Source organism: Corynebacterium sp. HMSC074H12 (assembly GCF_001813755.1).
Classification (GTDB): domain Bacteria; phylum Actinomycetota; class Actinomycetes; order Mycobacteriales; family Mycobacteriaceae; genus Corynebacterium; species Corynebacterium hiratae.
In genome coordinates, this window is sequence record NZ_KV813904.1 from 1 (window position 1) to 57,671 (window position 57,671).

At 62.9% G+C, this 57,671-nt stretch carries 47 protein-coding genes and 1 tRNA gene (1 of these 48 running past the window's edge); 31 read left to right on the forward strand and 17 right to left on the reverse strand.

From position 1 onward, the window contains the following. The first annotated feature begins 207 nt into the window (after positions 1 to 207). The 5 genes from HMPREF2932_RS06560 (at position 208) to HMPREF2932_RS06580 (ending at position 7,109) form a co-directional block, all read left to right on the forward strand. Complete coding sequence (locus tag HMPREF2932_RS06560) at positions 208 to 1,746, forward strand: SpaH/EbpB family LPXTG-anchored major pilin (RefSeq protein ID WP_071409845.1); 1,539 nt, start codon at positions 208 to 210, stop codon at positions 1,744 to 1,746. 131 nt (positions 1,747 to 1,877) lie between these two features. Next, entirely contained in the window at positions 1,878 to 2,789 is a 912-nt protein-coding gene (locus HMPREF2932_RS06565; RefSeq protein WP_071409846.1) for a class C sortase, read from the forward strand. Between the two features lie 7 nt (positions 2,790 to 2,796). Further along, on the forward strand, positions 2,797 to 3,684 hold the full coding sequence (locus HMPREF2932_RS06570) for an LPXTG cell wall anchor domain-containing protein (RefSeq protein ID WP_071409847.1): 888 nt from the start codon (positions 2,797 to 2,799) through the stop codon (positions 3,682 to 3,684). After that, positions 3,681 to 6,527, forward strand: coding sequence for a SpaA isopeptide-forming pilin-related protein (locus tag HMPREF2932_RS06575; RefSeq protein WP_246818638.1), 2,847 nt, complete (start codon positions 3,681 to 3,683; stop codon positions 6,525 to 6,527). Before HMPREF2932_RS06570 ends, HMPREF2932_RS06575 begins: the two co-directional genes overlap by 4 nt. Before the next feature lie 210 nt (positions 6,528 to 6,737). Beyond that, positions 6,738 to 7,109 carry an ATP-binding cassette domain-containing protein gene (locus HMPREF2932_RS06580; RefSeq protein ID WP_071409848.1) on the forward strand — a complete coding sequence of 124 codons (372 nt, stop codon included), beginning with the start codon at positions 6,738 to 6,740 and terminating at the stop codon, positions 7,107 to 7,109. Positions 7,110 to 7,520: 411 nt separating this feature from the next. On the opposite strand, the gene HMPREF2932_RS06585 is transcribed toward HMPREF2932_RS06580, so the two are convergent. Together HMPREF2932_RS06585 and HMPREF2932_RS06590 are read right to left on the reverse strand one after the other, a co-directional pair. Further along, positions 7,521 to 7,709 carry a hypothetical protein gene (locus HMPREF2932_RS06585; RefSeq protein WP_071409849.1) on the reverse strand — a complete coding sequence of 63 codons (189 nt, stop codon included), beginning with the start codon at positions 7,707 to 7,709 and terminating at the stop codon, positions 7,521 to 7,523. Between the two features lie 93 nt (positions 7,710 to 7,802). Beyond that, positions 7,803 to 7,876: transfer RNA gene (locus tag HMPREF2932_RS06590), tRNA-Gly, on the reverse strand. Between the two features lie 87 nt (positions 7,877 to 7,963). Between HMPREF2932_RS06590 and dcd the strand changes: the two genes are divergently transcribed. Then, positions 7,964 to 8,536, forward strand: a complete 573-nt coding sequence (dcd, locus tag HMPREF2932_RS06595; protein ID WP_070517705.1) for a dCTP deaminase — start codon at positions 7,964 to 7,966, stop codon at positions 8,534 to 8,536. A gap of 54 nt (positions 8,537 to 8,590) precedes the next feature. Continuing rightward, complete coding sequence (locus HMPREF2932_RS06600; RefSeq protein WP_071409850.1) at positions 8,591 to 9,937, forward strand: UDP-glucose dehydrogenase family protein; 1,347 nt, start codon at positions 8,591 to 8,593, stop codon at positions 9,935 to 9,937. Here HMPREF2932_RS06600 and HMPREF2932_RS06605 read toward each other — a convergent pair. After that, positions 9,867 to 11,093 carry a YibE/F family protein gene (locus HMPREF2932_RS06605; protein WP_071409851.1) on the reverse strand — a complete coding sequence of 409 codons (1,227 nt, stop codon included), beginning with the start codon at positions 11,091 to 11,093 and terminating at the stop codon, positions 9,867 to 9,869. The two genes, HMPREF2932_RS06600 and HMPREF2932_RS06605, sit on opposite strands and share 71 nt — an antisense overlap. Positions 11,094 to 11,214: 121 nt before the next feature. Here HMPREF2932_RS06605 and HMPREF2932_RS06610 point away from each other — a divergent pair, with 121 nt between their 5' ends. Further along, complete coding sequence (locus HMPREF2932_RS06610; protein WP_071409852.1) at positions 11,215 to 12,582, forward strand: HNH endonuclease signature motif containing protein; 1,368 nt, start codon at positions 11,215 to 11,217, stop codon at positions 12,580 to 12,582. A gap of 94 nt (positions 12,583 to 12,676) precedes the next feature. Here HMPREF2932_RS06610 and HMPREF2932_RS06615 read toward each other — a convergent pair whose 3' ends face one another. The 4 genes from HMPREF2932_RS06615 to HMPREF2932_RS06630 form a co-directional block, all read right to left on the reverse strand. Continuing rightward, on the reverse strand, positions 12,677 to 13,900 hold the full coding sequence (locus tag HMPREF2932_RS06615; RefSeq protein ID WP_010188626.1) for a pyridoxal phosphate-dependent aminotransferase: 1,224 nt from the start codon (positions 13,898 to 13,900) through the stop codon (positions 12,677 to 12,679). 10 nt (positions 13,901 to 13,910) lie between these two features. Next, complete coding sequence (locus HMPREF2932_RS06620; protein ID WP_232751631.1) at positions 13,911 to 14,522, reverse strand: DUF1707 SHOCT-like domain-containing protein; 612 nt, start codon at positions 14,520 to 14,522, stop codon at positions 13,911 to 13,913. A gap of 19 nt (positions 14,523 to 14,541) precedes the next feature. Then, positions 14,542 to 15,771 (reverse strand): cation:proton antiporter, encoded by a 1,230-nt coding sequence (locus tag HMPREF2932_RS06625; RefSeq protein ID WP_071409853.1) that lies wholly within the window; start codon positions 15,769 to 15,771, stop codon positions 14,542 to 14,544. Between the two features lie 69 nt (positions 15,772 to 15,840). Then, entirely contained in the window at positions 15,841 to 18,759 is a 2,919-nt protein-coding gene (locus HMPREF2932_RS06630; protein ID WP_071409854.1) for a (Fe-S)-binding protein, read from the reverse strand. 112 nt (positions 18,760 to 18,871) lie between these two features. Between HMPREF2932_RS06630 and HMPREF2932_RS06635 the strand changes: the two genes are divergently transcribed. From HMPREF2932_RS06635 to HMPREF2932_RS06645, 3 genes are read left to right on the forward strand one after another with little or no spacing between them, the layout of a single operon-like run. After that, positions 18,872 to 19,444, forward strand: coding sequence for a DUF6230 family protein (locus tag HMPREF2932_RS06635; protein WP_049154769.1), 573 nt, complete (start codon positions 18,872 to 18,874; stop codon positions 19,442 to 19,444). Further along, on the forward strand, positions 19,434 to 19,898 hold the full coding sequence (locus tag HMPREF2932_RS06640) for a DUF6114 domain-containing protein (RefSeq protein WP_232745439.1): 465 nt from the start codon (positions 19,434 to 19,436) through the stop codon (positions 19,896 to 19,898). Before HMPREF2932_RS06635 ends, HMPREF2932_RS06640 begins: the two co-directional genes overlap by 11 nt. Beyond that, positions 19,891 to 20,487 carry a hypothetical protein gene (locus HMPREF2932_RS06645; protein WP_071409855.1) on the forward strand — a complete coding sequence of 199 codons (597 nt, stop codon included), beginning with the start codon at positions 19,891 to 19,893 and terminating at the stop codon, positions 20,485 to 20,487. The genes HMPREF2932_RS06640 and HMPREF2932_RS06645 overlap by 8 nt, the downstream gene beginning before the upstream one ends. 2 nt (positions 20,488 to 20,489) lie before the next feature. On the opposite strand, the gene HMPREF2932_RS06650 is transcribed toward HMPREF2932_RS06645, so the two are convergent. The 3 genes from HMPREF2932_RS06650 to HMPREF2932_RS06660 all read right to left on the reverse strand — a co-directional run bounded on the left by HMPREF2932_RS06650 (position 20,490) and on the right by HMPREF2932_RS06660 (position 24,720). Continuing rightward, the gene (locus HMPREF2932_RS06650) at positions 20,490 to 22,421 is read right to left on the reverse strand and encodes an ABC transporter ATP-binding protein (protein ID WP_071409856.1); all 1,932 of its coding nucleotides are present in this window, start codon (positions 22,419 to 22,421) and stop codon (positions 20,490 to 20,492) included. Then, entirely contained in the window at positions 22,422 to 24,140 is a 1,719-nt protein-coding gene (locus HMPREF2932_RS06655; RefSeq protein WP_071409857.1) for an ABC transporter ATP-binding protein, read from the reverse strand. Positions 24,141 to 24,303: 163 nt separating this feature from the next. Next, positions 24,304 to 24,720, reverse strand: a complete 417-nt coding sequence (locus HMPREF2932_RS06660) for a methylenetetrahydrofolate--tRNA-(uracil-5-)-methyltransferase (RefSeq protein WP_070517698.1) — start codon at positions 24,718 to 24,720, stop codon at positions 24,304 to 24,306. A gap of 162 nt (positions 24,721 to 24,882) precedes the next feature. On the opposite strand from HMPREF2932_RS06660, the gene HMPREF2932_RS06665 reads away from it, so the two are divergent. The 3 genes from HMPREF2932_RS06665 to HMPREF2932_RS06675 are packed head-to-tail and all read left to right on the forward strand — an operon-like array spanning position 24,883 to position 27,853. Then, positions 24,883 to 25,665 (forward strand): phosphoadenylyl-sulfate reductase, encoded by a 783-nt coding sequence (locus HMPREF2932_RS06665; protein ID WP_071409858.1) that lies wholly within the window; start codon positions 24,883 to 24,885, stop codon positions 25,663 to 25,665. Further along, positions 25,665 to 26,561 (forward strand): sulfate adenylyltransferase subunit CysD, encoded by an 897-nt coding sequence (gene cysD / locus HMPREF2932_RS06670; protein WP_071409859.1) that lies wholly within the window; start codon positions 25,665 to 25,667, stop codon positions 26,559 to 26,561. Before HMPREF2932_RS06665 ends, cysD begins: the two co-directional genes overlap by 1 nt. Continuing rightward, on the forward strand, positions 26,561 to 27,853 hold the full coding sequence (locus HMPREF2932_RS06675; RefSeq protein WP_071409860.1) for a sulfate adenylyltransferase subunit 1: 1,293 nt from the start codon (positions 26,561 to 26,563) through the stop codon (positions 27,851 to 27,853). Before cysD ends, HMPREF2932_RS06675 begins: the two co-directional genes overlap by 1 nt. Positions 27,854 to 27,871: 18 nt before the next feature. Here the strand turns inward: HMPREF2932_RS06675 and HMPREF2932_RS06680 are convergent, their stop codons facing one another. After that, positions 27,872 to 28,504: an LppP/LprE family lipoprotein gene (locus HMPREF2932_RS06680; RefSeq protein WP_071409861.1), complete on the reverse strand. Its 633-nt coding sequence runs from the start codon at positions 28,502 to 28,504 to the stop codon at positions 27,872 to 27,874. A gap of 59 nt (positions 28,505 to 28,563) precedes the next feature. Next, the gene (locus HMPREF2932_RS06685) at positions 28,564 to 29,055 is read right to left on the reverse strand and encodes an LppP/LprE family lipoprotein (RefSeq protein WP_071409862.1); all 492 of its coding nucleotides are present in this window, start codon (positions 29,053 to 29,055) and stop codon (positions 28,564 to 28,566) included. 111 nt (positions 29,056 to 29,166) lie between these two features. Between HMPREF2932_RS06685 and HMPREF2932_RS06690 the strand changes: the two genes are divergently transcribed. Then, entirely contained in the window at positions 29,167 to 29,745 is a 579-nt protein-coding gene (locus HMPREF2932_RS06690; RefSeq protein WP_070517693.1) for a nucleosidase, read from the forward strand. Between the two features lie 119 nt (positions 29,746 to 29,864). Here the strand turns inward: HMPREF2932_RS06690 and HMPREF2932_RS06695 are convergent, their stop codons facing one another. Both HMPREF2932_RS06695 and HMPREF2932_RS06700 read right to left on the reverse strand, forming a co-directional pair. After that, entirely contained in the window at positions 29,865 to 31,130 is a 1,266-nt protein-coding gene (locus tag HMPREF2932_RS06695) for an AI-2E family transporter (RefSeq protein ID WP_239663600.1), read from the reverse strand. 35 nt (positions 31,131 to 31,165) lie between these two features. Next, positions 31,166 to 34,612 (reverse strand): bifunctional proline dehydrogenase/L-glutamate gamma-semialdehyde dehydrogenase, encoded by a 3,447-nt coding sequence (locus tag HMPREF2932_RS06700; protein WP_071409863.1) that lies wholly within the window; start codon positions 34,610 to 34,612, stop codon positions 31,166 to 31,168. 513 nt (positions 34,613 to 35,125) lie between these two features. Between HMPREF2932_RS06700 and dnaK the strand changes: the two genes are divergently transcribed. From dnaK to HMPREF2932_RS06725, 5 genes are all read left to right on the forward strand, one after another. After that, entirely contained in the window at positions 35,126 to 36,970 is a 1,845-nt protein-coding gene (dnaK, locus tag HMPREF2932_RS06705) for a molecular chaperone DnaK (RefSeq protein ID WP_071409864.1), read from the forward strand. A 3-nt stretch (positions 36,971 to 36,973) separates the two neighbouring features. Beyond that, entirely contained in the window at positions 36,974 to 37,690 is a 717-nt protein-coding gene (grpE, locus tag HMPREF2932_RS06710; protein ID WP_071409865.1) for a nucleotide exchange factor GrpE, read from the forward strand. A gap of 133 nt (positions 37,691 to 37,823) precedes the next feature. Then, the gene (gene dnaJ / locus HMPREF2932_RS06715) at positions 37,824 to 39,026 is read left to right on the forward strand and encodes a molecular chaperone DnaJ (RefSeq protein ID WP_071409866.1); all 1,203 of its coding nucleotides are present in this window, start codon (positions 37,824 to 37,826) and stop codon (positions 39,024 to 39,026) included. A 13-nt stretch (positions 39,027 to 39,039) separates the two neighbouring features. Next, positions 39,040 to 39,462: a heat shock protein transcriptional repressor HspR gene (locus HMPREF2932_RS06720; protein WP_046647143.1), complete on the forward strand. Its 423-nt coding sequence runs from the start codon at positions 39,040 to 39,042 to the stop codon at positions 39,460 to 39,462. 342 nt (positions 39,463 to 39,804) lie between these two features. Then, positions 39,805 to 41,325: an acetaldehyde dehydrogenase ExaC gene (locus HMPREF2932_RS06725; RefSeq protein WP_071409882.1), complete on the forward strand. Its 1,521-nt coding sequence runs from the start codon at positions 39,805 to 39,807 to the stop codon at positions 41,323 to 41,325. Here HMPREF2932_RS06725 and HMPREF2932_RS06730 read toward each other — a convergent pair. Then, on the reverse strand, positions 41,322 to 42,473 hold the full coding sequence (locus tag HMPREF2932_RS06730) for an alpha/beta hydrolase (RefSeq protein WP_071409867.1): 1,152 nt from the start codon (positions 42,471 to 42,473) through the stop codon (positions 41,322 to 41,324). The two genes, HMPREF2932_RS06725 and HMPREF2932_RS06730, sit on opposite strands and share 4 nt — an antisense overlap. Next, positions 42,470 to 42,730, reverse strand: coding sequence for a hypothetical protein (locus tag HMPREF2932_RS06735; RefSeq protein ID WP_070682363.1), 261 nt, complete (start codon positions 42,728 to 42,730; stop codon positions 42,470 to 42,472). The genes HMPREF2932_RS06730 and HMPREF2932_RS06735 overlap by 4 nt, the downstream gene beginning before the upstream one ends. Positions 42,731 to 42,832: 102 nt before the next feature. On the opposite strand from HMPREF2932_RS06735, the gene HMPREF2932_RS06740 reads away from it, so the two are divergent. Beyond that, entirely contained in the window at positions 42,833 to 43,642 is an 810-nt protein-coding gene (locus tag HMPREF2932_RS06740; protein ID WP_071409868.1) for a carbon-nitrogen hydrolase family protein, read from the forward strand. A gap of 70 nt (positions 43,643 to 43,712) precedes the next feature. On the opposite strand, the gene HMPREF2932_RS06745 is transcribed toward HMPREF2932_RS06740, so the two are convergent. Beyond that, the gene (locus tag HMPREF2932_RS06745) at positions 43,713 to 44,912 is read right to left on the reverse strand and encodes an FAD-binding oxidoreductase (protein WP_071407167.1); all 1,200 of its coding nucleotides are present in this window, start codon (positions 44,910 to 44,912) and stop codon (positions 43,713 to 43,715) included. 168 nt (positions 44,913 to 45,080) lie between these two features. Here HMPREF2932_RS06745 and HMPREF2932_RS06750 point away from each other — a divergent pair, with 168 nt between their 5' ends. From HMPREF2932_RS06750 to HMPREF2932_RS06795, 10 genes are all read left to right on the forward strand, one after another. Then, on the forward strand, positions 45,081 to 46,451 hold the full coding sequence (locus tag HMPREF2932_RS06750) for a sodium/glutamate symporter (RefSeq protein ID WP_049155031.1): 1,371 nt from the start codon (positions 45,081 to 45,083) through the stop codon (positions 46,449 to 46,451). A gap of 209 nt (positions 46,452 to 46,660) precedes the next feature. Then, entirely contained in the window at positions 46,661 to 48,058 is a 1,398-nt protein-coding gene (locus tag HMPREF2932_RS06755; RefSeq protein WP_071409869.1) for a TetR/AcrR family transcriptional regulator, read from the forward strand. 416 nt (positions 48,059 to 48,474) lie between these two features. Then, positions 48,475 to 51,036, forward strand: coding sequence for an ATP-dependent chaperone ClpB (gene clpB, locus HMPREF2932_RS06760; RefSeq protein WP_071409870.1), 2,562 nt, complete (start codon positions 48,475 to 48,477; stop codon positions 51,034 to 51,036). A gap of 74 nt (positions 51,037 to 51,110) precedes the next feature. Further along, a complete protein-coding gene (locus HMPREF2932_RS06765; RefSeq protein ID WP_071409871.1) occupies positions 51,111 to 51,962 on the forward strand; it encodes a sulfurtransferase in 852 nt (283 codons plus the stop codon). 97 nt (positions 51,963 to 52,059) lie between these two features. Next, entirely contained in the window at positions 52,060 to 53,289 is a 1,230-nt protein-coding gene (locus HMPREF2932_RS06770) for a type III secretion system chaperone family protein (protein WP_071409872.1), read from the forward strand. A gap of 125 nt (positions 53,290 to 53,414) precedes the next feature. Then, complete coding sequence (pyrE, locus tag HMPREF2932_RS06775; RefSeq protein ID WP_070753941.1) at positions 53,415 to 53,960, forward strand: orotate phosphoribosyltransferase; 546 nt, start codon at positions 53,415 to 53,417, stop codon at positions 53,958 to 53,960. Then, positions 53,953 to 54,627, forward strand: a complete 675-nt coding sequence (locus HMPREF2932_RS06780; protein WP_071409873.1) for a TrmH family RNA methyltransferase — start codon at positions 53,953 to 53,955, stop codon at positions 54,625 to 54,627. Before pyrE ends, HMPREF2932_RS06780 begins: the two co-directional genes overlap by 8 nt. A gap of 62 nt (positions 54,628 to 54,689) precedes the next feature. After that, complete coding sequence (locus HMPREF2932_RS06785; RefSeq protein WP_071409874.1) at positions 54,690 to 55,889, forward strand: glycoside hydrolase family 76 protein; 1,200 nt, start codon at positions 54,690 to 54,692, stop codon at positions 55,887 to 55,889. A gap of 181 nt (positions 55,890 to 56,070) precedes the next feature. Beyond that, positions 56,071 to 57,105 carry a class II fructose-bisphosphate aldolase gene (fbaA, locus tag HMPREF2932_RS06790; protein WP_071407173.1) on the forward strand — a complete coding sequence of 345 codons (1,035 nt, stop codon included), beginning with the start codon at positions 56,071 to 56,073 and terminating at the stop codon, positions 57,103 to 57,105. A 97-nt stretch (positions 57,106 to 57,202) separates the two neighbouring features. Then, positions 57,203 to 57,671 carry the 5' end (the start) of an FUSC family protein gene (locus HMPREF2932_RS06795; protein ID WP_071409875.1) on the forward strand. The gene runs 752 nt beyond the window's last position, so the window shows 469 of its 1,221 coding nt (coding positions 1-469); it begins with the start codon at positions 57,203 to 57,205; its stop codon lies off the right edge, out of view.

Here is a 57,671-nt window from a genome sequence, read left to right on the forward strand (position 1 = left end):
AAAATCAACGCACTCTAAAACCGGAAGGGCCCCTAAAGTTGGGGGGGTAGTGAGAAGGCTGTGACCTGCAAGTTGTAAAAAGGCCAGGCTGCTTTATAATTATTCACAGGAGAATCTAAACAGGTTCCCCAAGACCCATGTTTAACACCTGCATGTGAAGGGGCCTTCTGCCTATCGGGTGTTAGATTCAAGAAAGGCTTTTCGCTCATGAAGAATTCTGCGCTCGTTCGCTCCACCGGTGCTGCAGCCATCCTCGGACTGGCACTTTCAGTTGGGGGGGTAGTTGGCGTAGCTCAGGCTCCGCTCGCTGTCGCACAGGAGAACCCCACCAATAACGCCACCATTGATCCCAACGCCGATGTCACACTGACCATCGATAAGCGCCTCAACCCGACCTCCATCGGTGGCCCGGGCACCGGCAAGCCCGATCCGAACGTCACCGGTAACCCCCTCCAAGGCGCTACCTTCACCGGTACTCTGCTTAACGTCGACAATGTCAAGCCGGAAGATTTGGGTAAGCTCACGGCCTCCAACTACGAGGAGCTTGGTGCTGCTGCGACCCAGACGACTGTCACCGGCACTACCGGTGCTGATGGCAAGCTGACGCTGAACAAGGGCGCTGGTCTGGTTCAGGGCATTTGGCTGTTCACCGAGACCATCGACGGCGAGGTTAAAGACACCGCCACCGGTGAAACCTACGAGGCCTCGGAGATCGCCCCCTCCACCCCGTTCATTGTATCCCTGCCGTACACCAACGCAGAAGGTGATGGCTGGAACTACGACGTCACCGTTCAGCCCAAGAACACCACCTCTGGCATCACCAAGGAAGTTAAGGACGCCGATAAGAATGTTGGTGATGACATTCAGTATCTGGTGAAAGGCGCCATCCCGGTGATTCCGGAAGGTGAGACGCTCAAGTCCTTCCGTATCACCGACCAGCTGGACACCGAGAACCTTGAGAACATCCGCGCCGCTGTTGAGCTGTCCGATGGTACAACCATCGCTGAGGGCACTGACTACACCCTTGCTATCGATCAGGCTGCGGGCACCGTCGAGGTTAAATTCACCGACACTGGCCTGGGTAAGCTCACTGGCGTTGCGGCGGGCAGCACCGTCAATCTGACCATCGATGCCAAGGTGAAAGCTATTACCGGCACCGACGGCATTGCCGTGAACGAGGCTAAGCAGTTTGTCCACTTCCCGGGCCAGGAAAAGGAGACCGAGACCACGTCGAACAAGGTCAAGTCCTACTGGGGTCTGGTCAACGTGGTCAAGACCGAAGAAGGTAAAGAGACCAAGCTGAAGGGTGCTGAGTTCGAGCTTTACCGCTGCGCAGGCACCGAAACCAAGAAGGCTCAGCTCGAAGATCAGAACAAGATCACCATCGGTGGTAAGTCCACCTGGACCACCGGCGACGACGGCTCGGTCATCATCGACGGCATCCACGTCACCAACATCGAGGATGACTCTAAAGAGATTGACAAGTCCTACTGCCTGGTGGAGACCAAGGCTCCAAGTGGCTACGTCGCTACCACCGAGGTCCACTCCTTCAAGCTCGTATCCGATGATCAGAAGCTGAACACCACCACCCCTGTTCAGTACGACGCAAAGATCGAGAACAAGCGCTCCGAGATGCCGAAGCTGCCTCTTACCGGTGGCATGGGTATCGGACTCTTGGCGGCGCTCGGTGCCTTGATTGCTGGCTTGGCCGCTTGGACGGCTCGCCGCGCCAACGCTGAGGCTTAAGGTCCCAGCCAGACTGAGCGCATTGACCTCAGTCTGTTAGCCCGCGCCCTCCCCGTGGAGAGGGCGCGGGGCTCACCTTGGTTTTAACAACCACCGGATAGGGCGCGTTGCGTCCAGCAAGGTAGGAAAATATGGTTCTGCGAGATACCGCATCCGCAGCGGGGCCGAAGGGCGCGTCGAAGTCGCTTCTGAGGAAGCTCCTTCCTACGGTCGTCCTGTCTCTGTGCGCCATCGTTGCGTTGCTCTACCCAGTGGTAGTTACACAACTGAATAATTGGGAGCAAATGCGCGTCGCTGATTCCTATACCAAGGAATTAGACGCGGCCGATCAGGAGGAAGTCTCCCAGAAACTCGCCTCGGCGCAGAAATACAACGAGTTCCGCACGGCGGGTCCTATCCTGGACCCTTGGCTAGCCCGAATCTCCGAAGACAACGCCGACTATCAGGCTTACCTCGCGGAGCTAGACACCCACGAAGTCATGGCACGCCTCGTCGTGCCCAGCGCTGATATCGATTTGCCCGTCTACCACGGGACGAGTGAAGAGGTTTTGCAGAAGGGAGTCGGGCACCTCTACGGCTCTGACCTACCAGTGGGAGGAGAAGGCACCCACGCGGTCCTCACAGCCCACACAGGCTTGACCAGTGCCACACTCTTTGACCATCTCCCCGACGTGGGGAAGGGTGACCCGATATACATGGGTGTCTCCGGGCAGAGGATGAAGTACGAGGTCACGGACATTCAGGTGGTGCTCCCACATGAGACTAGCGGCCTACGTCCTACGCCCGGCAAGGATCAGCTCACATTGATTACCTGCACGCCTTACGGAGTTAACTCGCATCGACTACTGGTGACGGCCGACCGAGTTCCCTTCGACGAAGAAGCTGCCGAAGCCTTCGCCCCCAGTAAGCTCCACTGGTTCTGGTGGATGTGGGCGTTGATGGCCGCCGCGCTGCTCGTTGCAGTACTGCTGTCCCTGTGGATTGTGAAGACCACTCGTAAATACAAAGAGGCCCACCACCCGTCATCCTTGGTGGAGGAATAGATTGTACATGTTTAGCACACAAAAATTTTCCCGCGCAGCGGCCGCCTTGTGCCTGGGAGGAATCTTGGCGGTATCTACCCCAGCAGTGGCAGAGGCCAAGGTGATTTCCGGTTACGCGGGTGCCTCCGTCCACGTAGATCCGACGACGATCGGGGACGAGCCCAACAGCCTGACTATCACGCTGCCAAAGGGCAACCCCTTCGATGAGATTCCCCCGGGGGAGCTTCCGCCAGGCTCCCTGAGTGGCTACACCTTCACCCTTAAGCGGGTCGCTGGCATCGACATTCGGACCCGTGGAGGCTACGACAGTGCTCTCCGCCTGACCGTGGACGAGGCCCGAGACCGCGGTTTCACCGACCCGGCACTCTCCCGTGTCAGCGACGAACAGGGCAAGGTTCGCTTCGACGGTTTGCCCGCCGGGATCTACCTGATAGAGGTGGAGCAGCCTGCGCGCGAGGGTGAGAAACACGAAGACATCCGCCCCATGCTCATCATCCTTCCGGCGACCAACGAGGATGGCAGCTGGTTGCACGAGCTAAGCGTGAAGGCCAAGACCGAGGACGATGGCGGCGACGTCCCGCCACCCACTGATATTCCCGACCCCAGGCCAACGCCCACCCCGACGACCACTTCGACACCCACGGATACTCCCGCCCCGAGGCCGACGAGCACTCCGACGTCCACTCCAGATCGACCCTTCGACTCTATTACGGGCGCTCCCGGGAACACCACGAGCCCGGTGTCCGGCCCCTCTACCGACCAGCCAAGGAAGTCGACGTTCCGCGAGTTGGCGCAGACCGGCGCGTCGGTCCTGGGAATCGTGGCAGCGGGAGCACTGCTTCTGCTCCTGGGAGGCTACGTCATGCGCAGGAATAACAAAGGTGAACAGCGATGAAGAGAATGGAAACGATGAAGATGTTGCGCAGCGTCGCCCGTAAGAGCGTAGCGGCAAGCTTTGTACTCATGCTTGTCCTCGGCGTCTTTCCGCTGGTCGTAGAGAACGGCAGTTCCACGCTGTCGACTCCAACGGCTGAGGCCCAAACCACGGTCCAAGCCCCAGTGACGATCAACAGCGTGAACGCCGAATACAGCAACGTCTTCTCGGTCCACATGGTGGCGACCGAGTCGATGTCGATGAAACAGCTGACTATCAAGACTACGGAGAAGTTCGCCAGCAACACTGATGCTGGAGATCGAAGGCTGACCATCAATGGGAAGTCGTATCCAGTATCGTCGATTTCGGCTACGCAAAAAACCTTGACCGTCAGCTTGCCTGACGGAGTAGAGGTGCAGCCAGGGACACCCATCGTGGTCCAGTGGAGGGCAGGTCAGGCCAAGGCCCCGAAGCTGTCGAGTATGACAGCCACCATGGAGGGAATTGAGTTGGCGCCCCCAGAGCCGCCAGCGGAGGGTAATCCCACGGAGGCGAAGAACTTCCGCCCGCTCGGAAATGACAGGGCCTACGATACCTGTCAGGCCAACAATGGTCTTCTGTTCTCAAAGACCTGGTGGGACGAGTCGCAAAATACGCGTAAGTTTGGTGGCAAGGACGTCGGCGTTGTCGAGGTAAAGGTTAATGGTGTCTTTGACCTCGCCAACGCAATAAACACCGCTGATCCACGCCTGCAGTTGCGGTTCGGCTCCACTCAAGCGGGTTGGACCGAGCTGAAGAAGGACGTTGACTACACGATTACGGTGAGCGGGGATAGCGTCTATTTTAAGCTCAAAGAAGACCACCAGCGGGCCGATCCGAGCATCGTCTCCTATGACGTGGAAGCACGCATCCCCTTGAACTCCACTCCGTCCGGGTGTGAGATGACGTTGTGGCACCAAGGACCTGAATGGTTTAACCGCGATGCGAAAAAGATCGAAGTCGATGCGCCAGAGACGCCGCGAGAGCAGCTGGACTGGCTGCCCGCTTCCTCCCCGAACCCGCCCCTGCCTCAACGCTGCGGTGGCAAGATTGCGCTTGTATTCGATACCTCCGACTCTATCGCTAGGGAACAAGGCCGTGGTGTCTTTGCTAGCCGAGACGCTGGCCTTGGGGTCATCAACGCGCTGCAGGGGACCGGCAGCCAGATGGCGATTTATAACTTCGCTTCGGCACCCAAATCTATCCCCGGTATGTCGACGGACACACTGAGCCTGAACAACGAGGGCGATGTCCAGAAGCTTCGCGACGCCGTCAACGCCATCGCCGAGCCTTTCGAGCGCGACGGCCGTGGCGGCACCAACTACGAGGCCGGTCTGAGTCAGGTACCATCCGGCGAGTTCGACGTGGTGTATTTCATCTCCGATGGCCTGCCCACGACAAGTAAGCGGGACTATCCCCTTGGTTTCGATATTGGTACGCTGATCAACCAGAGTGACTTGTCGGCCGCGGTGAATGAGGCTAACCGGCTGAAGGGCTCGGGCACCAGGATCGAGACTGTCATGGTTGGCTTTGAACCGGTCAACGAGCACATTCTGAAAGACGATTACTTCGGACTCGGGACCGTCAAGAAGCAGAGGACGCCGAATACGCCGCAAGCACCGACAGGAATCGATAAGGCGTGGCCGGAGCTGGACGGTTACGGTTACCCGAGTTACTACGGTGAGGCGGACTTTGTTCGAGATATCGTCACGGACGGCGAGGTACTGATGTGGGATACCCCGGATGAAGACACCGCGACACAATATGACATCACGAACCAACCGGAGATTTGGCGCGCGGCCGTGCGTAACACTAAGTCGATCGGTGCGGACATTTCTAGCGAGGACGCTGTCACTACCGTTCGCGACTTTGATCAGCTGGTGAATGAACTTAGCGATCTTGTGCTCAAGGATTGCTTCGGCTCAATCAACGTGACCAAGCTCATATACGGCGATGGTGATACCCCGACCCCGGGTAAGGGCTGGACGTTTGATACCTCCGTGGACAACGGGGAGAAGGACATCATCGACGGTGATGATAATAGCGGCCGTGAATCCAGTGTCACGGACGTGACCGGGGAAGACGGAAGCTACGGTCGCTCGCTCGACCAGTCGGACGGCAAGGGCCAAAAAGTTACCGTGGTTGAGCACCAGCAGGCCGGCTATAAGTTGCGCCCCGTGGGCGAAAAAAATGCAGTATGCACAAAGAATGAGTTCGATGCTGCGCGTGGAACGTGGGTTACCTCTGATGTCGAAGTCCGAAACGATAATACTGATTCCAGTAAGCCTGGCTTCGGTGTGGACGTGCCCTTCCGCGCTATCGTGAACTGCACTATCGCAAACGAGACGGTAGCAGTGAGATTTGATCTTTCCGTAGAAAAGGTTGGGTTCGACAACAAGGAGCAGGCACTCGAGGGTGCCGAATTCACCCTCAATAAAGTGAATGCGGACGGGACACAGGAGTTAGTCAAGGTCCTCAAAGGCACTGATCTACGTGTCGAGGATCTTCAAGTGGGAGCGAAATATGAGCTCGTGGAGACAAAGTCTCCCCAGGGCTATCAGTTGCTGACCCGTCCGGTAGTCTTCTCTGTCAATCCAGGTGAAGATGGTAAGCCCACTATTGACCTTGAAGGAGGCGCAGAGCAATACCCGGAGGTCTCCATTCGCATTGATGAGAAGGACGAGAGCCACTCGATCATGCAGGTGGCTGATATTCGTAAGGGCGATCTTCCGGTTACTGGCGGACAAGGACTCGGGTGGTTGGTGCTTCTTGGCAGTGTCTTGACTGTAGCGGCTGCGTTTACCGGTCGAAGAGTACGTATCTAACCTCGAGCCATTGATTCGCGTTGTCGCGGAGCACAGTAAGGGTGGTGGTCCGTCCTAAGGGCGGGCCACCACCTTGCTGTTTAGTCATCAAGTAGGCGAGGAGGCTTTCGGCTTTTGCGGGAGTGGCGAAGCATTAGCGTCGGGGGTTTATCAGCGAGCTAATGACGTGGGGGAGGAGGTGATTCTTCGCGGCGATGTCCATCCGCGCGCGTGGACGAGGTTATTGCCGTACTTCCCGACGGGCTGGACAAGGTCGTGAGCTCGCGCGGCTACCGCTTTGCCAGCGGTGAGCAGCAGCACCTCTCGCTCGCGCGCACCCTACTATGCCGCCCGCGGGTGCTCATTCTTGATGAGACGACCTTGGCCCTCTACAACGAAATCGAGCGCGCCATTCAGGAAGCAGTACTTGGCGCGGATGTCACCCGCCTGGTCATTGCGCGCCGCCTGTCCACCATCCGAGATGCCGACCAGATCGTCGTCCTCGATTCAGGACGCGTGGCTGAGCGCGGTACCCGCGCTGAGCTGCTTGCTCGCGACGGCGCTTACGCGGCGCTGCTTCGCGCTGCCGACGAAGTGAACTAGCCACCACTCGGTGGACGCCGTTGTCGGACCATTTTTCTATATCTGGGACGGTGTGGCCGAGCTCTCGAAGAACTTCGACGCCAAATTCCCTAATCACAAGTTCAACTACATCCTCTAAGCACACACGGAAGCGGTGACCGCCCATAGGGAAATGGATGTCTTGCTGCTGGAACGCCTTGTCCTTTTGTTCCGTTGAAAGCCAACAGAAGGCCGAGGGCCACGGAGTCAGAATGGAAATGAAAGTGGGATACTGGCTTGTTTTGTGCGTCTCGCTCGTATTCAAACCGAACGATTGGAGGCTTCGCCTGTGACTTCCGTTCGTCCCGGAAGGCAATCATCTAAGAGCTGTTTGTCATCGTTGGCGAACCTATTTGCCAATGCCGCAAGATGGAGTGCATCCATGGCGGATGATCATTCTCCAATGACGTACGAGAGTGCTTCAAAGCGGTTGAGAATGTCCTCGTCCACAATGGAAATCTCATCGATTGCGCGCAATGCGCGGAGCTCATCGATGGTTCGAGGGCTAAGGTCCTGAAGGAGCTGTTCGCGTTCTTGTTGCAGCTCAGCGGTTGTTCGTGGGGTGAAAATAGGCGCGGACACCGGGACTCCTTTCCGTATGCTTTGTAGCATAGATGCAACGGTGGACACGTGTGCTGGAGTAAAGTAAAACCCAGTCTGAACTGGGTAAATAAGTGGAGCCGACGACGGGAATCGAACCCGCGCCAGCAGCTTGGGAAGCTGCAGTTCTACCATTAAACTACGTCGGCGCAATGCAGATTGTGCATCGTCGTAAAGCTTAGCACCGCCGCCGCCCGAGGCCATAAAAGGCCCAGTGGGGAGGTAGACTATGAGCCGTGCTTCTTTCTGATCGTGATATCCGTGCCGCCATCGCCGCTGATGCTCCAGAGCGTTTGAGCATCGAGCCTTTCGACGCCGAGATGGTCCAGCCTTCCTCCATCGATGTGCGCTTGGACAAATTCTTCCGCGTGTTTAATAACTCGCGCTACACGCATATCGACCCCAAGCAGGAGATGCCGGACCTCACCAGCGAGGTGGAGGTGGCTGAGGGTGATGCCTTTGTGCTGCACCCAGGTGAGTTTGTGCTGGGCGCCACGCTGGAGAAGTTCACTTTGCCGGCCAACCTCGCAGGCCGCTTGGAGGGCAAGTCTTCCCTGGGGCGCCTGGGTCTGCTGACGCACTCCACGGCGGGCTTCATCGATCCGGGCTTCTCCGGGCACATCACGCTCGAGCTGTCCAACACCGCGAACCTGCCGATTACTCTGTGGCCGGGGATGAAGGTGGGGCAGTTGGCCATCTTCAAGATGTCCTCGCCGGCGGAGGCGCCGTACGGCTCCGGCGTGCTCGGCTCGAAGTACCAGGGCCAGCGCGGGCCAACGCCGTCGAAGTCCTATCTGAACTTCCGCTAAACATTCTGCACCTCGTCGGGCAAGCAGGCACAGGAGCGCCTAAAATAGCCGGTTATGCGTATGACTGTTATTGGTACCGGCTACCTAGGTGCGACACACGCCGCCTGTATGGCGGAGCTCGGCCACGAGGTACTCGGTGTAGATGTTGATGAAAACAAGATTGAAGCTCTCAAGAATGGCCGCGTGCCGTTCTACGAGCCTGGCCTGCCGGAGGTACTCGAGCGCAACATCGAGGCCGGCCGCCTAGATTTTTCCACTAGCTATGATGACGCCGCGGAGTTCGCCAACGTGCACTTCCTTGGCGTCGGCACCCCGCAGGCCCACGGCTCCTATGCCGCGGATCTCACCTACGTGGAGTCCGTCATCACGGAGCTCGTGCCGCGCCTCAAGGGTGAGCACATCATCTTCGGCAAATCCACCGTCCCGGTAGGGACCGCGGCGCGGCTGCAGGAGATGGCTGATGAACTCGCCCCGGAGGGGGCCAGCGTGGAGATTGCGTGGAACCCGGAGTTCCTCCGTGAGGGCTACGCCGTCAAGGACACCATCACCCCGGACCGCATCGTCCTCGGCGTCGGCGAGGCAGGGCTCGCCGACGGTGTAAGTAACGCCGAAGAGGTCGCCCGCGAGGTCTATGCGCAGCCGCTGGCGCAGAATACCCCGTTCATCGTGACGGACCTGCAGACCGCCGAGCTGGTCAAGGTCTCCGCTAACGCCTTTTTGGCCACCAAGATTTCCTTCATCAACGCCGTGTCTGAAATCTGCGAGATTGCAGGGGCGGACGTGGTCAAGCTTGCCGACGCCATCGGCTACGACGAGCGCATCGGTCGCAAGTTCCTCGGCGCGGGGCTCGGTTTCGGCGGCGGCTGCCTGCCCAAGGACATCCGCGCCTTCATGGCACGCGCCGGCGAACTCGGCGCCGACCAAGCCCTGACCTTCCTGCGCGAGGTCGACGCGATCAACATGCGCCGCCGCGACCGCGTCGTGGACCTGGCCAAGCAGGCTTTCGACGGCTCCCTCCTCGGCCACCGCGTTACCGTGTTGGGCTGCGCTTTCAAGCCCAACTCCGATGACGTCCGCGATTCGCCGGCGCTCTCCGTGGCCGGTTCGCTCTCCCTGGCCGGTGCCGCCGTCACGGTCTACGACCCGCAAGGTATGGAGAACGCCAAGAAGGTGTTCCCGACGTTGAACTACGCGGCGTCGGCAAGCGCGGCACTCAAGGACACCGAGCTGGTCATCCTCGCCACCGAGTGGCAGGAATTCCGCGACCTCGACCCGGCTGAGGCAGGCGCGCTCGTGGCCCGCCGCCACATCATCGACGGCCGCAACGTGCTCAGCGTCGATGCTTGGCGCGCTGCGGGCTGGACCGTTGAGGCGCTTGGTCGCGTCCTTCCGGCACAGTAAACGCCGCAATCACGGTGGTCAGCGGCACCGCGAGTGTCAAGGCCATCGCACCCAGCAGGGAACGCAGAACCTCCGTGGCGACGAGGTCGCTGGAGAGGATCTGCAGGGCTGGGCGCTGTGCCGCCGTGATGAGCATGAGCAGGGGCAGGGCCGCGCCGGTATAGGTCAGCACGATGGTGTACACCATGGATGCGATATGGTCGCGGCCCACCTTCATGGCTGAGGTAAAGAGCGTGCCGGGCCCCACTGTCGGATCGGCGGTGTGCAGCTCGCGCACGGTGGAGGCCTGCGCCACCGCGATATCGTTGAGGCTGCCGAGCGCACCGATGATGAACCCACACAGCAGCACGCCCACGACGGAAACCCCCGGCATGTAGAGCAGCAGCTTGAGGTTATCCTCCGAGCTCGAGCCTGTTAACGCCGTGCTGCTTATCGACGCCCACCCTAACGCCCCCGAAATCGCTAGCGCTACCAATGCGCCTCCTAAGGCGGAGGCTGATTTCCAGTTCACGCCGTGCACCAAGGGAACGGCGAGGAAAAGGATGGCCGCGCAGGTAACAAGCGCGAGCGGTAGTGCCGAATGGCCCTCGATGAGGGAGGGGATGAGATAAAAGAAGACGATGGCCAAGCTGATTACAAGGCCCAATAGTGCGCGCAGTCCGTGCCAGGCGGCGAAGCCGACGATAACAAGGGCCGCGATAATAGCCCATAACGCAAGGTTTCCACTGCGCTGAAAATCAGCGAAGGCATAGGTGCCGTCGCTGGAGACGGTAAGAATTACCTCGTCACCGGGGTGGAGGGTCGGGTCGCTGGCCACGCCATAGAATACGAGCTGCGTCTTGCGGCCTGCGTCAGCGCCGGAGCTTAGGTCAATGAGGGCGCGGGTGCAGGAGGTGTCGTCGCCCTCGGCGGGGATGAGCGGGGCCTCATCGAAGGCGCGGCCCGTGTGGGGGTCGGAGCACAGGTGGTTATCCACGGTCTCCACGGTGCCTTCGACCTGTGGATGGTTGAGGGCGTAGGTGGTGGAAAAGTCCGGGCTGGTGTGCTCGGTGAGCGCGCTGGTGGGGCGGAGGATGAACAGTCCCGCGAGGGTTGCGAGGGCCGTGATGGCAAGAAGTCCAAGGAGCCCCGTGCGCCACGGGCTGAGATTAGTCATGCCTACTATTGTGAATGAGTTTCATAATAAAGAAAAGTATTGCTGACGCGATCAACAAGTTATCCACAGGCTGGCAGCGGTGCCATTGTGTAGTGTGGGTGGGGCGTTTAGCGTGGCTGGTATGAACCTAGTGGAAGCGCATCTTCGCAGCCAGGCGGCGGGCATTGAGCTCGTCGCCGGCATTGCGGGGCTGAGCTTCGAGCAGCTGCGGGCGTGGGGTCCGGAGTCTGTGGCGCGTTCCTTGCTGGCGCTTTTCGACGTCTACTTTGCCCCCACCTCCTTCACCCGCAAACAGGCGCGTGCCGTTTCGGCCGCCCGCGCCAATGGGCACGACCTGCCCACGCTGCTGCTCATTGAACGCTTCGCAGGAAGGTTGAAGAAGCAGCGTGAGGCGTGGGATCTGCGCATTGAGTTGTGCGGCATCGCGGGGGATGAAAAGGCCGTGGCCCGCTATGCGCGCAAGCGCATTCGTGAGCTCAACCCGCCGCCCGCGCCGAAGCCGGGCGTGACAATTCGCCGTGGCAAGGAGCTGTCGAAGCTCACGCTCACAGCCCCGGCCGCGCTCATCGAGGACCTGCGCCCCAACATCGATGAGGACGATCCAGTCGGCTCGTTCACCGCTGCGTTTCGCGAAGGCCGCCTCGCCCGCCCCGTTCCCCAGACCCTCGCCGTCATGGAGCTTCCCGAATACGCCACAATCTTGGGCCGCTTGGGCGACCCGTCCACCCCGCGCCCCGACTCCGCCGCGCCCGCTGCTGACGGCACGCCTCCTACCCAGCCCGCCACCACATCTACCCTGCGCCCCGACTCCACGGGTGCCATGCCTCCCACCAAGTCCGCCGCCGCGTCTAGTGCTTCTGACGAGCCTGCCAGCGATGAGACATTCGGGCACGACATCAGCGACCCCGCGGCGCCGGACCTCGGGGATATCGTGATTCAGCTTTCCAACGGCGCGAAAATCACCGGCCAAGAGCTCATCGAGCGGGAGCTCGCCGAAGAAGGCCTCGTCATGCTTGTCGACCGCGTCAAAGGCCCCGTCGAACTCCACCGCACCCAGCGCGTTGCCTCGGAAAAGCAGCGCATCATGGCCAGCGGTGAGCAACCTACCTGTGCCTGGGACCGGTGCCTGTGCGGCGCCGATTACTCTCAGATACACCACATCACAGAATGGCGAAAAGGCGGCGAAACGAACCCCGAAAACCTCACCCCGCTGTGCAAGTACCACAACGCCATCAATGGACTGCCGGGCCGGGGCCGCATCGTGCGCGAAAACGGCAAGATTAAATGGGTGCCGGCTGGCCCTCGCGATCCGCGGGAACCGGTGTATCCGCACCGCGCGCCGCGCGCCCAGCGCATCCGCGAAAACCGTCAAGAAACAGTAAGCACCGTTGCGAGCCCTAGCACAAGCCGTCGCGCCCAGACCGCAAAGCCGGCCGAATCACGGACATCCACACGTTCCGAGCCGGGAAGCCCCGCCCCGCCGGACTGATAACACCGGCCGGTGAGGGATTCTGCATGCACGTTTGTGTTGTGCTTTCTTTGCGCCGTGGGCCCTATCGCGCGAAGTTCAGGTATCGGCTGTGCTACTGGCGGTAGCTCACCAGGAAGTTGCCGAGTCGCTCAATCGCGTTCTCCAGCTGCGAGGCCCACGGCAGCGTGACCACGCGGAAATGATCCGGCGTGGGCCAGTTAAAGCCGGTGCCTTGCACCATGAGGATTTTCTCGGCGCGCAGGATGTCGAGCATGAGCTTCGAGTCATCGTGAATCTCATAGACCTCTGGGTCCAAGCGCGGGAAGCAGTACAGCGCGCCCATCGGTTTCACCACGGACACGCCGGGAATCTCATTGAGCTTCTCGTAGGCAATGTTGCGCTGCTTGAGCAAGCGCCCGCCCTCACCGGTGAGCTCATAAATGGACTGCCGCCCGCCCAGCGCGACCTGAATCGCGTGCTGCGCCGGCACATTCGGGCACAGGCGCGTGCCCGCCAACAAATCCAAGCCCTCGATGAAACCACGCGCATGAGACTTCGGGCCCGTCAGCACCATCCAGCCGGCGCGGTAGCCGGCCACGCGGTAGGCCTTCGACAGGCCGTTAAACGTGATCGTCAGCAAATCTGGGGCCAGCGAGGCAATCGAAATGTGCTTCGCACCGTCATACAGAATGCGGTCATAAATCTCATCCGCCAGAATCAGCAGGTTATACTCGCGCGCCACATCCACGATTTTCTGCAGGGTCTCACGCGAGTACACGGCACCCGTCGGGTTATTCGGATTAATGACCACAATGGCCTTGGTCTTCTCCGTTACTTTCGCGCGAATATCTTCAATGGACGGATTCCAATCATCCTCCTCATCGCACAAATAGTGCACCGGCGTGCCACCCGCCAGCGACGTCGCCGCCGTCCACAGGGGGTAGTCAGGGGCGGGGATGAGAACCTCGTCGCCGTCGTCAAGCAGCGCCTGTGTCACCATCGAAATCAGCTCGGAGACGCCGTTGCCCAAGTACACGTCATTGACGTCGAAGCTGGGGAAATCCTCCAGCTCATAGCGGGTCACAATCGCGCGCCGCGCCGGGATAATACCCTTCGACGTGGAGTAGCCCTGCGAGGTCGGCAGCGCCGCAATCATGTCGCGCATGATGACATCCGGCGCATCGAAACCAAACACCGCCGGGTTGCCGGTGTTGAGCTTCAGAATGCTGTGCCCGTCGAGCTCCATGCGCTCGGCTTCCGTGGAAACCTCGCCGCGAATATCGTAGGCAACGCCCTGTAGTTTGGTGGATTGATCAAAAATCCGGTTGTGAGTCATGCCGGATATGTTACTTCTGGTTCCACTCTTTCAGCTTGCGTTTGGCAAGATTCATCGCATCCCCGGTAATTTCACTTGCTTGGCGACGCCTCTCCGCCCACTGCGCCTGCTCCAACGCCCGCATCTGCGCGCGTTCTTCGGCGCCGGCGGCCTTGAGCTCGCGCATGCGCTGGCGCTCAATCTGCCGCGCTGAGGGCTGGTGCCAAGACTCCGGGCCCACCTTGGCCACGTACAGCATGATCCACAACGCGGGGATGAGGAAAAGTAGGCCGGTGCCGGTGAGTGCGGCGGTGGCGCCGGACAGGGTGCCGAAGGATGCGATCGCTCCGAAAAGGAGCCCGAGGGAGCCAACCAGTGCGGTGGCCAAGCGGGGTTTCCGGGTTGACTGGTAGGCGCGCGCGACGTCGCCCTGGGAGTAAATCTTCAGCTCGCTGCTGGCCTTGGTGGGGATATCCATGAAGACTTCTGCCAGCTCGCGGCGGGTAGTGGCGCGCATGACGGCGTCGGTGCGGTCCTCAAACTCATCCATGGTCAGGCGGCCTTCACCCAAGGCCTGGGCGAGGTCGTTGACGGCGTCGGTCCGTTCGGCGTCGGAAAGCCGCATGCTGAAGGGATTAGTCACGCCCTATATTCTAGCAGCCCTATTCTTCCGCCTTGGCGGGCTCTTTTCCGCGCACGAGGCTGGAGAGGAACGGGAAGATTGCAACGGTGAGTGCGCCGCCGGCGATGAAGATGGAGGCCATTTCACTATCGACGATGCCGGAGTCCACCGCTAGCGTCATGACGGCCACGATGATGGGCAGGCCGGTCGCCGCATAGAGGGCAACCTGAATGCGCTCGCGTGTGGTTTCGACGTTGGAGCCGGTTTGGTGAAGGTTTTCGCGCAGGAACACCGGCAGGCCGCGGGTCACGAGGATGAGCAGCGGGATGCCGAGGACCTTGATGGGTTCGTCCAGGATGACGTTCCAGTCGATTGCCATGCCGGAGACCACGAAGAAGACGGGGATGAGCATGGAATAAAAAACGACGTCGAGGCGGTTTTCCAAGCCCTTATGGAACTCATCGGGAATGATGCGGTTGAGGATGATGCCCGTCGCGAAGGCGCCTAGGACAATGTCGAGTTCGAATACCGCCGTCACCGCCATGAGGATGGCCAGCATCAGGATGATGAGGCGCATGATGGTCTGATTGGTGGAGCCCGCCCCGGAGATGAAGGCGTCCTTGAACCACGGCATGAGGGTAGTAATGGCGAAGGGCATGACGGCGACGGCCACGGCAATGCCGATGAAGGCGAGAAGAATCAGCATCGTTGTCCACGTGGAGCGCGTTCCCAGCAGGAGCGCCATCGCGGTAATCGGCGCGACCTCACCGATCGCGCCGTGGATGACTACGGAATCGCCCACGCGCGTGCCAAGGAGCTTCTCCTGTTTGAGCATCGGCGTGATGGTACCCAGGGCGGTGGAGGTCAAAGCGATGGCCATGACGATGGCGCCGGGGATGTCGTCCATGAGGAAATAGGCGCCGACGCCACACGCCACCACGCAGATGAGCCACGTGGATAACCCTGTGGCGGCTTCCTTCGATTTCAGGGCGGCGAGGTCAATTTCGAAACCTGCAAGCAGGAAAAGCGCACCAACGCCAAGCTCCTTGAGCATCCCGATGCCGGGGTCCTCGTGGGCCAGACCCAACATCGACGGGCCGATGAGCATGCCGAAGAAAATAAGCAGCGCCACGGCCGGCATCTTCTTGCCAAGCGCATGGGACACCAACGGCGCCAGCAGCGCCACCGCCATAATCCATGCGAAGGACACCAGCGAGTCGGTGTAATTATTTTCGCCCGAGGCGAGGACGTAGGTCACGTCAGATTGCATGGAGTAGAGCGTACCTGTGCGAAACCAGGCACGCCTAGCTCACGCGGTGCTGCTGTGGCTGACGTCGCACTAGTCCTCGCTTTCCGACGCCCCCGGAGCCTTCGGCGGGGTAGTTGGCGCATCCGGAGCCTTCGGCACGCACCCCGTGTTTGGCGCACTCGGCGCCGCTGGAGCGCTGGGCGTAGGCGGCGCTGAAGGGGCAGCTGGTGCCTGAGGCGTTGTTGGCGTGTTCGGGGCGGCGGGAACGCTTGGTGCTGCGGGCGCTTGCGGTGCGTTTGGTGCAGCGGGAGCACCGAGAACGTTTGACGCTGGGGCCGCCGGTGCACCGGGAGCGCTTGGCGTTGTTGCAGCCTTGGGTGCCGCCGGTGCAGTCGGTACAGCTGCAGCGTTTGGCGACGATGGTACACCGGGCGCCTGGGGCGCGGCTGGTGCCTGCGGTACAGAGGCTGCGTTCGGTGCCGGAGTGTGTGCAGATGGAGCTGCGGGTGCGTCTGGCGCGGACGGTGCCGTAGGTGCTTTGGGAGCACTCGGCGCTGTAGGAGCGGTTGGAGCTCCTGCGACATGCGGCGCAGCTGGTGCCTGCGGTGCACTGGGCACCGTTGGAGCAGATGGACTCTGTGGTGCACTGGGAGCAGAGGGCGCTTGTGGCGCAGATGGAGTCGAGGGTGCTGCAGGCGTGTTCGGCGCGCTGGGGGCAGCCGGCGTTGATGGTGCCTGCGGTGCAGCGGATGGCGCCGTAGGTGCGCTCGGCGCGGCAGGGGACGTTGGCACTGCCTGTGGTGCGCTGGGCGCGGCGGGCGCTTGCGGTGCGCTCGGCGCGGCAGGAGGCGTTGGCATTGCGGTCGCGGTTGGTGCACTCGGAGCTGTCGCTTCTGGCTGCGCAGCCGGGCTCGAAGACTCCTCCGGTTCGGGCGTTGCCGGCGCGGAGGCTTCCACGGGCAGGCGGCGGGGAGTGTCGAGGAAGGCCTTCTCGCGCGGGGCGGGAAGGTCGCCGGAGGGGGCAATGGCGTCGCGAAGCATGAGCGCCACATCGCTGACCTGTGTCTGCGGCGCGATGGACTTCACACCACCCGTCAGCATGACATTGCAGAATGGGCAGCCCGTCGCAATCTGCTCGGCACCGGTCGCCACGGCTTGCTCCGAGCGGAACTCGTTAACCCGTCGCCCCAAGTTTTCTTCCATGAACATGCGCGCACCACCGGCGCCGCAGCAGAAGGCCTCATCGCGATTGTGGTCCATCTCCGCCAGCGAAGCACCGGTCGCCTCGACGAGCTCACGCGGCGGGTCGAAGACCTTGTTGTGGCGACCCAGGAAGCACGGGTCGTGATACGTGACGGGTCGGCGGTTCTCCGGGGAACGCGGCACCGGCACGAGCAGCTTCTCCCGCACCAAACGGTTAAGCAGCTGCGTGTGGTGCAAAACATCGAAGTGGCCGTCGAAGTCCGGGTACTCGTTGCGAATCGTGTTGAAGCAGTGCGGGCACGTCGTGATGATTTTGCGCTGGCCCTTCGGGACGCCGGCGAAGGCGTCGTTAAGCGTGGCAACGTTCTGCTCCGCCATCACCTGGAACAGGAACTCATTGCCGGCACGGCGCGCCGGGTCACCGGTACAGGTCTCGCCCGTGGCCAGCACACCGAACTTCACGCCGGCGGTGTGCAGCATGTCCACCACCGCGCGCGTCGTGGCGCGGCCCTTGTCGTCGTAAGCACCCGCGCAACCGACCCAGAACAGGTACTCCATGTCCGAGAAATCAGCGGCGTCCTCGCCGATGATCGGCACCTCGATGCCGTCGCCACGCGCCTCATCAATCCACGCGCGGCGCTCCGAAGCGTTGCGGCCCCACGGGTTGCCCTTCGTCTCCATGTTCTTAAACAGCCCGGTCAGCTCCGACGGGAAGTCGGACTCCGCCAGCACCTTGAAGCGACGCAGGTCCGCCACGTGGTCGATGTGCTCGATATCCACCGGGCACTGGTCCACGCACGCGCCGCAGTTGGTACAGGACCACAGGACGTCATCATCAATCGTGCCCGCCATCGCCAGCACGTTGAGCCCCTCGTGTGGGTTGTAGTTATCCAGCGCGCTCTGGCGCAGGTCCATCATGAGCTTCTTCGGGCTCAGCGGTTTGTTGGTGTTCCATGCGGGGCACAGGTCCTGGCAGCGGCCGCATTCGGTGCAGGAGGAGGCGTCGAGAAGCATCTTCCAGCTCCCTGGCTCGAGGTCCTCCAAGTCCGGCGTGGGGAGAGCGCCCAGCGCCTTCTCGCCGTCGGCGTTGCGTTGGAAGAAGATGTTGAAGAACGCCATGAAGCGGTGCCACATCACGCCCCATTGGAAGTAGTGGGCGATGCACGCGATGAACACCAGGCCCGTGAGCAGCTTCACCAGGGCAAAGAATTGCACCATGCTTGGCGACGCCTGCATAACCCCCGCCACACGCATCGTCAAGAAATCAGCCCACGGGGAGCCACCGCCGTACGTGGCGATGGCGGCGGCCTTGACGGCGAGCATGCCGAGGCCTTCGAGGAAGACGATGGCCTCCACCAGGCGTGCGGGGAAGACTTGCGAGTTGTAGAAGCGGCTGCCGCGATCGGTGTGGCCGAGCTTTAGGCGCACGCCGATGAGGAAACAGATACCGAGCACGGTGCCGATGGCGAGGACCTCTTCGATGAAGTGGTACACCGGCCAGTCGCCGAGCCACGGCCAGCCTTTATCGGGCGCGAAGGTTTGGATATAGGCCTCGAACCACACGATGGCGCCGAAGAGGAAGCCCACCATGACGAGCCAGTGCGCGGCGTTGACCAGCGGCCGGCCTTTGAAGTGGGTATGGCCGAAGACTTCGATGAGCACGCGGCCGAGGCGCGCCATGGGGCGGTCGGTACGGTTCAGCTGTGTGGGCCCGCCGGAGCGGATGAACCGAAACAGCACCGTGAGGCGGTAGAAAAAGTACAGCCACACCGGGACCGATGCGGCGATGGCAATCCAGCCGAACATGCGCGCTCCTTTAATTGCTGCTGTGCGTGCCTCCTACCTTAAATCCCCCGGCCCCAAATCAGTGAGTCAGCATTCAGCTATCATCTTGAGGGCTAAGAATTCAGGAGGCGTTGTGGGCAGAATCAATGTTCCGAAGGCCGCGGTGGGCCTCGTTGCGGGCTTCGCAGCATTCGGAGTGGCCGGAGTTGCGGTTGCGCAGGGCGGTCTGACGGCGAATCTGGCGCTCTCGGGTACGTTCTTCAACGTCAACATTCGTCACTTGGAAGGCGATGGCTTTTCCTTGTTTGTGGATAGCGACAAGAAGGGCGAGGAGGATGTTCCCACCGCGCGGCTGAAGATGGAACACGCCGTGGCCTCGGATTTGTGTCTTTATGTCACCACTGACCTGCCTGCGGTGGGGGAGTCCACGCTCGCGCTCAAGGCGAAGGGCGATAACAGTGTGGAGGCCACTGGTCTCCTCGTTGGTGCGTCGAATATCGAGGGCTCGCTGGTCATGCAGGACGCGAACGTGGGCATCGACGCCAGCCAGCTGTCCCAGTCCGCCGACCCGGGAACGTGGGGCCTCTATGCCAAGCAGGTTTCGCTGACTGCCGACGACGTGCGCGCCACCTCCATAGGCGCGAAGACGCTATCCGCAAAGAATGTGGGCGTATCTGTGGAGCGGGGCCGCGGCAATGTCTGCTGATCACGCTAGGGATTCCGACGCAGCACTGCATGGAGCAGAAGCGCCGGATTCTCTCGATGTTGACCAGGCTGTAGCTCCCGCGGCAGCCACAGGCGGGGCGTGGGGGCGGTTTAAGACGTGGCGCGCCGGGCGGCCGTTTATTCCGGGGCTGCTGCTCATTCTTTCGGGCATCGTCATCGCTATGCCGGCCTACTTCACGGTGCAGATCTCGGACCTGCTCGTCATGATTTCTACCGTGTCGGGTGTGTCCACCCTGCTTATCGGGGCGTTGCTGGTCATGTTTGGCCTTGGCGCGTGGTTCCGTCCCACCACTGCGACGTATCTGGGGGTACTGGGCATCATCGTGGCGGTCATCGCGCTTCCCACCTCCAACTTGGGAGGCTTTCTCATCGGTTCGCTACTCGGCATCATCGGCGGCGCGCTGACCTTGGCCTGGGAGCCCAGCGATGGTTAACGCTTCGAGGCGCGAAGCTGCCCGACCGGCGCGCGTGAAGGTCGGGGTAGCCGTGCTCAGCGCGCAGATCCTGGTGAGCAGCGCGGGACCAGTCGGGGCGCAGGTTGCCCCAGCGCAGCCTTATTTTTCCACCGTGCGAGCGGACGAGGTGACTCTGACGGGGAACGTGAAAGCCACATTGGGTACGATGCCCGCCCGAGACGGCGAGGTGCGCGTTATCGAGCTCACCGGCGAGCGCCTTGCCGTGCGCAACCTTGCCATCACGCTGCCGGGCAACGCCGGCGATGGGCTGCTCACCACCGGCGGGGCCATAACGACGGTGGAGCCCGCGCGCATCGTGGCGACGTCCCTGACCTCCACGCCCACCGTCGAAGGCGCGCGCACCGTGCCCGTCACGGCAGACCTCACCGGCGGTGACATTCATGCCGTCCTCGACCAGCTCGGTATACCCCAGCCGAATCCTGTCCCAGACGCCGAGCTTCCCGACGCCCTCATGGAACACCTCTCCCTCACCGACGTCACCCTCGAGTTAGCAAACCTCACGGGTGACACGTTCTCGGCCCCGATAATGTCCGTGACGGTCGACTAGCGTTAGTCCTCGCGGAACTGGTGGAGGCGCCAGTAGGCGCCGTGGGCGTCGAGAAGCTCGGCGTGGGTGCCTTGTTCGACGATGCGGCCCTCTTCCATGACGATGATGAGGTCGGCGTCGCGAATCGTGGACAGGCGGTGCGCGATGATGAAGGACGTGCGGTCCGCGCGCAGCGCATTCATGGCCTGCTGAACGAGCACCTCGGTGCGGGTATCCACTGACGAGGTGGCTTCATCGAGGATGAGCAGCGCCGGCTGCGCGAGGAAGGCGCGCGCGATGGTGATGAGCTGGCGCTCGCCGGCGGAAATCGCGCCGCCATCCTGGTCAATCTTGGTGTCATAGCCCTCGGGGAGGGAATGGACGAAGCGGTCGACGTAGGTGGCCTTCGCCGCAGCGATGACCTCTTCGTCGGTGGCGTCGAGGCGGCCGTAGCGAATGTTGTCCATGATGGTGCCGTCGAAGACCATGGCGTCCTGCAGCACCATACCTACCTGGGAGCGCAGTTCGCGGCGTGAGATCTGCGCGGTGTCGACGCCATCGAGGCGGATGCTGCCCGAATCGATGTCGTAGAAACGCATGATGAGGTTGACCAGCGTGGTCTTGCCAGCGCCCGTGGGGCCGACGATGGCCGCGGTCTGGCCGGGCTCCACGCGCAGGTTGAGGTCCTGGATGAGCGGCTTGTCGGGGTCATAGGAGAAGTCGACGTCGTCGAACTCCACGAGCCCCTTCGCGCGCCCACCCAAGCGGGAGGTGGATTCCTCGGCGGGTTCTTCCTCGGCGTCGAGGAACTCAAAGACGCGCTCTGCCGAGGCCACGCCCGACTGCACCTGCTGCATCATGCCGCCGAGCTGGCCCAGCGGCTGGTTGAATTCGCGCGAGTACTGGATGAAGGCCTGCGCGCCGCCCAACGTCAGCGAGCCGGAGGCCACCTTCAACGCACCCAGCACCGCGATGACCACGTAGGACAGGTAGGAGATGAACTGCATGATCGGCATCATCATTCCAGCCAGGAACTGCGCCAGCGAGGCGGAACGGAACAGCTCCTCGTTGCGCTTATCAAAGTCCTCCGTCATGGAATCGATGCGCCCGAAGACGGTCGCCAGGTCGTGGCCCGAGAAGGCTTCCTCCACCTGCCCGTTGAGGTCACCGGTGGCCTTCCACTGCGCCTTGAATTGCTTCTGCGCGCGCGAGCCAATCACCGCGATGACCACCGCCGTCAGCGGCAGCGCCAGCAGCGCGACGAGGGCCAGCTGCCAGGACACGGTGAACATCATGACCGTGATCCCGATGACCATGAGCAGGTTGTAGAACAGCTGCGAAATGGCCTGCTGCAGGGCGGACTGGATGTTGTCGGCGTCGTTGGTGGTGCGCGAGAGGAGGTCGCCGCGCGACTGCGTATCGAAGTAGTTCAGCGGCAGCGCATTGAGCTTGGCCTCGATGCTCTCGCGCAGGTCGAAGACGATCTTCATGACCATGGAGTTGAGCAAGTAGCCCTGCCACCACTGGAAGAGCGAAGACACCACGTACATCGCAATTACGATGCCGATAATCGTGCCCAACGTGGAGAAGTCGATGCCGAAGCCAGGGTTCAAGTCCATGGCGGAAGCCATGTCGGCGAATTTATCCTGCCCGCCCGCGCGCAGCGCCGCGATGGCCTGCTCCTTGGTCACCCCAGCCGGCAGCTGGCGGGAGATGACTCCGGAGAAGATGACGTCGGTGGCCTTGCCCATCACCTTCGGCGCGGCCACGGCGAGGAACACGCAGATGATGTTCATCGCCGCAATCGCAAAAAGCTGCACCTTAAACGGCGCGAGCAGACCAAAGAGGCGCTTGGCAGACGGCCAGAAATTCTTGGCCTTGCGCGGGGCGTTCTCGCCGGTCTTTTCCTCGATTGTGGTGTCTTCACTCAACGTAGCGTTGTCCTGCTCAGCCATTTATGCCACCTCCGAGGTCTTCTGGGATTCCACAATCTCGCGGTACGTCTCGGAGGACTCGAGCAACTCCTCGTGCGTGCCGCGGGCCACGACGCGCCCAGCGTCCATGACCACAATCTGGTCGGCATCCACAATCGAGCTCACGCGCTGCGCCACGATGATGGTCGTCGCCTCCGCGGTGTACTCGCGCATTCCGGAGCGCACGGCGGCATCCGTCAGCACGTCGAGTGCGGAGAAGGAATCATCAAAGAGATACACCAACGGGCGGGCGACGAGCATGCGCGCGATGGACAGGCGCTGGCGCTGACCACCCGAGACGTTGGTGCCGCCCTGCGCGATGTGCATGTCGAGGTCCTCAACGAAGTCAGCTTGCGCCACGCGCAGTGCGTTCCACAGCTCTTCGTCGGTGGCCTCCGGCGCACCCAGGCGCAGGTTGGAGGCCACGGTGCCGCTAAACAGGTAGGGCTTCTGCGGGACGAGTCCTACACGCTTGACGACGTCCTTCCGCGCCATGTCGGCGATATCGGTGCCGTCGAGAAGCACGCGTCCCTTCGTCGGGAGGTAGAGGCGCGGGATGAGGGAGAGCGCGGTGGTCTTGCCGGAACCGGTCGCGCCGATGAGCGCGGTGGTGGTGCCGGGGGTGGCGGTGAAGGAGACGTCGTGAAGCACGGGCGCTTCGGCGCCGGCGTACTGGAAGGTGACGTCGTCGAACTCGACGACGCCCGCGGAGCGCTCCGGGGTGCGGGGGTGGGTCGGCTCGGTGATGGAGGGCTCGTGCTCGAGGACGTCGGTGATGCGGCGCGCACAGATGACGGCGCGTGGGAGGATCATCGCCATGAAGGTGCCCATCATGACCGCGGCGAGGATCTGCAGAAGGTACTGCAGGAAGGCGGTCAGTGAGCCGACCTCCACGAGGCCTTCGTCCACGCGGTGGCCGCCGAACCAGAGAACCGCGCCGGTGGCCACGTTGAGAATGACGGTGATGATGGGGAACATGAGGATGAACAGCTGGCCGACCTTGAGGGAGAGATTGGTCAGGTCGCGGTTGGCGGTGCGGAAGCGCTCGGATTCGTGCTCCTCGCGGGTGAAGGCGCGGACGACGCGGATGCCGGCGATTTGTTCGCGCAGGGTGCCGTTCATGACGTCGAGCTTGCCTTGCCAGGCGCGGAAGAGCGGCATGAGCCGGACGATGATGAGGGAGATGGCGGCCAGCAGCACGATGACGGAAACCGCGACGAGCCAGGACATCCCGGCGTCTTCGCGGATGGCCATGATGACGCCGCCGATGGACATGATCGGCGCGGTGACCATGAAGTTGAGCATCATCATGTAGACCATCTGGATTTGCTGGACGTCGTTGGTGCCGCGGGTGATGAGGGTGGCGGTGCCGAAGTTGTTCATGTCCTCGGCGGAGTAGCGGGTGACCCGGCGGAAGATGTCGGAGCGCAGGTCGCGGCCGAGGCCCATGGCGGTGCGGGAGCCGAACCAGATGGCGGCGATGGCGGTGAGGACTTGGACGAAGGCCACGATGAGCATGATGCCGCCGGTGCGCCAGATGTAGTCGATGTCTACTTGGGCCACGCCCCGGTCGATGATCTTCGCGTTGAGCGAAGGCAGGTAAAGCGTTGCCGCGGTGGATAGCGCCTGGAGGAGCAGCACCGCGATGACGTAGCCGGTGTACGGCTTGGAGCGGGATAAAAGGATGCGAACGAGTTCCATGTGCCAGCGTTTCGTGCGTGTTGGCGGCCGCGCCGGGCCGCTGGAGAGCATTGACCGCGCAAGTCTATCCCGCTAGACGCGAGCGCGTCTAGCGTGGGTATGGGCAGCAGGCATCCCTTATGGCTGCGCGAGCGACTAGCTCGCGCGCTCGCGCGCCCGCGCGCTAGAAGCAGACCGGCGCGCGCTGCGCCTGTGCCGTGACGGCGGCCCAATCCTCGACGTCGTCGGTGAGCTGGCAGAGGCCTTCCCACGTGGTGATGGCCACGCCGCGGGCCATGAGCTCCAGCAAAACCAGGTGGCGGTCGCCGGAAGCGGAGAGCTGGTTGAGGTCCGTGTGGTTGATGTCCGCGTCCGGGCCAGAGCCTACGCGCACGTTGCCGATGAGTCGCAGGCGCGGCGTCGTCCCCTTCGGGCACGGCGAGGCGGCGGATTCCGCGCCGGACAGTCCCGCGAAACGGCGCAGCAAACCAAACGGCGCGGGGCGCTCGCAGTAGAGGTCCACGCACAACCCGGCTTTGATGAGCCGCTCGGCGGTGGAGAGTGCTGCGGGCCCGTCCCCGACGATGGCAACACGCTGCATGAGAACCCCTTCAGTTCGCTAGAAGTAGACTATCCAGTCTGTAAATCTAGTCCGCTCGGTTCATTCTGGCTAATTTTTATTCTTCCTAGTACCCAAGCTCACAGCCCTCGCACCCCTCTGTGGGGCTGCACACACGCCCAGCTCCCTTTAATGTGAGGAGTCATGACCGAACCGATCAACCTGCTGGACCGCGGCGACTACCGCGACCCCAGCATTAGCCCCGAAGGCACCCGCGACACCGCGCCGCTGGAACCTGCCGTGGCCCAGCGCAACCAGGAACTTGTCGAGGAGTGGGCCGATAAGCTCCACGACGCCTCCGCCGAAACAATTACCGCCTGGGCCGCCGAGCACGCGCCGGGCCGGCTTGCCGTCACGATGTCCATGGAAAACACCGTGCTGGCCGAGCTCGCACACCAAGCGCACCTCGACGCCGACCTGCTCTTTATCGATACCGGCTGGCACTTTCCGGAGACGTTGGAGGTAGCGGGGGACGTCGCCAAGCGCTATGCGGATCTACCGCTGGTGACCGTGCGCCCGCTGCTGAGCCCCGAGGAGCAGGACAAGATTTATGGCCCGCGCCTGTATGCGCGCGACGTTGCGGCGTATAACCGCATGCGCAAGGTGGAGCCGCTCAACATGGCCATGGACCCGTACGTCGGGTGGGTTACCGGACTGCGCCGTGCTGATTCCGAGCACCGCGCCACCGCCCCGGCGCTGAGCCTGGACCGCACGGGCCGGCTGAAGATTTCCCCGATTATTACCTGGGACCTCGACGACACCGACGCCTACATCAAGGAACACGATCTCATCATCCACCCCCTCACCCTGCAGGGCTACCGCTCCATCGGCTGCGCGCCGCTGACCTTCCCGGTAGGCGAGGGCGAGGATGCGCGCTCCGGGCGCGTTTTCGCTGACGGCAAGACAGAATGCGGGTTGCACGAATAATGACTCTTTCACCACACCTTAAAGACTTAGAGAACGAATCCCTCCACATCCTGCGCGAAGTCGCCGGGCAATTCGACAAGGTAGGCCTGCTCTTTTCCGGAGGCAAGGACTCCGTCGTCGTTTTCGAGCTCGCCCGCCGCGCCTTTGCGCCGGCCACCGTGCCTTTCGAACTCATCCACGTGGATACCGGCCACAACTTCCCGGAGGTCATCGACTTCCGCGATCAGCTCGTCGCCGAGACCGGCGCGCGCCTGCACGTCGCTCACGTCCAGGATTGGATCGACCGCGGCGACCTCCAGGAGCGCCCCGATGGCACCCGCAACCCGCTGCAGTCCGTGCCGCTGGTGGAGACCATCGCCGAGCGCGGCTACGACGCCGTCCTGGGTGGCGCGCGCCGCGACGAGGAACGCGCCCGCGCCAAGGAGCGCATCTTCTCCATCCGCGATTCCTTCGGCGGCTGGGACCCGCGCCGCCAGCGCCCGGAGCTGTGGGACCTCTACAACGGCGGCAAGATGGCCGGCGAAAACGTCCGCGTATTCCCCATCTCCAACTGGACGGAGTCCGATATTTGGGAGTACATCGGCGTGCGCAACCTGCAGCTTCCCTCCATCTACTACTCGCACCAGCGCGAGGTATTTAACCGCAACGGCATGTGGCTGACCCCAGGCGAGTGGGGCGGCCCGCGCGAGGATGAGCCGCTGGAGACCCGCACCGTGCGCTACCGCACCGTGGGCGATATGTCCTGCACCGGCGCCGTGGAATCCACCGCCGCCTCGCCCGACGAGGTGCTCGCGGAAATCTCCATTTCCACCCTGTCCGAGCGCGGTGCCACCCGCGCCGATGACAAACTGTCCGAGTCCGCCATGGAGGACCGCAAGAAGGAAGGCTACTTCTGATGACGACTACCCTCGCACCGAATGTCGGCGCGCTCAAACAGCGCGATACCCTGCGCCTGTGCACCGCCGGTTCCGTCGATGACGGCAAGTCCACCTTCGTGGGCCGCCTGCTCTATGACACCAAGTCCGTGCTGGCGGACCAGGTGGAGTCCATGGAGCGTTCCTCTGCCGACCGCGGCTTCGACGGCATGGACCTCTCGCTGCTTGTCGACGGCCTCCGTGCCGAACGCGAGCAGGGCATCACCATCGACGTGGCCTACCGCTACTTTGCCACCGATAAGCGCACCTTCATCCTGGCCGATACGCCCGGTCATGTGCAGTACACGCGCAACACGGTGACCGGCATGTCGACGTCCCAGGTGGTGGTGCTGCTTGTCGACGCCCGCAATGGCGTCGTCGAGCAAACCCGCCGCCACCTCAACGTGGCCGCGCTCTTGGGCGTGCGCCACGTGATTCTGGGCGTGAACAAAATCGACCTGGTGGACTATGACGAGGCCACCTTCCGCGCGATTGAGGTGGAGTTCAACGAGGTCGCCGCGCGCCTGGGCATGACGGATTCGGTGGTCATCCCGATCTCTGCGCTCAAGGGCGATAACGTGGTGGAACGCTCCACCACCATGGACTGGTATGAGGGTCCGACGGTCCTGGACACGCTGGAGACCGTCCCCGTGGCGACCGGCCGCGCCGATGACCTGGACTTGCGTTTCCCCATTCAGTACGTCATCCGCGAGCACGCCTCCGACTACCGCGGCTATGCCGGGCGCGTGAAGGCCGGGCACGTGGCGGTGGGGGATGAGGTGACCCTGCCGGGCGGGCGGACGTCGACGGTTACCGCGATTGATACCACCGATGGCCCGCTTGGCTCCGATGAGGCGGCGCGCGCCGGCGACTCCGTGGTCCTGCGGCTGGCCGACGAAATCGACTTGGCCCGCGGCGACCTCATCGCCGGGACGCAACGCCCGGAGGAGGTGCGCGAGTTCGCCGCCACCGCGGTGGTCCTCACGGACAAGGAGCTGCGCGCGGGCCAGATGGTGAAGCTGCGCTATGGCACAGCATTGGTCAAGGCGCGCGTGGCATCGGTGGACCGCATCCTCGACCTAGACGGCGTGGCGGATGTTGAGGCTCCGGAGTCCGCGGCGCTCAATGACATCGCCTACATCACCGTCCAAACACAAGCGGAGCTTCCCGTGGAGGACTACGCCGCCCGCGGCGCGGTGGGCAATTTCCTGCTTATCGATCAGTCGAGCGGCAACACGCTGGCCGCGGGGTTTGTGGGCCAGCGCCTGCGCTAACGGTTGCGAACCGCCGCGCTAGCTTGTCGGCGGGACGTCGCCAGACATGATGACCTTCTGCTGGCCGTCGTCCCAACGGAAGCCCGCATTCGTTTCGCCGGTGTGCCCCGCATTAGATTCGCCCTCGCGCGGCCAGTGGTAGGTCACGGCGATTTCGTTCCCGCTGACCTGCTCTACGGTAGGGAAGAAGCCATAGGGCTCGGCGGTGGCGGTGCCCAGGTACTCGCCCTTGTGGAAGAGCATGATGTGGTACGGCGAGGAGGACGTTCCGCGCTCGATGCTGATGGTCTGCCAGCTCAGCTCCGCGCAGGGATCGAACTGTGAGAAATCCACCAGCGTCCAGTTATTGTCATTCCACGGTGGAATCGTGCCAATGCCTGATTCATAGGCCGCGTGGGCGTCGATATCCTGGCAGGATTCGGCTTCGTCTGTAGGGGACTCGGCGGGCAACGTCGGCGAGGCACCCGCGGCCGATGAAGCGGGGCCTTCGGCGCCCTCTGCGCTTTCCGAAGTGTTGTCCGCCGCGCTGTTCTGCACGGAGTTGAACATCGGTGAGTCCGCAGAATCCTGCGCCCCGTAGTCCTGGGAACAGGCGGCCAGCGGGAAGCAGATAACGGCAGCGCCCAGGAGGGCGACGGCGGACCTAAGCATTGATGTTCCTTCCTTAAATTGTGCGCCTCATATAAGGCGCACGACTGGCTCTATCTTATCTAGCCCATCGGCGGAACATCGCCGCTCATGATGACTTTGTGCTGGGCCTCGTCCCAACGGAAGCCGGCGTGTGTCTCTCCCGTCGGCGCGGCATTGGCATCGCCCTCTTGTGGCCAGTGATAGGTTACGGAAATCTCGTTGCCATTGACCCGCTCCACGCTGGGGAAGAAGCCATAGGGCTCGGCGGTGGCGGTGCCGATGTACTCGCCGTAGTGGAAGAGCATGATGTGGTGCGGCGAGGAGGCAGTTGCGCCCTCGATGGAAATGGTCTGCCAGCTCAGCTCCGCGCATGGATCGAAGTGGGAGGAATCAACCAGAGCCCAGTTGTGGCCATTCCACTGCGGAACCTGGGCGATGTTGTCGTTGAAAGCCGCCTGGGGGTTTCCTGCCTCGCAGACTACGGGGCTGGCCTGGGCTTCTTCAGGGGTGCTGCACGCGATAAGGGGGAAGCAGAGCAGTGCCGCTGCGGCGAATACTCGTGGGGTGAACATGGTGTTCTCCTTTCTGAGGTCTCGGTGTGGTTCCAGACCCTACAAGTGGCCGCAACGCTCAGAACAGAGTTGTGGAGAGCATTCCTCGGGCCAGAAGGTAGTCTCGCAGGCATGGAGAATCTTTCTGGTCGTACCTTGTTCGTCGCCGCCGTGGACGCTGAAGCCGCGCATGTACCGGAAGGAGCACCGCTGCTTATCACGGGTATTGGCACGGTACCCGCCGCCATCGAGCTGACGTCGGTCTTGGCCTCAGCGCAGCAGCTGCCGGAGCGCGTCATCAACATTGGTACTGCGGGCGCGCTTCGCGACGATCTTGCTGGCGTCTTCGAGATCTCCCACGTTTGCAAGCACGACTTCCACCTAGAGGTGCTCAGCGATGTTTCCCGTTACCTCCTTCCCGAGGTCATTGAGTTAGAGACCTCCGGAAAGCTGCCCACTGAGACTCTGGCGACGGGCGATTCCTTCATCTCGGATACCCCAACCCGCACGCGCCTTGCCCAGGATTCCGCGCTGTGCGATATGGAGGGCTACGCCATCGCCGCGGTGTGCCGAAAGTTCGGTGTGCCGTGCACACTGCTCAAGCAGGTATCGGATACCGCCAATGAGGAATCCTATGGCTCGTGGGCTTCGGTGCTCGACCGCGCCGCGGAGGAGCTGGCCGTCGCTTTCGGTACGGTAACCGCGGATTAGACCCCACATACGGAAAGTGCCCTAGTTGCCAAAACCATTGCTCCCGCCGCGGGGCAGAAGTTTGGCAGCTAGGGCAGTTGCACGGCCGGGGAGGCTAGAGCCATGAGCCGGTCGTGTGGCTAGCGGGCGCTGCTGGCTTCCAGGTTCTCGTAGAGCTCCATGACGGTGTCGTGGCCCTCTGACGTGGAAATCTTGATGTTCTTGGCTTCGATTTCGCCGGCGCGCAGGCTGGCCATCTCCTGGTGGTAGCGGAAGACCACGGCAATCGTGGCCGCCACCGGGACGGCCAGGAAGGCGCCGATGATGCCGGCAAGGGCGGAACCCACGGTCACGGAGAGCAGCACCATTGCTGCGTGCAGTCCCATGGCCTTGGACTGCAGCATCGGCTGGAGCACGTTGCCCTCCACCTGCTGGACAATGATGATGAGGGCAAGTGCCAAGAGAGCCTTGGTCAGGCCATCGGAAACCAGCGCGATGATGACGGCCAAAGCACCCGCAGTGACAGCGCCAATGACCGGGATGAAGCTGGCGAAGAAAGTCACCACGCCGATGACGAGAGCCAGCGGAACCTGGAGAACCCAGAGACCGAGGCCGATGAGGATGCCATCGACGGCCGCGACGGCTGCCTGTGCCTGAATGAAGCCGGACAGCGTGTTCCACACGCGAGTCAGCAGCTCAGTGGCGTGCCAGCCCGCGGAGTAGCCGGAGTAGGTGCGTAGCCACGGCAGGAACTTATCGCCGTCCTTGAGGATGAAGAAGGCGACGAAGAGCATGATGGCGAGCGCCATGGCGATGGAGCTGGCCATCGATACACCGGAAATCACCCCGGTGGCGATGTTGGAAGCTTGGCCCTTGAGGAAAGCCATGGCGTCATCAAGCACTTCCTGCACCTTCGCCGCATCAATCTCAATGGGCAGGTCCTTGGCCATATCGACGAGCTTGTTCAAGCCGCCCTCAGCTTGGCTGACCAGGGACGCACCCTGAGAGGAGACCACTGGGGCCATTGCTGCGAAGACACCGCCGATGATGGCCAAAAAGCCCAGCAGCGTGGTGATGGCGGCCAGCGCGCGGGGGAATTTGTGCGCACGCAACCAGTTGGTCACGGGGAAGAGCACCGTGCACACCAAAATGGCCAAGATGACCGGCAGCAGGCCTACCCAGATGAACTTCAGCAGGTAGCCGGCCAGGCCGACGCCTGCGACCACGATGATGAAGATCAGGCAGATCTTCGCCAGAGAAATGGCATCGCGGCCGAGGACACGGGACTTGTCGTCGGTCTCTGAGGGGTGGAGGGTGGCTTCTTCATTGATGGGCTTCGCCACCGCGTCGGAGGCCTCAGTGTGCTGGGCGTCCGAAGCGGTGGCATCACCGGTGTTTTGACTCATGCGCTCTATCTTCTCATATGAGCGCAGGAAACGAGCTATGCGCGGATGCTGCTTACCTGGCGGATGATGCCGAAGCGGTGCATCGTCACCGAGACTGCCTGCTCCAGGAGGAAGGGTAGAAGCTCGCGGCGGCCATCGGCCAACACCGGCTGGTCCAAGACCACGGAGTTGGATTCCACCGCCGCCTCAAAGAGGCCCGGCTCCACGGAGCCAACGACGCGCACGCGGCCCGACTCTAGGCGAGCGACCTCGCGGGCAAAGGTTTCTGCCTCCACGGCGTCGACCTTAAAGCCCAGTCCACGCAGCTCCGCAGCCTTCTCCGGGGCGGCGCTGAAGCGCACCGGGGAGTCGGTGCGGGTGGCGGCGAGGGCGAGGCGGGAGACGTCGCGAAGCGCGGCGTCCGAGGCGATGCGCACCTGCAGCGGGGTCAGCACCGGGCGGTAGCGGAAGACGTTGGCCTCGCAGACCAGGCCGGAGCGGTCGTGCTTGCGGCCGAACTCCTGCTGCCAGGCCAGCTCGTCGAGCTCTGCTGCGCGCCACAGCCAGGCGGTGTCCTCCTCTGAAAGATCGAGGTCACCGAAGGCGCGCAGCTGGGCCGCCACCGGCTGCGAGATATCCACGTCGAAGGGGCGCAGCGGGCCCTCGGACCAGGTGCCGAACTGCGCGACATAGTTCGGGCCGCCGGCCTTGGCACCCGGGCCCATGACGGACTGCTTCCAGCCGCCGAAGGACTGGCGCTGCACAATCGCGCCGGTAATACCGCGGTTGACGTAGGCGTTGCCCACCTCGACGCGCTCGAGCCAGTAATCGATCTCATCGTTATCCAGCGTGTGGATGCCGCCGGTGAGGCCGTAGCCGGTGGAGTTCTGCCATTCGATGGCCTCCTCCAGAGTCTCCGCGTGCATGATGCCCAGCACCGGGCCGAAGCACTCGTTGACGTGGAACCAGGAGCCGGGACGCACGTTATCGCGAATACCCGGCGACCACAGGGTGCCTTCCTCGTTGAGCTTCTTCGGCTTCACCAGCCACTTTTCACCCGGCTCCAGCTGGGTCAGGCCGCGCAGCAGCTTCTCACCTGGGGCTTCGGCCAGGCCATTCATCGTCGTCGTGATGTCGTAGCCGGGGCCGGGGATGAGGGTCTTGACGGCGTCGACAAGCTGGGAGCGCAGGCGTTGCGACTCGCCGGCCGCGCCGACAAAGATAACCAGGGAGGAGGCCGAGCACTTCTGACCAGAGTGGCCGAAGGCAGAGAGGTAGAGGTCCTGAATGGCCAGGTCCGGGTCCGCGGACGGAGTGATGATGAGCGCGTTCTTGCCGGAGGTCTCCGCCATGATGTTGAGCTCCGGCTTCCAGGAGCGGAAGAGCTTGCCGGTATCGGAAGCGCCCGTGAGGATGACGGCGTCGACGTCGGCGTGGGAGACCAGAGCGCGGCCGGCGTCGCCCTCGTCGGTGAAGACGAGCTGGACCAGATCCGGGTCGAGGCCCTGTGCCTCGAGGCCGGCGCGGAAGGCGTCCACGACAAGCTTCGCACAGTGCACGACCTGCGGCGCAGGCTTGATGATGACGGCGGAACCCGCGGCCAGAGCGGCCGCGATGCCGCCGGTGGGGATGGCCACCGGGAAGTTCCACGGCGGGGTCACCACGGTCACGCGGTAGGGCGTGAACTCGGCGGCGTAGTTCTCCAGCAGGCGCGCGGACTGCGCGTAGTAGGTGCAGAAGTCGATGGCCTCGGAGATTTCCGGGTCGGTCTGGGTCACCGTCTTATTGGCCTCGTAGGCGGCCACGGAGATGAACTCGCCGCGGCGGTTGGCCAGCTCATCGGCCACGGCCTCGAGCGCGCGGGCGCGGTCCTCGGCAGGACGGGAGCCCCACTCGGCGCCGAGCTCGGCGGCGCGGGCCACGTGCTTGTCGACGACCCCCGTATCCGTCACCTCGTCCACCCCGTGCTCGCCCGGGTCGTTGGCCAGGGCCTTAAGCGCCCACTCGCGGTTAGCCTCCAGGGCTGGGTCGGTGTCCGGCTCGTTGGCGAAGCGCCCGGTGCGCGGTGCCTGGCGGCCGGCTGCCTGCTCGGCCTCCTCCAGGCGGTTTTGGGTGCGGCGCGGGCCGGCGAAGGTATCCCAGCGCTGCGCGACGGCCTCGCGGAAGACCTCCTCCTGGTCCTTCAGCGCCTGCTCCTCCGGGGCGAAGAGGGCGTAGAGGAAGTTCTGCGGAGCGGAGTTCTCCTCCAAGCGGCGCACCAGGTAGGAGACGGCGACGTCGAAGTCCTCCATGTGCACCACCGGGGTGTAGAGGATCTGGCGGCCCTCGAAGGCCTCGCGGACCGCGGTCTGCTGGGCCGGGGACATGCCTTGGAGCATCTCGGAATCCATCATGCGCATCACGCCGCGCTTGGTGCCCAGCTTGTAGGCAAACGCCGCGGTGTAGAGGTTGTGGGTGGCCACGCCGATGCGCACGCAATCGGCGAACTCGGGGCGCAGGATGTAGTCGAGCAGGCGGTAGTAGTTGGCGTCCACCTCATCCTTGGTGGCATAGGGCGCTGCCGGCCAGCCGTGGATCTCGCCCTGGACGTGCTCCATGGAAAGGTTCGCGCCCTTGACGATGCGAATCTTGATGCGGGAGCCGCCCTCGGCCACGCGCTGCTTGGCGAATTCGGCCAGGTGCACCAAGGCGTCGAAGGTATCCGGCAGGTAGGCCTGCAGGACGATGCCTGCCTCGAGGTTGATGAACTCCGGTTCGCTGAGCAGCTCGGTAAACAGGCGCACCGTGAGGTGGAGGTCGTGGTACTCCTCCATGTCCAGGTTGATGAAGACCTTGTCGGGGCGGCGCGCGGCGGCCTCGTACAGCGGGCGCAGGCGCTCCTTGAGACGGACCAAGGAGCCTTCGATATCCCACGGGTTGAGCTGGGCCACCATGGAGGAAGCCTTGACGGACACGTAGGTCACGCGCGGGTTCTGGATGAGCTTAAGGGTGCGCTCGGCGCGGGAGCGCGCCTCGTCGTCGCCCAGCACTGCCTCACCGAGGAGGTTGAGGTTGAGCTGCTCGCCGGACTCGGCGGCCTTGTCCAGGGTCTTGTTCAGGGCATCGCTCTCGGCATCGAGGACCAGGTGTCCCACCATCTGGCGCATACGCATACGAGCGAGCGGCATGACCAGGTTCGGCAGGATCGGTCCGAAGAAACCACCCAGGCCCACCAGCGATCCGTTGATGAGGCCGAGGAAGGAAGCATCGTAGGTGGTGGTGACGGACTTCAGCGCGTGGGCTGCCACCTTGTCATCTTCCGGCCGCATGACGCGGTCGACGAAGTCCATGGTGAAGGCCACTCCGTCCGGGTTGCGCAATAAGTCGGCGAGTTGTTCTGTGGCCGGGTCCTGCTCATCGGCGGTGGAGGCGAGCCAGGAGTGGGCTTGGGCCGCGGCGGCGTCGATCAGCGCGGCGTCGATGTCGGCGGATTCGGGCACGGGGGTATGAGCATCGTTAGTCATTGAGATTCCTTGTGTGATCAGTAGTGATGGGTAGGGCTGAAGGGCTAAGCCAGGTGGACCGGCGGCCGGTCGCCAGCGCGGCGGGTGCGCAGCACAGGGGAAATCATCGAATCTGTGTCCCTTTTCTCAATGGGTACCGAGACGTGGCGGCACAAGGCGGCGGGATGTGTCACGTCGAATGTGCGGACAGTATATGAAATCCTTATCACTCAATCCAGCGTGGGGGCGGCTATGTCACGGTTGGCTAGCCCCGTTTCCTGAGAGCTGTGAGTTGCATTACATTTGTGCTAGATGCGAGGCTGTTGAGCTGGGAAAATGGAGAAGTAAAAAACAAAGTTGAGTCAGGTGGGAACAACTTTGGTGGCGGCGCCGTTGTGTAGGTTGAGTGACCGGCGCTCAGGTTTGGATGACAATGGGTGCCGCTTCTGTTAGAGTTCAACCCTGAACGCGGCGGAAGTTGAGTCGCGCACTATCAACTTAAGAACAAACCCCAACAAGCAAGGAGAAAAGATTATGGGACGCGCAGTAGGAATTGACCTCGGTACCACCAACTCGGTCGTATCCGTTCTGGAAGGTGGCGAGGCCACCGTTATCGCTAACTCGGAGGGTTCCCGCACCACCCCGTCCGTCGTGGCTTTCGCTAAGAACGGTGAAATCCTCGTCGGCCAGTCCGCTAAGAACCAGGCGGTCACCAACGTTGACCGCACCATCCGCTCCGTCAAGCGCCACATCGGCACCGACTGGACCATCGACATTGATGACAAGAAGTACACCCCGCAGGAGATTTCGGCCCGCACGCTCATGAAGCTCAAGCGCGACGCCGAGGCTTACCTGGGTGAGGACGTTACCGACGCCGTTATTACCGTCCCGGCTTACTTCGAGGACTCCCAGCGCCAGGCCACCAAGGAGGCCGGCCAGATCGCAGGCCTCAACGTCCTGCGCATCGTTAACGAGCCGACCGCCGCTGCACTGGCCTACGGCCTGGAGAAGGGCGAGCAGGAGCAGACCATCCTGGTCTTCGACCTCGGTGGCGGTACCTTCGACGTCTCCCTGCTGGAGATCGGTGACGGCGTGGTTGAGGTTATGGCTACCGCTGGTGACAACCAGCTCGGTGGTGACGACTGGGACCAGCGCATCGTCGACTGGCTCGTGGATAAGTTCAAGGCTTCCCAGGGCGTTGACCTGACCAAGGATAAGCGCGCTGTGCAGCGTCTGCGCGAGGCTGCAGAGAAGGCCAAGATTGAGCTGTCTTCCTCCCAGTCCGCCAACATTAACCTGCCGTACATCACGGTCGATGCTGAGAAGAACCCGCTCTTCTTGGACGAGACCCTGTCCCGTACCGAGTTCCAGAAGATTACTCAGGACCTGCTGGACCGCACCAAGGCTCCGTTCAACCAAGTCATCAAGGACGCTGGCCTGTCCCTCTCCGAGGTTGACCACGTGGTCCTCGTTGGTGGTTCCACCCGTATGCCGGCCGTGTCCGATCTGGTCAAGGAGATGACCGGTAAGGAGCCGAACAAGGGCGTGAACCCGGACGAGGTTGTGGCAGTCGGCGCGGCTCTGCAAGCAGGTGTGCTGCGCGGTGAGGTCAAGGACGTGCTGCTTCTCGACGTCACCCCGCTCTCCCTCGGCATCGAGACCAAGGGTGGCGTGATGACCAAGCTCATCGAGCGCAACACCACCATCCCGACCAAGAAGTCCGAGACCTTCACCACGGCTGATGACAACCAGCCTTCCGTGCAGATTCAGGTCTACCAGGGCGAGCGTGAGATGGCTTCCGCCAACAAGCTGCTCGGCTCCTTCGAGCTCGGCGGCATCGCCCCGGCACCGCGCGGTGTCCCGCAGATTGAGGTCACCTTCGACATCGACGCCAACGGCATCGTCTCCGTCTCCGCTAAGGACAAGGCTACCGGCAAGGAGAACACCATCAAGATTCAGGATGGTTCCGGCCTCTCCCAGGAGGAGATCGACCGCATGGTCAAGGACGCCGAGGCACACGCCGAGGAGGACAAGAAGCGCCGCGAGGAGCAGGAGACCCGCAACCAGGCGGAATCCACCTCCTACCAGACCCGCAAGTTCATGGATGAGAACTCCGACAAGCTGCCGGAGGATCTGAAGAACCGCGTGACCGAGGCTGCCGATGCCGTCGACGAGGCCCTCAAGGGTGATGACATTGAGGCGATTAAGTCGGCCGTCGAGAAGCTCGGCACCGAGTCCCAGGAGCTGGGCAAGGCCCTGTACGAGGCGCAGGCTGCTGAGGCAGGCGCCGAGGGCGCTGCTGCTGGCGAGACCGCTGGTGACCCGAACGTCGTCGACGCCGAGGTTGTCGACGAGGACGACGAGAACAAGGAGAAGTAAACCATGACCTCCCCTCAGGACCCGGGCAACCCGGCCAATACCGACCCTGAGGCAACCTCCGCTGAGGCTGCGGAGGCTGCCGCCGCCGAGGCTGCTTCTGCCGACGGCGTCGTGGATGACGCCACGACGAACACTGCTGAGGCACAGGCCGACGCCGCCACCGCGGGCACCGCTGAGGCAGAGGCCGCGGTTGAGGATGCCGCCCGCGACATCACCGAAGAAGCGGCCGCTGGTGAGGACACCGTCGCAGAGAATTCCCTGGAGGCTCAGCTGGCTGAGCGCACCGAGGACCTGCAGCGCCTCAACGCGGAGTACACCAACTACCGCCGCCGCACTGAGCGCGACCGCCAGGCCGTGATCGAGACCACCAAGGCCAAGGTCCTGGCAGACTTCTTGCCTATCCTTGATGACCTGGAGCTCGCACGCCAGCACGGTGACCTCAACGAGGGCCCGCTCAAGGCCATCGCGGACAAGCTCACGGGCGTGCTGACCAACAACCAGCTGACCCCGTTCGGTGCCGAGGGCGATGCCTTCGACCCCGAGGTGCACGAGGCGGTTCAGGACCTGTCCACCGGTGACGAGCAGGTCATCGGCACGGTTCTGCGCCGCGGCTACACGGTGGGCGAGCGCGTCGTGCGCACCGCCATGGTGATTATCGCCGACCCCGCCGAGTCAGCCGATGCCGCTGACAGTCCGGATACACCGGATAACGCAGAATAGGTATCGCAGGTGGCGTCAGGGCTCAGTGTTCCTTGGCGCCACTCTTCTTTTCACTAGTTAGTTAGCATTTTTACTTAGCAAGAATCTTAAGACCCAACCGTTTATCGATTCTCCTGAAAGGAGGAGATGCCCAGTGAACGCTAAGCCAGAATGGGCAGACAAGGATTATTACGCGGACCTGGGGGTCTCCTCATCCGCTACTGCTGAAGAAATTAAGCACGCGTACCGCAAGCTGGCCCGCCAGAACCACCCCGACGCCAACCCGGATAACCCCGCGGCGGCGGAGAAATTCAAGCAGGTGGCCGAAGCCTATGATGTGCTGTCTGATAAAGCTACCCGCAAGGACTATGACGAGTTCAAGGCCATGATGCGCGGCGGCTTTGGACGGAGAGGAGGCGCCGGGTTTCCCGGCGGGTTTCGATCCACGCACATGGGTGGACCGGGTGCGCAAGAATTCGACCTCTCGGACATCTTCGGAGGATCCGCTCGAGGAGCGTCTCAAGGCGGCGGTCTTGGGGATATCTTCGGTGGCGTTTTCAACCGCGGCGGTGGTGCTGGCCACACAGCTCGGCCGTCGCGGGGGGCCGACGTCGAAACGCACATAACCCTCGACTTCCGCGAGGCGGCTAAGGGGACCACCATCCCGCTGCAGCTGAGCGGCGAAGCCCCCTGCACCACGTGTCACGGTTCCGGGTCCAAGACCGGCAAGCTGTCGACGTGCTCGACGTGTGATGGCACCGGGTTCACCTCGGAACAGCGCGGCTCCTTCGGTTTCTCGGCGCCGTGTACCGACTGTGGGGGCACTGGCCAGCGCGCGGAGGATCCGTGCGCGGATTGCTCTGGCACCGGAACGGTACACCGCACCCGCTCGATTACGGTGCGTATCCCTGCCGGGGTTATCGATGGCCAAAAGGTGCGCCTGGCTGGCCAGGGCGAAGCGGGGCCGAACGGCACCCCGTCCGGTGATCTCTTCGTGGCGGTTACGGTGAAGCCCGACAAGGTCTTCACTCGGGAAGGCGATGACCTACACGTCACCGTCCCCGTCTCCTTTGCCGAACTGGCCCTGGGGGACACCATTACGGTGCCGACCCTCGATTCGCCTGTGCGCGTCAAGGTACCGGCGGGAACGCCCGACGGACGCACGCTGCGCGTCAAGGGCCGCGGCGTGGCCAAGCGTGGCGGCAAGGCCGGCGACCTCATGGTGACCGTGCAGGTCACCGTGCCTTCCACATTGGATGCTGCGGCCTCCTCGGCGCTGCGCAGCTACGCACAGGCGGAGAAGGACTCCGGCTTCGATCCGCGTGCTGGATGGGCCGGCAATACGGTGACTCGCTAGAAGGAGGTGTGAGATGAGCAAGGACGACACAAATCGAACCGATGCGGCTCAGCCCAAGGCGATGTACGTCATCTCTGTTGCCGCGGAACTATCCGGCATGCACGCTCAAACCCTGCGCACGTATGACCGGATGGGGCTGGTCTCCCCAGCCCGCACCTCCGGGGGTGGGCGCCGCTATTCCGAGAGCGACATCGAGCTCTTGCGCAAGATTCAGGCACTCTCGCAAGATGATGGCGTGAATCTGGCCGGCATCAAATCCATCATCGAGCTGACTGCGGAGCGGGACCGCCTCGCGGCCGAGCGTGATGAACTGCAGGCGGAGGTCGACCGCCTGCGCAGCCAGGCGCGACCTTCGCGCGGCGAGCTGGTTCACGTTCCTCGTTCTACCTCCGTGGTGATGTGGACGCCGCGGCGCAACCGCCGCCGCGACAGCTAGGTACGTCCCCCTCTTTCGCGGAGGGGGTTCTTTTCGTTTTAGCCCAGCCGGCCTTGCTCGGTCTGGGCCTCCGTACTCTTTGCACAACAAGTGCCCGTGTTGCCAAAGATCCAAGGTCCAGAGCAATTGTGGGCATGATCTTTGGCAACTCGGGCACTTTTTCTGGCGGCAACCGTCCAGAAGAAAAAGCTTTCCCTGTAGAAAACGTGAGTTTGTTGAAAAATAGCGCTACACTCGCACCCAACGTTGTGTGGCCTGTCACATTCCTTGGAGAATGTGTCCGTGAACCACTGGTGAAGGCGCAACGGAAACCCTTAAGACAACAAGAAAGGTGCGATGACCATGACTTTGTACGCTAACCCCGGAACCGCAGACGCCATCGTCAACTACCGCGAGCGCTACGACAACTACATCGGCGGCGAGTGGGTACCGCCGCTCGACGGCGAATACATGGACAACATCACCCCGGTTACCGGTGAGGTCTTCTGCCAGGTTGCCCGCGGCAAGGAGGCGGATATCAACCTGGCCATTGACGCTGCGGAGAAGGCTTTCGAGACCTTCGGTAAGACCACCCCGGCAGAGCGCGCGCTTCTGCTGCACCGCATCGCTGACCGCATCGAGGAGAACTTGGAAAAGATCGCCGTCGCGGAGACCTGGGAGAACGGCAAGGCCGTGCGCGAGACCCTCGCCGCCGACATCCCGCTGGCGGTCGACCACTTCCGCTACTTCGCCGGCGCCATCCGCGCGCAGGAGGGCCGCCTGTCGCAGATTGACCAGGACACTGTGGCTTACCACTTCCACGAGCCGCTGGGCGTTGTGGGCCAGATTATCCCGTGGAACTTCCCGCTGCTCATGGCAGCGTGGAAGATCGCGCCGGCGCTGGCTGCGGGCAACACCATCGTGATGAAGCCCGCCGAGCAGACCCCGGCCTCCATCCTGCTGCTCATTGAGATCATTGAGGACCTTCTGCCGAAGGGCGTGCTCAACATCGTCAACGGTGTAGGTGAGGAAGCAGGCGTGGCGTTGTCCACCTCGGACCGCATCGCCAAGATTGCCTTCACCGGCTCCACCCCGGTGGGCAAAATCATTAACAAGGCCGCTGCAGACAAGGTCATTCCCGTCACGCTGGAGCTCGGCGGCAAGTCCCCGTCCATCTTCTTCGCGGACATCATGGACAAGGACGATGCCTACCTGGAGAAGTGCGTCGAAGGCTTCGTCATGTTTGCGCTCAACCAGGGCGAGGTCTGCACCTGCCCGTCCCGTGCATTGATCCATGAAGACATCGCGGACAAATTCCTGGAATTGGCGGTAGAGCGCGTAAAGAAGATCAAGATTGGCCACCCGCTCGATACCGAAACCATGATGGGCGCGCAGGCTTCCCAGGAGCAGATGGACAAGATCGCCGAATACCTTGAGGTGGGCCCGAAGGAGGGTGCGGAAACGCTCGTTGGTGGTCACGTGAACAAGGTGGAAGGCTTAGAGAACGGCTACTACATCGAGCCGACCGTCTTCCGCGGCACCAATGACATGCGCATTTTCCGCGAGGAAATCTTTGGACCGGTGCTCTCCGTGGCCACGTTCAAGGACTTCGAGGAAGCCATTCAGATTGCCAACGACACCAACTTTGGCCTCGGCGCCGGTGTGTGGTCGCGCCACCAGAACACTTGCTACCGCGCCGGCCGCGAAATCCAGGCCGGCCGCGTGTGGGTCAACCACTACCACGTGTACCCCGCTCACAGTGCGTTCGGTGGTTACAAGGAGTCCGGCATCGGCCGCGAGAACCACCTCATGATGCTCGCCCACTACCAGGAGACCAAGAACATGCTGGTGTCCTACTCTGAGGAGCAGGCTGGCCTGTTCTAATACCTATCGGCTATGACCCCCAGACCCCGCAGAAATGCGGGGTCTTTCCAATAGGAGCCATGATCGCCCGGCAGCCCACTCGCACCCGGCACCGCGCTGGCGCCGAAGGCAGGGGAGGAAGGATCCGGGCCGTGAATGCCGCCGCGCGGTCCGGTGGTGGCGGCGATCGGATCCTCGGCGTTGCGTGCGCTCCAGACCCGGCCATGCAAGTGCGCGGCGTTAGCCACGGAGGCACCCGGGCTGCCGACGAGTACGACGTCATCCGCAACATAGTCGTGCTGCGCAGCCTTGCCCGCCACCACGGAACCATAGGAGTAGCCGATTAACATGTGCTGGGCACCAGGGAAGCGTTGCCGCAGGGCGCGCTGGAAGCGAATGAGTTCGGCAGCGCCGCGGCGCGCCGGCTCCTCGTGTGCCGCGCGGGACAGCGAGGAGGGGGCAGCATAGCCAATCCACGCCACAGCAGGCCCGTGCGTGGCGTGGGCGATGGCGCGGGCGCGCTCCACTGCGGTGGGCCAGCTACCAGGCTCGGAGGAGCCGACCCCGCCCACAAACGTGCTGACTTGGGCCGCGTGCGTGCCGATACTCTCTGGGTCGACGAGCACCACCAGTCGCCCGGGGCTGGCCTCCAGCACGGTGAGGTCCGGATTAGCTGCAACCAGGGAGCGGACCTCCTCGCTGGCCATGGTCAGCTGGACCTCATGCAATTCCGCCAGGGATAGCTCGCTGAAATCCTCCAGGCGGGTCGGCGGCTCACCCAGCTCCGGGGTGCACAAGGCACTCAGCTGGCGGGCGCAGGCCCAGTCGAGGGCATCGGCCAGCGTGTCGAGGTGCCCCAGCACCGCGCTGGCGGGCTCCGCAAGAGCGGGAACCGCAGCGAGCCGAAGGGCTCGAACGCGCAGATGCTCGACCCGCTCCATCAACGGCGCATAAAGGCTCACGATGTGCGCCGCCACGCGCATCTGCTGCGCCGGACCCAGCAGGGCATCGGTGGCGCTGTGGAGGGTACCGCGCGCTGCGTCCGCGGCCGCCCCAGAAATCGCTAGCGCTACCCAATGATGGTGCGACGCATCGATATATCGGGCAAGCTCAGCGGAATGATCCTCCAACCGGTAAGCCTCCGCGCGCAATGCCGCTGCTGCGCTCATTGGGTATCTCCCAAGAAAGTTGAAAGCTCCGCATCGACACCCTGGGCTGCACCCACGAAGCGGTCAAGCTCCTCCAACTGGGCTCGCCGCGCACCCTCGCTGAGCCTTCGTGACTCCTCCCACCGCGCGCCGAGGATCTCCAAGGCACGTGCGGTCCGGGGAGGCTTCCGCACCGAGGGCAACGCGGTGGGGGAGGAATGGTCGAGGAGGGAGCGGATCTGCTGGCGGGCACCGCGGTCAATAGCGAGATGGTTCATGGCATCGAGACTGCGTCAGCAGCCCACCCGCCGTAAAGGAGGGTAGTGCCGAATCCGCGAAATCTGTGGATAACTAGTCCAGGCTCGTCTACCGTGGGCCGCATGAAGGTAGCAGCAGTTCAATTGACCAGCACCGGGGACGTTGAAAAGAACCTCGCCGTAGCACTCGACAAGATCCGGGAAGCTGCGGATAGCGGCGCGCAGCTCATCGTCCTGCCGGAAGCTACCACCCAAAGCTTCGACTCCGGGCGCCTCGATACGAACGCGGAGGGGCTCGATGGACCCACCGCCACCGCGGTGCGCGCCCTAGCGGAAGAACTCGGCGTGTACGTGGTCCTGGGAATGTTCGCCCCGGCGGACACCGTCGAGCGCGGTGAGAAAACCATCAACCGAGTGGCCAACGTCGCGCTGATCGCGGGGCCCGGAGTCCTCAGCGGCTACGAGAAAATCCACACCTACGATGCCTTCAAGTACAAGGAATCCGATACCGTTCGGCCGGGTGAATCACTCGTTACCTTCGAGGCAGGTGACCTCACCGTGGGCGTGGCCACCTGTTATGACATCCGCTTTCCCGAGCAGTTCAAGGAACTCGCCCGCCGGGGCGCCCAGCTCATCGTCGTGCCCACCAGCTGGGCGGATGGACCGGGCAAGCTGGAACAGTGGCGCCTGCTCAGCGCAGCGCGGGCGCTCGATTCCACGACCTACATCCTGGCGGCTGGCCAGGCTCGCCCCGGCGGCGAGGCCAAGGCGGGCCAGGCCTCTGGGCCGACTGGTATCGGGCACTCTGTTCTCGTGGCACCGGACGGCACGCGTCTTGCTGAAGCCGGCTATGAGCAAGAAACCCTCTACGGTGAGGTAGACCCAGACACCGTGGCAAAGGTCCGCCAGTCCCTCCCCGTCTTGGACGCTTAATCTCTGTTTGCACGCCTAGGCTCCGATTGCACGCCTAAGCTCCGATTGCACGCCTAGGCGCTTAGTGCGCCTAGGCCCATTGGGATTTCTTCCACGCCGCCCAGGCCTCCCAGTCATCGCCCCAGCCGTCGAGCTCCGCAGCGGAGGCCGCCCACTCGTGGCCACGCTGCCAGCTATCCGTGGTTATTGCCTCCTCTTTAACGCCGCCCGAAAGCAGGGCCGCTTGGGCTAGTTCAACGCGGTCGGCGGGACCAATGAGCACGAAGCGGCGGTCGGTTCCCTCAGCGAGCACCGGGTCCATCGGCTCCTTGGCCACTACGGGGGCAAACCCGTGGGCCGCTGGTTGTGCGCCGAGCAACCAGGGGTCCTGGTCATCCCGGACGATGTGGCGCAGCTTCAGCTTCGGAACCAAGGCCTGCAGGTTAGCCTGAAATTCTGTGTCATAGTGCTCACCTGGCGAAGGTGCTGCGGCATAGACCTGGAGGCCGGAGGGAAGGCCGTTCGCTAGGCCGTCGAGAAGCAGCGCCCGCGCGCCCGCCCAGCCGGTACCGAAGGAAATCAATGTCGTCGTGTCATCCAGTCGCGGCGGCTCACCGGCGGGCGCGCCCAGCGTCCACCAATCACCCGGCTGCGCCTTGGCCAGCATGGAGGAGGCCTCACCGGCCAGCGCGAGGTGGAATGTCAGCTGTCCTGAGTCCTCCGGGGGTGCCGCCGGGGTCAGCGGACGCCAGGTGCCGGGCGTGAGCTGAGACGTCACCGGGACGTGCTGCCCTGCGCGGTAATCCAGCGCCACGCCCGATTCCAACCGGACCACTGCGGTGCGCCGGTTCGGCTTGTCAACAGCCACCACCTGGGCGCTGTGGGCAGGGGGAACACCATCCGAGTCCGCCTCCTGCGCCGCGGCGCGCATGATGGAGCACACCTGGGAAATGGTGCGCGTGGCGACGTCGTACTGATACGGGGTGAGCCCCAGAACCTCCAGACCGTGAACGAGCGATGCCTCGAATTTCGGATAGACCTCAGGGGGGAAACCGTGGCGGCGATGATCACGGCCCATGCGTGCCAGGCGCTGAGCGACGTCCCCCTGTACCTCATCGCCCTCCACATTCTCCAGCACCCACGCCAGCGCCGGGGCCATGGAGGGGTGCGTGTCCTTCATCGACAGGGCAAAGACTTGGCGGGACTCGGCCACGGTGGCGAAAAAGTGCCTGTGTACTGCATCGCGATAGTCTTCCGCGTGGTTGCGTAGGTGCTCACCCAGTTCCCTCATGCCCGCCCATCCTAGCCCCTGGGGGTAGAGCTACATCACCCTAGGGTTATATGCCAGGGGTGGAAAAGCGGGAAGGGAGTTGTAGTGTAATCAACGGATCATTTCCCGAAAGAGGGTGAGTCTCGTCTCAAGGACGCCGCCATGGGCGGCATGGAAGGAAGTTTTCGCATGGAAGAATTCTCTGCGTTCACAATCATGACAGACGTGGGCTGGATTTCTTTGCTCATGGTTATCGGCAACGTTTTGCGCCACCAGATTAAATTCGTATTCCAGGATTTGCTGCTGCCTGCACCCATCACCGCCGGCCTGCTCGGCCTGCTCTTCGGCCCCAACGTCCTGGGCTGGATCGGTTTCTCCGACAATCTTGGTGATTACACCTCGCTGCTCATCGCCGTAGTCTTCGCCTCCATGGCCTACTCTATGGAGATGGGCGGCAACATGGGCAAGGGTGCCCGCAATATGTGGGGCTACTCCACCATGATGTTCACCGGCCAGTGGGGCCTGTTCATTGTTTTGGGTCTTCTCCTGTTCAAGCCGGCCTTCGACACCCCGGACTGGTTCGGCATGATGCTGCCCGTCGGCTTCACGGGTGGCTTCGGTACCGCGGCGGCTGTTGGCAGTGCCCTGGAAGGCGTGGGTGCAGATGCCGCAGCCTCCCTAGGCTTTACCTCCGCGACCGTGGGTACGCTGGCCGCCATCATTGGCGGTATCGTCGCCGGTAACTGGGGTATTCGTAAGGGCAAGGTCTCCCACGTTCCGAAGGAGCTTCCGGAGGAACTGCGCCGCGGCTACATCTCGCGCCTGGAGGATCGCCCCTCGCTGGGCCGCGCTACGACGAACCCCTCCGCCATCGAGCCCATCACCCTCCACGTGGGATTCATCGCCCTGACCGTGATGACCGCCTATGGCATTAACAAAGGGATCGCCTCCGTGTGGGAGAACGTCTCCATCCCGCTGTTCGCTATGTCCATGGTCGTGGGCCTGCTCTTCCGTGCAGTGATGAACATGGTGGGCGCCAAGGATTACCTGGATAAGGACACGGTGAGCTCGGTGTCCGGTGCGGCAACCGACTACCTCATTGCCTTCGGCGTGGCCGCCATTGTGCCGGCCGCTGTGGCCGCCTACTGGCAGGCTCTTCTCCTGCTCTTCGTCTTGGGCACCATTTACTGTGCATTCTTCCTCATGTGGTTCCCCGCCGAGTTCTTCGGCGAGCGCTGGATTGAGCGCGGCATTTTTGGCTGGGGCTGGGCGACGGCGACCGTGGCCACCGGTATTGCGATTCTCAAGATCGTGGACCCGAAGCTCAAGTCCGGCACACTGTCGGAGTATGGCATGGCCTACATTGGCTTCGGCCCCTTCGAGATCTCCTGGACCATCATCGCGCCGCTGTCGGTGATGTACGGCTTTACCGCCGGCTTCGGCTGGATCTCCCTGGGTATCGCGGTGGTTATTTACCTCGTCTTCAAGTTCAGCGGCATGATGCCGCCGCGCGGCACCATCTTCAAGGAAGGCATCGGGCACGTCGGTTCATCGAAGTAGACGCTGACCTGCTAGCACGTGAAAACCCTCAGCCTTATGGCTTGAGGGTTTTCTCGTTTTAAGCAAGTCCTGAGTAGTAGTGCGAAATGAATCTCAGCTTGCATTGCTCTTGTGAGAAGAAAAAGGCTAAAATTCAGGAAGCTGTCAGCGTGGCGCTCTCGCAGCCTCTCTTTTTCTTTCCCTCAGTGTGCGCAGGCTTAGGAATCCATATGCATTTTCTTTATGAAGACTCACCTCGTGAGGTCATCCTCGAGTCTGCTCTTCACATTGGCGCCGCGCAGGGTGATGAGGCAATTACCGTGGAGTCGGTGGCGAGGCTCGCGGAGGTTACTCCCGCCGAGGTTCGCGCGGAATTCTCGGATCGTGAGCAGATCGTTGCCGCCATCCCGGACTATGCCTCCGAGCGCAAGGTCAAGTTTTTGGAGGAGACGCTCGACGCCGCTCCTGGCTACGCTGATCTGTTCACCAAGCTGACCACCTTCACGGAGGCCTATTACGAGTACGCCGAGCGTGAACCGGAGCTTTTTCGCTACCTGTTTGAGCAGAAGGGCTGCGTCTTTGAGGATGAGTGGCAGTCCCTCTTGCAGGGAAACAGATCGGGCAACCGCGCGCTGGATCTGATCTATGACAACATCGCGCTCATCGCGGACGATGCACAGCTTGAGGTCGGGCCGGACGTGTGCCCCCAGACCTTGGCAAAGTTGAGCGTTGCCAGCTGGGCCACCGTCCACGGCATGGCCCACTTGAGCGTCCTTGGCGTGCTGCGGCACCAGCATTCGGTGGTGCGGCGCTTCAACCTGCGCGAGGTGTGCAAGGCGCTCATCGGAACGCTGTTCATGACGGCTGAAACGTTGGAGCTTCCCGATCTGCGCCACCCGATGCAGGAGTACCGCGCACTGCTGAGTGGCTTCACGCCGGACCGGGACCTTTCCCTGGACATTACCGCCATCGAGGATCTGACAGAGCTTCCCGCGGAGCAGGCCCGCGCGGCCGTCGTGGAGCGCGCCATCCAGCTGGCGGCGTGGGTTGGCATGCAGTCGGTGACCATCGAGAACGTCGCCGAATACTTCGGTGTTTCTGATGTTTTCGTCGCCTCTCTGGCGGACAATGACTTCGTTCTACGTGAAACCGTCGAGCAGGAGACCGACCGTGAACTCGTGGACGGCATCCTCTACCTCTTGGAGCGGCTGCCGGAAGGGGCTTCGGCCGTCGATAAGCTCCTGTGCGTAGCGGTGGCCTATTTTCATTACGCGGTGGAGCATCCAGAGCGCTACAGCGCCTGCATCGGTGCAGCGTCTGGCTCCGTGGTCCCGCTGAGTGAGGACGGCGAGGAACAGACGCAGATGAGCGAGTCCTTCGCGCTGCTGATGCGTTTTGCCCGTGAGGCCCTGCGGGAGGCCGGGCACGAGCCGGAGGACCGCCTGGTCTACATTAAGAACTTCATCCTGTGGGCCGGTGCTGACGGTATGTGTCACCTGGCCTCGGTGGGTGAATTCCGCAACATCGACCTCGACGAGAGGTGGTCGCTCTACTACTCCGTGGCAGCTGTCGTCTTAGCATCGTTTAAGTACGGCCTTCCCCAGGAAGCGGCAGTAGCTAACCCCTAGCCCTGCCCACTGGCACCGCGGGCAATCCCTTGCAATCCGCGCCGCGCAGAAAGCCTCGCGGCGCAACGTCTGCGTGTCGTCATCGACATGCCTTGTGCAGGGACCCTCCATGACTTCCCTTATTGCCAATGTAGTGCGGACCAATCCCACCCCACCGCCGAACCCCACCAAGCAGCAGCGCCAAGAACAGCGCCAAGAGTGGCGTTGCTTACCCGCCCCTGGCCTCAGTCGGGCAAAAAGACGCGCACCGTAGACTTGAGCGGACCATGCTCAACCCGGCGGGGGTGAAAGATCTAAAAAAGTTCTAGTTGAGTGGAACAGACTCAAGTTCTGTAGCGTTATAGACAGTGAAGCTTCCTTCCCTGCTGTAGCCGCAGGGAGGTTTGGATAAATAGTAGAAACGGAGAAACACAACAATGAGTTCTTTTAACCCCACCACTAAAACTCAGGAGGCCCTGCAGCAAGCGCTGCAGACGGCCTCCGCCAACGGTAACCCGGACATCCGCCCGGCACACCTCTTAGCAGCCATCCTCGAGCAGAAGGACGGCATTGCCGCCCCGGTGCTCAAGGCCACCGGTGTGGACCCGGAGACGGTTCTCAAGGAGGCGCGCCAGCTTATCGACGCCCTCCCCAAGGCCGAGGGCGCCAACATGGCGAACCCGAACTTTAACCGCGACGCCCTCAACGTCCTCACCCGCGCCCAGGAGCTGGCCGGCGAGCTCGGTGATGAGTTCGTTTCCACCGAGGTTCTGCTCGCCGCTATTGCGGGCTCCAAGTCTGATGCTGCTGAACTGTTGACCTCCCGCGGCGCTACCTATGACGCACTGAAGGGCGCTTTCCCCTCGGTGCGCGGTGCGGCCAAAGTGACCTCGGAGAACCCCGAGGAACAGTTCCAGGCCCTGGAGAAGTACGCCACGGACCTCACCGCCCGTGCCCGCGAGGGCAAGATTGACCCGGTGATCGGCCGCGATCAGGAGATCCGCCGCGTGGTCCAGGTTCTTAGCCGCCGCACGAAGAATAACCCGGTGCTCATCGGTGAGCCCGGCGTAGGTAAGACCGCCATCGTGGAGGGCCTGGCCCGCCGCATCGTGGCCGGTGACGTACCGGAATCCCTCAAGGGCAAGACGTTGCTGAGCCTGGACCTTGGCTCCATGGTCGCCGGCGCGAAGTACCGCGGCGAGTTCGAGGAGCGCCTCAAGGCCGTCCTCGATGAAATTAAGGCTTCCGACGGGCAGATCATCACCTTCATCGATGAGCTGCACACCATCGTCGGCGCTGGCGCTACGGGCGAAGGCTCGATGGATGCTGGCAACATGATTAAGCCGATGCTGGCCCGCGGCGAGCTCCGCTTGGTCGGTGCTACCACCCTCGACGAGTACCGCAAGTACATCGAGAAGGACGCCGCTTTGGAGCGCCGCTTCCAGCAGGTCTACGCCGCCGAGCCTTCCGTGGAGGACACCATCGGTATTCTCCGTGGCCTCAAGGAGCGCTACGAGGTGCACCACGGCGTGCGCATCCAGGACTCGGCCCTGGTGTCCGCCGCGGAGCTCTCGCACCGCTACATCACCAACCGCTTCCTGCCGGATAAGGCCATCGACCTAGTCGATGAGGCTGGCTCCCGCCTGCGCATGGAGATTGACTCCTCCCCGCAGGAGATTGATGAGCTGGAGCGCGTCGTGCGCCGCCTCGAGATTGAGGAGCTGGCCCTGAAGAAGGAGTCGGACGCAGCCTCGAAGGACCGCCTGACCGCCCTTCAACAGGAGCTGGCGGATGAGCGCGAAAAGCTCGGTGAACTCAAGGCCCGCTGGGCCAATGAGAAGAAGGCCATCGATGACGTGCAGACCATCAAGGAACAGCTGGAGGATCTGCGCCGTCAGGCAGAGATTGCGGAGCGCGATGGTGACCTAGCCCTGGCCTCCGAGATCAACTACGGCAAGATCCCGCCGCTGGAGAAGGACCTGGCTGCCGCCGAGGAGAAGGCCGCGCAGCAGCACAACACCATGCTCAGCGAGGAAGTCACCCCGGACACCATCGCGGAGGTCGTCTCCGCCTGGACCGGCATCCCGGCCGGCAAGATGCTGCAGGGAGAGACCGAGAAGCTGCTCAACATGGAGTCCGTGCTGGGTGAGCGTGTGGTGGGCCAGAAGGAGGCCGTCACCGCGGTCTCCGATGCCGTGCGCCGCGCCCGCGCCGGTGTGGCTGACCCGAACCGCCCGACCGGTTCCTTCCTCTTCCTGGGGCCGACGGGCGTGGGTAAGACGGAGCTGGCGAAGGCTCTGGCGGACTTCCTCTTTGACGATGAATCCGCGATGGTTCGCATCGACATGTCCGAGTTCGGTGAGAAGCACTCCGTCGCCCGCCTTGTCGGTGCCCCTCCGGGATACGTGGGCTACGATGCCGGCGGCCAGCTCACGGAGGCAGTGCGCCGCCGCCCCTACACGCTGGTGCTTTTCGACGAAGTCGAGAAGGCCCACCCGGACGTCTTCGACGTGCTGCTCCAGGTGCTCGATGAAGGCCGCCTGACCGATGGCCAGGGCCGTACCGTGGACTTCCGCAACACGGTCATCATCCTGACCTCGAACTTGGGTGCCGGCGGCACCAAGGAGGAGGTCATGGAGGCGGTCAAGCGTAGCTTCAAGCCGGAGTTCATCAACCGTCTTGATGATGTGGTGATGTTTGAGCCGCTGACCTCGGATCTGCTCTCCGGAATCGTGGACATCCAGCTCAAGGGCTTGGCCGAGCGCCTGTCCAGCCGCCGCCTGACGCTGCAGGTCTCCGACGCCGCCAAGCTGTGGCTGGCCGAGCGCGGCTATGACCCGGCCTACGGTGCCCGCCCGCTGCGCCGCCTGATCCAGCAGGCCATCGGTGACCAGCTGGCCAAGAAGTTGCTGGCCGGTGACATCGTGGACGGCGATACCGTGCACGTCGACGTGGCCGACGGTGGCGAGCGCCTCGAGCTAGCTGCCCGCACCGACTAAACCGCTTCAATCGTTGAGCGCCAATGGCGCTCAACGGTCGCCAGCACCCACTCATGCCCCTATCATCTAGGGGCATGAGCATTTTGATCTCCCCTCACGAGTTGAGTGAGAAGATTTACCGCGGTGACAAGACAACCATCCTTGCCTCCCTCTGGGCTCCAGGGGAAGGCGAGGCCTTCAATCAATTTTCCTCCCTGCACATTCCGACCGCCCAGTACGCGGACGCTGCCTCTGCCTTCGTGGGCCTGCCCGGCTCCAAGGCCGGGCGCAACCCCCTCCCAAAGCCTGAGAAGATTCAAGAGTGGATCGATCATTGGGGCCTAGATGAAGACAGCGAGGTCGTTGTTTACGACGAAGGCCGCGGCCTCTTCGCCGGCCGTGCGTGGTGGACACTGCGCTGGGTCGGCATCCGCAACGTCCGCATCCTCGACGGTGGCCTGTCCAACTGGCGCGCCCAGTCGCTGCCCACCCTCACCGGCCCCGGCAACTTGGGCATGCCCTCGGATTTTAAAGTGACGACGGGCTCGATGCCCACGGTCACCATCGATGAGGTCAAGGAGCATCAGGGCCTGCTTCTCGACGTTCGCACGCGCAACCGCTTCGCCGGCCGCCGCGAGAACCTCGACTTGAAGGCCGGCCACATCCCGGGCGCGGTTAACCTTCCGGAGCGCCTCTTCCACACGGAAGACATCACCGTGTGGAAGTCCAAGGAGGAGATCTTGGAGATCCTCGACGACCACGGCGTGACCAAGGAAAACGTGGACGGCGCCATCATCTACTCCGGCTCCGGCAACCACTCCGCGCTCACCATCGCCGTGCTGGAATACGTCGGCTTTACCGGCCTGCGCCACTTCGTGGGTGGCTGGTCGCAGTGGTCAGCCAACCCGAAGAACCCGGTGGAACGCGGCGACCGCGAGCACGTTTAGCACCCGCACCCGCCGCCCAGTTGTGCGCGCCCAAACCTGTGCGTGACCAGCGCGTCAGCGCGGATCGGGCGCGCCGGGCGATTAGAGTCGATCAGTGATGCCTTTCGTACTCTTATCCCTCGCCGCCGTCGCGCTCGTGGCTGGTCTCATCGTGCTCTGGCTGGACCAGCGCCAGCGCACCGCTCTCTCCGCCGGCGACCCCGCTGACAACGCCGCTGCCGATACGGCTGACGACGCTGCTACCGATACGGCTGACAACGCGGCAGTCGACGCCAAGCCGGTTGCCTCCACCCCGGAGCCCGAGCTCACCGCAGAGCCGGAACCCGTTGCCGAGCACAACGTCGAACCTTCCGACGAACCCGTTGCTGAGCCCAACGAGCCCGAAGAACCCGAGGAACTCACCGCAGAGTCGAACGAACTCACCGAACCGCAGGCTGCAGCGCGCAGCTTTGCGGAGCGTGCAGAGCGCGCCAAGTACTTCGTGCCGGGCAGCGCCCGCCGCGAGCGCAAGGCCTTTGGCCAGCAGCGCGGCTGGGAGTACGCCAAGCATGATTCTTACCTGGCCGATGAGTGGAGCCGCGGCGCGGCCGCCCGCGGCCAGGAGCCCCGGGACATCGTGGCCGGAAACTTCCGCAACCACGAGACCCTCCTTTTCGATATAGGCACGATCCCGGTCATGGCCATGCGCACCGGCGCGGCCTCCGACATCGTGGTGGATTTCCGCCGGGCAGGGGAGACAGTGGACAACTCGTCCGAGGATCTCGTGTACGTGCGTGAGGAGGAAGGATTTGAGGCCTTCGCCTCCGATGCCGGCGTGGGCCAGCGTCTTATCGATCCCCGCGTCAGTGCGGCGCTACACCGCCTACCCGCCGCCGTGACCGCCGTGTGGATGGAAGGGGAGTGGGTGCTTGCCCAAACCACCAAGCACGCCCGCAGCGCGGAGTGGGAAGAGTTGCTGGAACCGCTAGCCCTGCTGGCTGATGCCGCCCGTGTCCTTCCGCCGCGCTCTGAGGCAACGCAGGTCCTGCGCGTCGATGAACTCGACCCGAGCCGCGACATCCCGCAGCCCCCGCAGCCCGAACCTACCGGGCCTACTGCAGTCCCGGACCGCGATGATTCTCTCGACGCACCCACCATCCAGCGCCCCACCGAACCGGTTGTCATGCCGAGCCGCAGCACCAGCGAGGCGCGCGGCACCATTGACCACTCCAGCCTGGGTGCGGATGAAGTGGATGCGATTGCCGATGGCCGCGAACACCCCACCCCGGAGGACAACCAGGCCCGCCTGCCGCGCCGTTTCGACGGCGGCTCGTCCATCTTCGACTAACAGCAACTCCCAACAGCCCTCGGTGTGCCAGCAACCCTGGATGTGGCGGCCACCCGCGGGGAAGAGGGTAAACTACAGAGCGGATTTTTAAAGACGAGAAAGTCACAGACTTTAAGGAGCGAGCGATGAGCCTGGATCAGCAGAAGAAGCAACGCCTAGCAGAGCTGGTGAAGGAGCTGGCCGTCGTCCACGGCAAGGTCACGCTGTCCTCCGGCAAGGAGGCCGACTACTACGTGGACCTGCGCCGCGCCACCCTGCAGCACGAAGCCTCGCGCCTCATCGGCTCGCTGCTCCGCGAGCTCACCGCCGACTGGGACTACGCCGCCGCCGGTGGCCTGACCATGGGTGCGGACCCGGTCGGGTTGGCCATCATGCACGCCGATGGCCGCGACATTGACGCCTTCGTTGTCCGCAAGGAAGCCAAGAAGCACGGTATGCAGCGCCAGATCGAAGGCTTCAACGTCGAGGGGCAAAAGGTGCTCGTTGTGGAGGACACCACCACGACCGGTAACTCCCCACTGACCGCTGTGAAGGCGCTGCGCAAGGCAGGTGCCGAGGTCGTCGGCGTGGCCACCGTGGTGGACCGCAACACCGACGCCGGCGCAGCTATCGCCGCCGAGGGCTTGGAATACCGTTACCTGCTGGGCCTGGAGGACCTCGGCCTTGCCTAAGCCCGAGGAAGAGGCGGAGGCTAAAGGTCCCACCGAATGGAATGAGGGCCGCCACGGCGTCGGCCCCTGGGAGGGCTCGCTCCCGCAGGGCCCGGAGGCGGAGAAATACGATCCCGAGCTGCTCGCGGAAGGGGATCGTCGCAACGTCGTCGACGCCTACCGTTACTGGACGCGCGAGGCGATCCGGGAGGACATCGATAAGCGCCGGCATGCCCTGCACATCGCCATCGAGAACTTCGAGAACGATTCCAACATTGGCACCGTGGTGCGCACCGCCAACGCCTTTGCCGTCGACACCGTCCACATCGTGGGCCGGCGCCGCTGGAACCGGCGCGGCGCCATGGTGACCGACAGGTACCAGCACCTCATGCACCACGCGAACGTCAGCGATCTGATGGCCTGGGCTGCCGACCAAGGCTTAACCGTCGTGGCCATCGATAACACCCCCGGGTGCGTTCCACTGGAGACCGCGGAGTTGCCCGAGCGCTGCCTGCTCCTCTTCGGACAGGAGGGGCCGGGGGTGAGCCCGGAGGCACAAGATGCGGCGCTGATGACCTGTTCCATCGCGCAATTTGGTTCGACTCGCTCCATCAACGCGGGCGTGGCCGCAGGCATCGCCATGCATGCATGGATTCGACAGCACGCCGATTTATCAAAAGCTTGGTGAGATCCCGCGCACTGTGTTTACATCTAGGTAACGAATTCACATTTAAGAATGATGAGACAACAGTGTTAGAGAAATGGTCCCACCGCGCTGACCTCGCGGAGACAGCCATCAATGAGCGCCACGCGCAAGCCGTGTGGGGCTTGCCCCGTACCAACCTTGCCGTGGTGAGTTGGCCGCCCACCACCAAGGAATCGCTCTTTGTGCACTGGCATTATTGGTGGCAGGCGCACTATTTGGACTGTCTTGTCGACGCCGCCTTGCGCAAGAACACCAAGGCCCGCCGCGCGCGCATTTCCGATACCATCCGCGGCATCCACGTGCGCAACCTCCGCGCGCTGACGAAGAACCGTTACTACGACGACAAGGCCTGGATGGCCCTGGCTATTTCCCGTGCCGGTGAGCTGAAGAAGCAGCGCCCCTACAAGAAGCTGGGCGCCCTGCAGCACAACATCCGCGATGGCATCGATTCCCAAGTGGGCGTGCTGCCGTGGCGCGAAGGCGAGACCTTCCTCAACGTTCCCTCCAACGGGCCGGGCGCTATCATGCTCGCCCGCATGGGGCGCGTGGATGAGGCCCGCCACATCGTGGATTGGATCTACGACCACCTGATCGATGACGATGGCTTCGTCATGGACGGCATCCGCATGCGCATGGATGGGCAGGAAGTCGTCCGCAACATTCACCCCTACTGCCAGGGCGTGGTGCTCGGTGCTTGCTTGGAGATTGTGCTGGCGCTGCGGAAGCAGACGGGCCTGCGCTCCGTGGAGGACATCGACACCATTCATGAGGCCGAGCTCGCCGCGGACATGATGGATTACACCACCCGGATCCGCGGCCTCGTCCAGGCGGTGGCGACGGGAATGGCAACATATACGGGTGTCATTGATTGGCAGACTGGCGACGGCGACGGCGGCCTGTTCAAGGGCATCCTCGCCCGCTACCTGGCGGACGTAGCGGTGCGCCTGCCGGGCGATTCACCGGCCAACCGCGCAACCAAGAAGCTGGCCGCTCGCCTCGTGACGGCCTCGGCGGAATCAGTGTGGGAACACCGCCTGGAGGTGGATGGCTTGCCCATCTTCGGCTCCGACTGGACCGCGGACGCCAAGCTTCCCCACAACTACGGTTTTGGGCCCTCTTCGCTGAGCCAGAAGATGGGAATTATCCGCGTGGCTGAGCGCGATTTGTCCGTTCAGTTGTCCGGTTGGATGTTGTTGGAGGCCTGCACCCGGATTGTGAAGTACAAGTCAGAATCCAAGAAATAGCAGCGTTTCCCCAGGTGATTGGAGGATTCCTGCCCATGCGGAGCGGTGTTTAAGTGAGGTCACATCGCATCTCGCGGCGGAAAACCACAACTACAGGCATACTTGGATGTTGGAACGTGTTGTTTCGCTGGACGTGGGACGGCACGGCTTACTGCACAGCAACTCCAAAGGATGGAATTTCATGCCTATTGCAACCCCTGAGGTTTATAACCAGATGCTGGATACCGCCAAGAAGGGCGGCTTCGCATTCCCGGCAATTAACTGCACCTCCTCCGAAACCATCAACGCCGCACTCCGCGGCTTCGCCGAGGCTGAGTCCGACGGCATCATCCAGTTCTCCACCGGCGGCGCCGAGTTCGGTTCCGGCCTGTCCGTGAAGAACAAGGTTGCCGGCGCCAAGGCACTGGCTGCCTTCGCTCATGAGGCTGCTAAGCACTACGGCATTAACGTTGCGTTGCACACTGACCACTGCCAGAAGGAAGTTCTGGATGAGTACGTGCGCCCGCTGATCGCCTTCTCCCAGGAGCGCGTTGACCGCGGCGAGCTGCCGCTCTTCCAGTCCCACATGTGGGATGGCTCCGCTATCCCGATCGATGAGAACCTCGTGATCGCACAGGAGCTCCTCGAGAAGGCCCACAACGCCAACATCATCCTTGAGGTTGAGATTGGCGTCGTCGGCGGCGAAGAGGATGGCGTTGAGGCTAAGGCCGGCGCTAACCTCTACACCTCCCCGGAGGACTTTGAGAAGACCGTCGATGCCCTCGGTACCGGTGAGAAGGGTCGCTACCTGCTGGCCGCTACCTTCGGCAACGTCCACGGCGTGTACAAGCCGGGCAACGTGAAGCTGCGCCCGGAGGTCCTCGACGAGGGCCAGAAGGTTGCCGTGAAGAAGCTTGGCCTGGAGGAAGGCTCCCAGCCCTTCGACTTCGTCTTCCACGGTGGCTCCGGCTCCGAGAAGGAGAAGATCGAGGAGGCACTGCGCTACGGCGTCATCAAGATGAACGTTGACACCGATACCCAGTACGCCTTCACCAACCCGGTTGCACGCCACATGTTCGCTAACTACGACGGCGTCTTCAAGATCGACGGCGAGGTTGGCAACAAGAAGGTCTACGACCCGCGCTCCTACCTCAAGAAGGCTGAGCAGGGTATGGCTGACCGCGTGGTTGAGGCCTGCCAGGACCTGCACTCCGTGGGCAAGACCGTGTCCAAGTAAACCCACACCAACCGGATGCCAACAAGCCACCCCTCGCCCATGAGGGGTGGCTTTGTTCGTCCAAACCCGCCGCCAGAACGCGTAAAATACCGGAGTCATGGAAGCGCAAGAGTCATCGTCGAGTTCGTCGAGTACCGTCAAGCGTGTTCGCAAGACCACCCGCGAGCAGCTGCGGTTGGTGGATAAGTCCCTCAAGGCGCGCCTGACACGCATCCGCAACCGGCTCGTGTTCATGCTTCAGTGCACGATAGGCGCGGGTTTGGCCTTCTATGTTGCGCACGATTTCTTCGGCCATGCGCAGCCTTTCTTTGCCCCGATGGCCGTCATCATCATCCTCGGACTATCGGGCAGGGACCGGCTCAAGCGCGCCGTGGACATGGCCCTCGGCGGTGTTGTAGGAGTCTTGGTGGGCACGCTGCTTGTCGACACCCTCGGGACCGGACCCATCCACATGACCATCATCATCGGGTTGGCCCTGATTATCGGTTCTTTCTTCACTAGTTCGCAGCTGGTGAGCAATCAAATCGTCATTGCCGCCATCCTCATCGCCACCATTCTTCCCCCGG

Bases quoted from the DNA above. Each gene is read 5' to 3' on its own strand.
- HMPREF2932_RS06650 (WP_071409856.1), bottom strand. From the start codon at position 22,421: ATGGCTGAGCAGGACAACGCTACGTTGAGTGAAGACACCACAATCGAG.
- HMPREF2932_RS06770 (WP_071409872.1), top strand. From the start codon at position 52,060: ATGCCTTTCGTACTCTTATCCCTCGCCGCCGTCGCGCTCGTGGCTGGT.
- HMPREF2932_RS06605 (WP_071409851.1), bottom strand. From the start codon at position 11,093: ATGACTAATCTCAGCCCGTGGCGCACGGGGCTCCTTGGACTTCTTGCC.
- HMPREF2932_RS06600 (WP_071409850.1), top strand. From the start codon at position 8,591: ATGCGTATGACTGTTATTGGTACCGGCTACCTAGGTGCGACACACGCC.
- fbaA (WP_071407173.1), top strand. From the start codon at position 56,071: ATGCCTATTGCAACCCCTGAGGTTTATAACCAGATGCTGGATACCGCC.
- HMPREF2932_RS06695 (WP_239663600.1), bottom strand. From the start codon at position 31,130: ATGAGTCAAAACACCGGTGATGCCACCGCTTCGGACGCCCAGCACACT.
- HMPREF2932_RS06725 (WP_071409882.1), top strand. From the start codon at position 39,805: ATGACTTTGTACGCTAACCCCGGAACCGCAGACGCCATCGTCAACTAC.
- HMPREF2932_RS06630 (WP_071409854.1), bottom strand. From the start codon at position 18,759: ATGTTCGGCTGGATTGCCATCGCCGCATCGGTCCCGGTGTGGCTGTAC.
- HMPREF2932_RS06735 (WP_070682363.1), bottom strand. From the start codon at position 42,730: ATGAACCATCTCGCTATTGACCGCGGTGCCCGCCAGCAGATCCGCTCC.
- dnaK (WP_071409864.1), top strand. From the start codon at position 35,126: ATGGGACGCGCAGTAGGAATTGACCTCGGTACCACCAACTCGGTCGTA.
- HMPREF2932_RS06690 (WP_070517693.1), top strand. From the start codon at position 29,167: ATGGAGAATCTTTCTGGTCGTACCTTGTTCGTCGCCGCCGTGGACGCT.
- HMPREF2932_RS06655 (WP_071409857.1), bottom strand. From the start codon at position 24,140: ATGGAACTCGTTCGCATCCTTTTATCCCGCTCCAAGCCGTACACCGGC.
- HMPREF2932_RS06675 (WP_071409860.1), top strand. From the start codon at position 26,561: ATGACGACTACCCTCGCACCGAATGTCGGCGCGCTCAAACAGCGCGAT.
- HMPREF2932_RS06750 (WP_049155031.1), top strand. From the start codon at position 45,081: ATGGAAGAATTCTCTGCGTTCACAATCATGACAGACGTGGGCTGGATT.
- HMPREF2932_RS06575 (WP_246818638.1), top strand. From the start codon at position 3,681: ATGAAGAGAATGGAAACGATGAAGATGTTGCGCAGCGTCGCCCGTAAG.
- HMPREF2932_RS06730 (WP_071409867.1), bottom strand. From the start codon at position 42,473: ATGAGCGCAGCAGCGGCATTGCGCGCGGAGGCTTACCGGTTGGAGGAT.
- HMPREF2932_RS06570 (WP_071409847.1), top strand. From the start codon at position 2,797: ATGTTTAGCACACAAAAATTTTCCCGCGCAGCGGCCGCCTTGTGCCTG.
- HMPREF2932_RS06565 (WP_071409846.1), top strand. From the start codon at position 1,878: ATGGTTCTGCGAGATACCGCATCCGCAGCGGGGCCGAAGGGCGCGTCG.
- HMPREF2932_RS06615 (WP_010188626.1), bottom strand. From the start codon at position 13,900: ATGACTCACAACCGGATTTTTGATCAATCCACCAAACTACAGGGCGTT.
- HMPREF2932_RS06625 (WP_071409853.1), bottom strand. From the start codon at position 15,771: ATGCAATCTGACGTGACCTACGTCCTCGCCTCGGGCGAAAATAATTAC.
- grpE (WP_071409865.1), top strand. From the start codon at position 36,974: ATGACCTCCCCTCAGGACCCGGGCAACCCGGCCAATACCGACCCTGAG.
- HMPREF2932_RS06640 (WP_232745439.1), top strand. From the start codon at position 19,434: ATGTCTGCTGATCACGCTAGGGATTCCGACGCAGCACTGCATGGAGCA.
- cysD (WP_071409859.1), top strand. From the start codon at position 25,665: ATGACTCTTTCACCACACCTTAAAGACTTAGAGAACGAATCCCTCCAC.
- HMPREF2932_RS06720 (WP_046647143.1), top strand. From the start codon at position 39,040: ATGAGCAAGGACGACACAAATCGAACCGATGCGGCTCAGCCCAAGGCG.
- HMPREF2932_RS06755 (WP_071409869.1), top strand. From the start codon at position 46,661: ATGCATTTTCTTTATGAAGACTCACCTCGTGAGGTCATCCTCGAGTCT.
- HMPREF2932_RS06685 (WP_071409862.1), bottom strand. From the start codon at position 29,055: ATGTTCACCCCACGAGTATTCGCCGCAGCGGCACTGCTCTGCTTCCCC.
- HMPREF2932_RS06680 (WP_071409861.1), bottom strand. From the start codon at position 28,504: ATGCTTAGGTCCGCCGTCGCCCTCCTGGGCGCTGCCGTTATCTGCTTC.
- HMPREF2932_RS06700 (WP_071409863.1), bottom strand. From the start codon at position 34,612: ATGACTAACGATGCTCATACCCCCGTGCCCGAATCCGCCGACATCGAC.
- HMPREF2932_RS06765 (WP_071409871.1), top strand. From the start codon at position 51,111: ATGAGCATTTTGATCTCCCCTCACGAGTTGAGTGAGAAGATTTACCGC.
- HMPREF2932_RS06645 (WP_071409855.1), top strand. From the start codon at position 19,891: ATGGTTAACGCTTCGAGGCGCGAAGCTGCCCGACCGGCGCGCGTGAAG.
- HMPREF2932_RS06740 (WP_071409868.1), top strand. From the start codon at position 42,833: ATGAAGGTAGCAGCAGTTCAATTGACCAGCACCGGGGACGTTGAAAAG.
- pyrE (WP_070753941.1), top strand. From the start codon at position 53,415: ATGAGCCTGGATCAGCAGAAGAAGCAACGCCTAGCAGAGCTGGTGAAG.
- HMPREF2932_RS06745 (WP_071407167.1), bottom strand. From the start codon at position 44,912: ATGAGGGAACTGGGTGAGCACCTACGCAACCACGCGGAAGACTATCGC.
- clpB (WP_071409870.1), top strand. From the start codon at position 48,475: ATGAGTTCTTTTAACCCCACCACTAAAACTCAGGAGGCCCTGCAGCAA.
- HMPREF2932_RS06560 (WP_071409845.1), top strand. From the start codon at position 208: ATGAAGAATTCTGCGCTCGTTCGCTCCACCGGTGCTGCAGCCATCCTC.
- HMPREF2932_RS06660 (WP_070517698.1), bottom strand. From the start codon at position 24,720: ATGCAGCGTGTTGCCATCGTCGGGGACGGGCCCGCAGCACTCTCCACC.
- HMPREF2932_RS06610 (WP_071409852.1), top strand. From the start codon at position 11,215: ATGAACCTAGTGGAAGCGCATCTTCGCAGCCAGGCGGCGGGCATTGAG.
- HMPREF2932_RS06665 (WP_071409858.1), top strand. From the start codon at position 24,883: ATGACCGAACCGATCAACCTGCTGGACCGCGGCGACTACCGCGACCCC.